At 45.5% G+C, this 57671-nt stretch carries 30 protein-coding genes; 14 read left to right on the forward strand and 16 right to left on the reverse strand.

The window, feature by feature from the left end:
- Window positions 1–306: 306 nt before the first annotated feature.
- From AC6R05_RS04140 to AC6R05_RS04160, 5 genes are all read right to left on the reverse strand, one after another.
- Window positions 307–495 carry a hypothetical protein gene (locus tag AC6R05_RS04140; protein ID WP_032549228.1) on the reverse strand — a complete coding sequence of 63 codons (189 nt, stop codon included), beginning with the start codon at window positions 493–495 and terminating at the stop codon, window positions 307–309.
- Between the two features lie 165 nt (window positions 496–660).
- Window positions 661–1695: a hypothetical protein gene (locus AC6R05_RS04145; protein ID WP_500646647.1), complete on the reverse strand. Its 1035-nt coding sequence runs from the start codon at window positions 1693–1695 to the stop codon at window positions 661–663.
- A 62-nt stretch (window positions 1696–1757) separates the two neighbouring features.
- Window positions 1758–2426 carry a YiaD family glycine zipper/OmpA-like lipoprotein gene (locus AC6R05_RS04150; RefSeq protein ID WP_032549227.1) on the reverse strand — a complete coding sequence of 223 codons (669 nt, stop codon included), beginning with the start codon at window positions 2424–2426 and terminating at the stop codon, window positions 1758–1760.
- 118 nt (window positions 2427–2544) lie between these two features.
- On the reverse strand, window positions 2545–3234 hold the full coding sequence (locus AC6R05_RS04155) for a DUF2786 domain-containing protein (RefSeq protein WP_032549226.1): 690 nt from the start codon (window positions 3232–3234) through the stop codon (window positions 2545–2547).
- Between the two features lie 178 nt (window positions 3235–3412).
- Window positions 3413–4096 carry a DUF3334 family protein gene (locus tag AC6R05_RS04160; protein ID WP_150872157.1) on the reverse strand — a complete coding sequence of 228 codons (684 nt, stop codon included), beginning with the start codon at window positions 4094–4096 and terminating at the stop codon, window positions 3413–3415.
- Between the two features lie 220 nt (window positions 4097–4316).
- Here AC6R05_RS04160 and ydiJ point away from each other — a divergent pair, with 220 nt between their 5' ends.
- The 3 genes from ydiJ to AC6R05_RS04175 all read left to right on the forward strand — a co-directional run bounded on the left by ydiJ (window position 4317) and on the right by AC6R05_RS04175 (window position 9625).
- The gene (gene ydiJ, locus AC6R05_RS04165) at window positions 4317–7352 is read left to right on the forward strand and encodes a D-2-hydroxyglutarate dehydrogenase YdiJ (RefSeq protein WP_500646648.1); all 3036 of its coding nucleotides are present in this window, start codon (window positions 4317–4319) and stop codon (window positions 7350–7352) included.
- A gap of 59 nt (window positions 7353–7411) precedes the next feature.
- A complete protein-coding gene (locus AC6R05_RS04170; protein ID WP_500646649.1) occupies window positions 7412–7873 on the forward strand; it encodes a methyltransferase family protein in 462 nt (153 codons plus the stop codon).
- Between the two features lie 135 nt (window positions 7874–8008).
- Window positions 8009–9625, forward strand: coding sequence for a S1 family peptidase (locus AC6R05_RS04175; RefSeq protein WP_500646650.1), 1617 nt, complete (start codon window positions 8009–8011; stop codon window positions 9623–9625).
- A gap of 160 nt (window positions 9626–9785) precedes the next feature.
- Here AC6R05_RS04175 and AC6R05_RS04180 read toward each other — a convergent pair whose 3' ends face one another.
- From AC6R05_RS04180 to hutC, 6 genes are all read right to left on the reverse strand, one after another.
- Window positions 9786–10511, reverse strand: coding sequence for a DUF3581 domain-containing protein (locus AC6R05_RS04180; protein WP_150872164.1), 726 nt, complete (start codon window positions 10509–10511; stop codon window positions 9786–9788).
- A 269-nt stretch (window positions 10512–10780) separates the two neighbouring features.
- Complete coding sequence (hutH, locus tag AC6R05_RS04185; RefSeq protein ID WP_500646651.1) at window positions 10781–12313, reverse strand: histidine ammonia-lyase; 1533 nt, start codon at window positions 12311–12313, stop codon at window positions 10781–10783.
- 14 nt (window positions 12314–12327) lie between these two features.
- Window positions 12328–14022, reverse strand: coding sequence for a urocanate hydratase (hutU, locus tag AC6R05_RS04190; RefSeq protein ID WP_500646652.1), 1695 nt, complete (start codon window positions 14020–14022; stop codon window positions 12328–12330).
- 44 nt (window positions 14023–14066) lie between these two features.
- Window positions 14067–15062 carry a formimidoylglutamase gene (gene hutG / locus AC6R05_RS04195; protein WP_500646653.1) on the reverse strand — a complete coding sequence of 332 codons (996 nt, stop codon included), beginning with the start codon at window positions 15060–15062 and terminating at the stop codon, window positions 14067–14069.
- Complete coding sequence (gene hutI / locus AC6R05_RS04200) at window positions 15049–16287, reverse strand: imidazolonepropionase (protein ID WP_500646654.1); 1239 nt, start codon at window positions 16285–16287, stop codon at window positions 15049–15051. The genes hutG and hutI overlap by 14 nt, the downstream gene beginning before the upstream one ends.
- A 111-nt stretch (window positions 16288–16398) precedes the next feature.
- Complete coding sequence (hutC, locus tag AC6R05_RS04205) at window positions 16399–17112, reverse strand: histidine utilization transcriptional repressor HutC (protein WP_390519051.1); 714 nt, start codon at window positions 17110–17112, stop codon at window positions 16399–16401.
- A gap of 200 nt (window positions 17113–17312) precedes the next feature.
- On the opposite strand from hutC, the gene AC6R05_RS04210 reads away from it, so the two are divergent.
- On the forward strand, window positions 17313–18056 hold the full coding sequence (locus AC6R05_RS04210) for a sporulation protein (RefSeq protein ID WP_500646655.1): 744 nt from the start codon (window positions 17313–17315) through the stop codon (window positions 18054–18056).
- 93 nt (window positions 18057–18149) lie between these two features.
- Here AC6R05_RS04210 and AC6R05_RS04215 read toward each other — a convergent pair whose 3' ends face one another.
- Window positions 18150–19127, reverse strand: coding sequence for a DUF3187 family protein (locus AC6R05_RS04215; RefSeq protein ID WP_500646656.1), 978 nt, complete (start codon window positions 19125–19127; stop codon window positions 18150–18152).
- Between the two features lie 321 nt (window positions 19128–19448).
- Between AC6R05_RS04215 and thrS the strand changes: the two genes are divergently transcribed.
- The 6 genes from thrS (at window position 19449) to AC6R05_RS04245 (ending at window position 23640) form a co-directional block, all read left to right on the forward strand.
- Window positions 19449–21377, forward strand: a complete 1929-nt coding sequence (gene thrS / locus AC6R05_RS04220; RefSeq protein WP_152468586.1) for a threonine--tRNA ligase — start codon at window positions 19449–19451, stop codon at window positions 21375–21377.
- 3 nt (window positions 21378–21380) lie between these two features.
- On the forward strand, window positions 21381–21932 hold the full coding sequence (gene infC / locus AC6R05_RS04225; RefSeq protein ID WP_084181800.1) for a translation initiation factor IF-3: 552 nt from the start codon (window positions 21381–21383) through the stop codon (window positions 21930–21932).
- 105 nt (window positions 21933–22037) lie between these two features.
- On the forward strand, window positions 22038–22232 hold the full coding sequence (gene rpmI / locus AC6R05_RS04230) for a 50S ribosomal protein L35 (RefSeq protein ID WP_032549209.1): 195 nt from the start codon (window positions 22038–22040) through the stop codon (window positions 22230–22232).
- A 41-nt stretch (window positions 22233–22273) separates the two neighbouring features.
- A complete protein-coding gene (gene rplT / locus AC6R05_RS04235; RefSeq protein ID WP_004401084.1) occupies window positions 22274–22627 on the forward strand; it encodes a 50S ribosomal protein L20 in 354 nt (117 codons plus the stop codon).
- Window positions 22628–22824: 197 nt separating this feature from the next.
- The gene (gene yqfB, locus AC6R05_RS04240; protein ID WP_008224694.1) at window positions 22825–23139 is read left to right on the forward strand and encodes a N(4)-acetylcytidine aminohydrolase; all 315 of its coding nucleotides are present in this window, start codon (window positions 22825–22827) and stop codon (window positions 23137–23139) included.
- Between the two features lie 51 nt (window positions 23140–23190).
- Entirely contained in the window at window positions 23191–23640 is a 450-nt protein-coding gene (locus AC6R05_RS04245; protein ID WP_500646657.1) for a hypothetical protein, read from the forward strand.
- 107 nt (window positions 23641–23747) lie between these two features.
- On the opposite strand, the gene AC6R05_RS04250 is transcribed toward AC6R05_RS04245, so the two are convergent.
- A complete protein-coding gene (locus AC6R05_RS04250) occupies window positions 23748–24986 on the reverse strand; it encodes a leucine-rich repeat-containing protein kinase family protein (RefSeq protein WP_500646658.1) in 1239 nt (412 codons plus the stop codon).
- A gap of 166 nt (window positions 24987–25152) precedes the next feature.
- Here AC6R05_RS04250 and AC6R05_RS04255 point away from each other — a divergent pair, with 166 nt between their 5' ends.
- A complete protein-coding gene (locus AC6R05_RS04255; RefSeq protein WP_500646659.1) occupies window positions 25153–25845 on the forward strand; it encodes an aspartate/glutamate racemase family protein in 693 nt (230 codons plus the stop codon).
- A gap of 61 nt (window positions 25846–25906) precedes the next feature.
- Here the strand turns inward: AC6R05_RS04255 and AC6R05_RS04260 are convergent, their stop codons facing one another.
- Together AC6R05_RS04260 and AC6R05_RS04265 are read right to left on the reverse strand one after the other, a co-directional pair.
- Entirely contained in the window at window positions 25907–26488 is a 582-nt protein-coding gene (locus tag AC6R05_RS04260) for a TetR/AcrR family transcriptional regulator (protein ID WP_500646660.1), read from the reverse strand.
- A complete protein-coding gene (locus AC6R05_RS04265; protein WP_500646683.1) occupies window positions 26485–27873 on the reverse strand; it encodes a coniferyl aldehyde dehydrogenase in 1389 nt (462 codons plus the stop codon). Before AC6R05_RS04265 ends, AC6R05_RS04260 begins: the two co-directional genes overlap by 4 nt.
- Window positions 27874–28353: 480 nt before the next feature.
- Here AC6R05_RS04265 and speA point away from each other — a divergent pair, with 480 nt between their 5' ends.
- The 3 genes from speA (at window position 28354) to AC6R05_RS04280 (ending at window position 56725) form a co-directional block, all read left to right on the forward strand.
- Complete coding sequence (gene speA, locus AC6R05_RS04270; RefSeq protein WP_500646661.1) at window positions 28354–30261, forward strand: arginine decarboxylase; 1908 nt, start codon at window positions 28354–28356, stop codon at window positions 30259–30261.
- Window positions 30261–31187 carry an agmatinase gene (gene speB / locus AC6R05_RS04275; RefSeq protein ID WP_500646662.1) on the forward strand — a complete coding sequence of 309 codons (927 nt, stop codon included), beginning with the start codon at window positions 30261–30263 and terminating at the stop codon, window positions 31185–31187. Before speA ends, speB begins: the two co-directional genes overlap by 1 nt.
- A 503-nt stretch (window positions 31188–31690) precedes the next feature.
- Window positions 31691–56725 carry a retention module-containing protein gene (locus AC6R05_RS04280; RefSeq protein WP_500646663.1) on the forward strand — a complete coding sequence of 8345 codons (25035 nt, stop codon included), beginning with the start codon at window positions 31691–31693 and terminating at the stop codon, window positions 56723–56725.
- A gap of 88 nt (window positions 56726–56813) precedes the next feature.
- Here the strand turns inward: AC6R05_RS04280 and AC6R05_RS04285 are convergent, their stop codons facing one another.
- Window positions 56814–57578, reverse strand: coding sequence for a transporter substrate-binding domain-containing protein (locus AC6R05_RS04285; RefSeq protein WP_500646664.1), 765 nt, complete (start codon window positions 57576–57578; stop codon window positions 56814–56816).
- Between the last annotated feature and the right edge of the window lie 93 nt (window positions 57579–57671).

A 57671-nucleotide genomic window follows, 5' to 3' on the forward strand; every position in this document is an offset into this window, starting at 1 on the left:
AAATCTAGATTAAGTTATTGTTTTAAATTGTGTTTTTAAATTCGACTGAAATATCAAAATTTCTCATGATTAAGAAGGTTTGAGATCCATAGCACCTTTTCTATACAGGTTTATACAGTGGTTTGATAAAAGTACTGTATAGGCACTGAGGTGACTTGCTTAGATAGAAGGTCTCTTTAGAAGCGAAAGAGGGCTTAAGGACAAAGGGAAGTGATGGTGTAGCGAAAAAAGATGGTGGATGCGGTAAGGTACCAGGATCAAAAAAGCGCCTCGATTGGCGCTTTTTTTACTTCCGTGTTGAGGTAACTATCTTCTCGTTGCCTCGGAGAGTTTTGCTCTCATTTCCATTTCGCCGATATTGAACTGGCGAACGTCCATGGTTGCAATGTCATTGCATTCTTCACATGAACAATGAGACTTACCGTCAAGGTAGTCATGTTTTTTTACTAGGCTTGGCTTTTTACACCAATCACATACGCCTTCAATTGTGAACATATCCTCTCCTCACCTGTATCGTCAGGTGTATTTTCGGCGTGGATTATGACACAAGTAGTACTAATAAGTTAATTGTTTGTTACCTATTTTTGAGAGGGAGATCGTTTGCGACGCCAATAATAATGGGTTTCCGTGCACTACGTCGTCCCCGTAAGAATTTATTTGTTACGTTTTGGTAACATTTTGTAAGATTGTTTTCAGGGCAGCGTTCAACCTTTTCATCTCTTCATCGCTACCTTGGACATCTGGGTGATAAATTTTAGAGAGTTGCTTATAGCGAATTTTGATTTTCTTTTGTTCAGGAATGGCCGAAATCTTGTATCCAAACACAGCACAGGCTAGCTGAAGGTTGTGATTGCTCTTACTGTTTTGTCGTTTCTTCAGCTCTTTATAGAGCGTGGCGATTTGGTGCTTTTGCTGTTTAAGCTGAATATCTTTGAGCTTGATTTGTTCTCGATTGATATCTTCAGTTTTCGTTTGATTATTTTTACGCAGTTTGGCGATTAAAATGCCCGTCACGCCGAGTAGCAGGGTAATAACAATAGCTAAGCCAATAATTAAATTGTGAGAGGTTTTGCTTTGTTGGCTAGCCTGAAACGCAGATTGGGTCGTCTGCGATGTTGTCACGGAAGACGAATTAGTTAATTGGGTTGTGGCTTGCTCACTATATTGCTCATCAAGCGCTTTAAATGATGAAACTTGTTGTGAGCGACGCTGATTAAATTGCGCTTGCAGGACGCGTTCATACGCTTGTTGAGCTTGAGGGATCTGAGAGCTTGCTAGACGGTACCACAGCTCAGCTTGGTCAAGCGCATCAAACGACTCGGTTTCTTGTTCATAGAGCTCGCCCAAGTTGAATGCCGCTTGATGATTGCCTTCTATAGCAAGTTGCGTATACCAAAGGGCAGCAGCGTTAATATCCTTCTGAGTGCCTTGTCCTTTGACCAGCATATCAGCAGCTTGCAGTTGAGCTTGCTGGTGGCCTTGTTCTGCAGCTTGAGAAAACCAATAGAAAGCTTCTTCTTCGTTTTTGATGCTCGGTTCATTCAAGTAGGTCTGTGCTAAACGAAACTCGTCTTCTGAGTTGCCTTGGTTGGCCTTCTCTTGAAGCTGAGTCAGTTCTTGCTGTGTTATCTCTGCAAATGATTGGGCGCTAAGAAGACAAAAAAGTAGGGGAATTAAAGTGAGCTTGTGCAACATAGATCCATCTTTCTCGGTAGTTCCTATAAAAAAGCCCAGCGATTGGCTGGGCTTAATCGAGATTATTTCAGCGGTAGAATTTGAATCTCTACGCGACGGTTACATGCTCGACCTTGAGATGTACCATTGTCACAGATTGGGTAGCGTTCACCGTTACCACGAGCAATAGCGCGGCCTGCTGCAACATCTTGAGAGATCAAGAATGCACGTACAGATTCAGCACGACGCTCAGATAGGATTTGGTTTGTAGACTCGCTACCTGTGCTATCTGTGTGACCATCGATCACTAGGCTTGTGTCAGGGTATTCAACCAGAATACGAGCAACACCGCGTAGTGTTTTGTGGATGCTTGGCTCAAGAGCGTAAGAACCCGATTCAAAACCGATGCCGTTTTCTAGGCGAAGTAGCAGTTGGTTTTCGCCCACACGCTCAACCTGAACGCCAGAGTTAAGTAGCTCTTGGCGTAATGCTGCTTCTTGTTGGTCGAAGTAGTAACCAATACCACCACCGACAGCTGCGCCACCTGCAGCACCAATCAGTGCACGTTTACGACGATCTTTAGAGTCATCACCCGTTGCCGCACCCGCTACGGCACCAGCGATAGCACCGATAAGTGCACCTTGTGTCGCAGAGTTTGTTTCAGATTCACCTGTCGTTGCGTTTTGACGCTGAGTCGCCTGACAGCCAGTTAGAGCGATAGTCAGCGCAAGTGCTAATGTGATTTTTTTCAACGTGTTGTCTCCATGTTGTACTTCAGTCATAACAGTCGATGTGTATGACAAACATATTGTTCTGTATATCCGTCGAAGGAAATATTTATCAGCGATTTACTGTTAAGTAAAGCCAGTATTAGGATTTGGTTATCCGCTTCGCCGCCTGCGCACCAGCGACAGGGCGGTTTACAGATAACTTACGACCTTTCTTTAAGCCTACTTCATAATCAGCAGTAAGGTTTTTCATCGCTTCTTTTAGTTGTTGCTTAAAGGTTTCGCGGTCGATGTTTTTAAATTCTTTATCAATGTAGTTATTGATTTTGTTGTTTGATTCATCATCGGGGGTGATCGTCGGCAGCTTTTCCAGCGCACCTTCAACCCAGCCAGAGACAAACGAGTTTACGCGACGAGTCACTTCCGTTGAGCTAGTGCCAGAGCCAGCGAAGCTATTACGGAATTGGCCTGTATGCTCATTCATTTCACGGTAGATGATGTCAAAAGCAAAGGCTGCGAATATTGCGCGATCCGCTTCTCCGATGAATTCGGCACGCTTCAAGCCTTTGTGATTTAAAAGAACCGCTTCCACACCAAATTTGGTATTAATGCCGCGAATGACACGCAGAAGGGTTGAGCTAATGTTAGCGGGTAACAGATGTGTTGATTGAGTTTTCCCCATCTTGATGAATTCAATATCGTCCTTCTCGAGGCCGTATTTGAGCATCAAGTTATGCGCCATTTTGATTGCGTTAGCGGCTTCGTTAACGTTGGCTGAGTTTCCAAGCTCTAAGCACTTGGCAATTTTTTTGAGGGCTCTTTTCTTATCCATCGACTGACTAATCATTACCACATTTTTTTAAAAGTCCGACATTTTACCCGTTTTAGTGAGCAACAGAAAGTAAAAGTCGTGTTAGCAATGGTAGTGATTGGTCTGAATGTAGCCCTAGAAATGAAAAACACCATCAAATCGTTGATGGTGTTTTAGAAGGTAAGAACGAAAATTTGGCTTAGATGCCTAGTTCGTCCAGCAAGTCTGCTGCTGCGTCGTTGTCAGACGGTTTGTTGTCTGATTTGTCTTCGTTCATTTTCTTTTGCGTTGCTTCTAAGATGCTGTCTGGGCATTCATCTTCAGAAATTTCAAACTCTTCAAGCTGAATAAACTCAGTCTTATCCATTGCCAGCTCTAGGTAGAAAATGTTGTTCTTTTCAGTAGAGAAAGTCACACGGCGCGCTTGTGGTCGATCCAGATTAGTATCTACTGATAGGTTAACTTGTTTGTTCAGAGACAGCATTTTTGGTTGGTTCTGGGTAATGTTGGTTTGCAGCTCTTTACGTACTTTGTTGGTAAAGTCGCCAACCAATTGGTTCATCAGCTCACCCAAAACATCACCCACTTCGTCAGAGGTGTGTAGTACGGCAAGCTCATCTTCCGGCATGCCCATGTTGCGCATGTAGTTTGCGTAGATCTCTAGAGCCGCTTTTGAAGTGAAGTTGATAACAACTAAGCCTGAAAAGCCACCGTCGAATAGAACAAAACAACCAAAATCTGGCTTAAGGCTGGTCTTACTGATCTTTTGGACCATAGCTGAGTATTGAACAGGAGAAGCAGTTGCAGAAGTCAGTACGCTTGATACCGATTGGCATAGTTTTAGAAGAATGTCTTCTGTTGTGACTGTTTTATTTTTTCTCATTATATTGTGCTCATGGGTATCTTTAACAAAACGATATCCAGTATGTTACTACTGAAAGAATAGAAAAGTGACTATTATTGCATTCTTGCACTGAGATTCTTATTTGATCACCTTTTTATATGAACTTATTAGTAGTAAAGTGACGAAATTCAAAGAAAATTATTAAAATTCTAATTTAACCCATTGCTGATAGGATCAGCGAAGTAGGGGCAGGAAGCAAATGTTACCAAGACTTCAACTCAATGCTGATGTCGATCCAGTTGTTGTTCGCTTTTTAGAAGAGTTAAAAGCGGCAGGTTTTACTGGTGACATCGAATCTCATTATTCAAGCCGTTTAGCCGTCGCGACCGATAACAGTGTTTATCAACAGCTGCCACAGGCGGTGGTACTCCCAAAAACTACTCACGACGTTTCGTTAGTCGGAAAGATCAGTGCGAAATCCACGTATGAAAGAGTGACTTTTTCCCCTCGTGGTGGCGGTACGGGTACTAACGGTCAATCCTTGACGAAAGGTGTGGTTGTCGACCTTTCCCGATACATGAATCAAGTGATTGAGATAAATGAGAAAGAGGGTTGGGTTCGTGTTCAAGCGGGTATCGTCAAAGATCAATTGAACGATGCAGTTCGCCCTTATGGCTATTTCTTCTCTCCAGATCTTTCGACCAGTAACCGTGCCACCTTAGGCGGAATGATTAATACGGATGCTTCAGGTCAAGGCTCGCTGAAATACGGCAAAACTTCCGATCATGTGTTGTCGTTGCAAGCGGTGTTTGCTGACGGTTCTATTCTGGAGTCAGACCTTTCAAATGGGTTACCCAACGTTGGCGAGTTCGCCCATAAAGCGTTAGAGGTAACGGAGTCTGTTTGTCGTGAAAAACGCCAACAAATCCTAGAAAAATTCCCACCATTGAACCGTTTTCTTACTGGTTACGACTTAAAGAACGCGTTGAATGAAGAAAACGACCGTTTTGATATCACTCGCGTGCTTTGTGGTGCAGAAGGGTCATTGGCTTTTATCACTGAAGCTAAGCTAAACCTTACTCCTATTCCAAAAGCTCGAACGCTCGTCAACGTGAAGTACAACTCGTTTGACTCTGCATTACGTAATGCGCCATTTATGGTGGAAGCGAATGCTTTGTCTGTCGAAACCGTTGACTCGCGAGTATTGAATCTCGCTAAGCAAGATATTGTTTGGCACACAGTGAGCGACTTGCTGACAGATGTGCCGAATAAAGAGATGCTCGGCATCAATATGGTTGAGTTTGCTGGTCAGGATGAGGCTGAAGTTGAAGCACAAGTGTGTGCGCTGACTGAACGCTTGAACCAAATGCTAGAAGCGGAAGAAGCGGGCATCATCGGTTTTCAAGTGTGCAGTGATTTAGCGAGCATTGGTCGTATTTATAACATGCGTAAAAAAGCCGTAGGCCTGTTGGGTGCAGCAAAAGGACGAGCTAAGCCTGTTGCATTTGCTGAAGATACTTGTGTGCCGCCAGAGAACCTAGCTGACTTTATTGCTGAGTTCCGTGAACTGCTTGATGCTAAGTCTTTAAACTATGGCATGTTTGGCCATGTTGATGCGGGTGTTCTGCACGTGCGTCCAGCGTTGGATCTTTGCGATCCTAAACAAGAAGCGTTGATGCATGAAGTCTCCGATGAAGTCGTTAAGCTGGTGGCTAAGTATGGCGGCTTGATGTGGGGTGAGCATGGTAAGGGCTTCCGCTCTGAATATGGTCCAGACTTCTTTGGTCAGGAGCTGTTCACTGAGCTTCGTCGAGTAAAAGCAGCGTTTGACCCGCACAACAAAATGAACCCAGGCAAGATCTGTACACCACTTGATAGTGATGCAGAATTGGTCAAAGTCACCGACACTAAACGCGGTTACTACGATCGTCAGATTGATGTACAAGTCCGTGATAGCTTCAAGCAAGTGATGGAGTGTAACGGCAACGGTCTATGTTTTAACTACGATACAAGCTCACCGATGTGTCCATCGATGAAGGTGACGGCCGATCGTCGTCATTCTCCAAAAGGCCGTGCAGGCTTAGTGCGTGAGTGGTTGCGTCAGTTAACTGAGCAGGGTGTGGATATCCTCGACTTGGAGCAACAAGCACTTAACGATTCAACACCAGTTAAGACCATGATTGAGCGTGTTCGTAACTCGCTTAACAAGCGCCACGAATACGACTTCTCTCATGAAGTGCATGAAGCGATGAATGGTTGTCTTGCTTGTAAAGCGTGTGCAAGCCAGTGTCCGATCAAAGTGGACGTTCCTAGCTTCCGCTCTCGTTTCCTAAATATTTACTACTCTCGTTACCAACGTCCAGCAAAAGACTATTTGGTGGCGAACATTGAGAGCATGTTGCCGTTAATGGCTAAAGCGCCAAAAGTTGTCAATGCGGCTCTGTCGCAGAAGTGGGTACAAAGCGCGACAGCAAAAACAGTAGGTTATGTTGATGCACCTTTGATGTCTGTACCTACGCTGGATAAGCGGTTATCTGAAAAACAGCTTAAGGCGTTTGACTTACAGTATTTAGAAGGTCTGTCGAAGGAGCAAAAACAGCAGCACGTTCTGATTGTTCAAGACCCGTTCACCAGTTACTACGACGCAGAAGTGGTCGAAGACTTTGTCTCGCTACTTATCAAGCTTGGGAAAACTCCGGTCGTTCTACCATTCAAACCAAATGGTAAAGCTCAGCATATTAAGGGCTTCCTAAGTAAGTTTGCAAAGAATGCTAAATCGACCGCTGATTTCTTATCGCTTATCGCTGATATCGGTATTCCATTAGTCGGTGTTGATCCTGCTCTGGTGCTTTGTTACCGCGACGAGTATCTAGAAGTACTCGGTGATAAGCGTGGTGATTTTGATGTACTCACTGTGCACGAATGGATGCTGCCACGTCTTGAAGAGTTTACTAGTCGCGAGTCTAGCGAAGAGATGTGGTACTTGTTTGCTCACTGTACTGAAAAGACCAAAATGCCAAATGCAGAGAAAGAGTGGGGCGCAATATTCGCTCACTTTGGTGCCGGGCTAACGACGGTGCCTGTGGGCTGTTGTGGTATGGCCGGTACTTTTGGTCACGAAGTCGATAAGCTGCAGATGTCGAAAGATATCTATGGATTGAGTTGGAAGCCACAAATTCAAGATCTTCCTAAAGATCGATGCCTTGCAACAGGGTATTCTTGCAGAAGTCAGGTTAAGCGCTTCGAGGGAGAGAAACTTGCTCACCCACTACAAGCACTTGAAAGATTGATATAAATGATGAAGCCCAGCACTGACTGGGCTTTTTAATATCTCAATATGGCATAAGGAAGGCTATGAAGTTCTTGGAATTAAAAGTACCACCGCTCGCGTTGTTTGTTGTGATTCTATTGTTGTCATATTGGCTAGCAAATAGCTTTACGTTGGCTTCGTTTTCTCTTCCTTATCATCAGCTCATGTTATTACTGGGTATCTTGGTCAGCGGCGTGATTGGTCTTTCTGCGGTTTGGGAGTTCAAGAAACGCAAAACCACAGTAAACCCAATCAAAGTGGACAGTGCCTCATTGGTGGTTGATTCAGGTATCTTCGGATACAGCAGAAACCCAATGTATCTTGCGCTCTTCATTTTGCTATTTTGTTTCGGATACTATCTGCAAAATCTATTTAGCCTTTCGCTTAGCTTCTTATTCGTTATCTACATGAACCGCTTTCAAATCCTTCCTGAAGAGCAAGCGTTAGAATCACTATTCGGTGCCGAATACGTTGATTACAAACAGAAAGTTCGCCGCTGGATTTAAAAGAGCGTGTCGTAAATGAGAATAAATCTCATAACTTAATGTACGTCACAAAAATACAAAACTCATGTTTCATATGTTTTATTTATAAATTAGCCTGCGCCGACTATTAGAAGTAATTAAGGCTAGGTAAAAAATATGAAACAGGCTAAGTTGCTGTCCGCAGTTGTTGGATTAGCATGTTTGTCTTCGACGCCAGCGTTCGCTGACGTCTCCTCTCGAATCATTAATGGTGAGCAAGCCCCTGCGGAGAGCTGGCCATTTATGACGGCACTTGTTACCAAAAACTTAGATGCTTACAAAAGCCAATTTTGTGGTGCTAGTTTTATTGGTTCACGCTATGTATTAACGGCGGCGCACTGTGTGGACAATGAACACCCAGACAATGTCGAAGTGGTAATTGGTGTTTCAGACCTTTCTTCTAGTGAAGTGGCAGAGCATCGTTACGGAGTTAAGAACATCTACATCCATGGTCAATATGGTCAAGTTGGGATGAGTAATGATATCGCGATTATAGAACTGACAGAGGTTCCTCAAGAAAAAGCGGTTTCATTGGCAGACAGTAACCTTCGTTGGAACCTAAATGACGGTCAAAATCTAACAGTGATGGGGTGGGGTGACCAAGATACATCAAGTAACTTTGCCAACAGCAATCATCTGTATCAGGTGGATGTGCCTCTCGTTAATCAAGAGACATGTAAGAGTATTGATCCGTCAATCAACCCTAATTATGCAAGAATTGGTAATGATGCATTTTGTGCCGGCTTTGTGAACGGTGGTAAAGATTCGTGCCAAGGAGATAGTGGTGGTCCAATTGTTGTTGAGACGAATGGCAGCTATGAACAACTTGGCGTGGTTAGTTGGGGAGAAGGCTGTGCTCAAGCAAATGCCTATGGCGTTTATTCGAACATAGGGCATTTTGATTCATGGATCGCTGATATGACAAGAGGCTTTAGTTATCGTTCACGAGAGCATCTAAGAATGCGTTCTGTCGGCCAACTGAGCCACACGTTTAAGTTTGATAATTTTAGCGATCAAGTTATTACTTTTTCAGGCGTTAACCCTGTGCAAGGTTCTGTCATTACAAGCAATAGCTGTAACGATCTAGCGATTGGTGGAAGCTGTGAAATTCAAATTACAAAGAACTTACCAACCGTTGGATTTTACTCTTTCGGGATAGAGTTTAATACTGACTTGCCTGGTTCTGAGTCAATCACCAATCTTGTTGCAGTTAATGCAGGTAATTCAGTCAACCAACAAACTGCTAACCTAGTTGATATCCCATACGATGAAATGGTAAGTGATAGAACCTGGAAAGTAATAGGTAATGAAATTGTTTCTCCGTTTTTGTTCGACTCTCAAGTAGCCCGTTTGGGTATAAACGGTATTCCTAAAGGAAGCGTCACACTAGACTTGAAAATTTCGACGGAAGAGCATTTTGACGAAGTTGTTATTTTGACAAATGGTAAGGTCGCTTACATCAAGTCTGGTATTTTGAATGAGTCAGTGTCAGTACCTTTGGTCCTTGAAACGGGCAATAGTTTAGAGATTATTTATGCAAAAGATGGTTCTCGCTCGGTAGGTGCGGATGAAATTAGGTTTAGCAACCTAAGGCACACCAGTGAAATTGTGGGGTCGAACTTGAGTGGCAATGAAGTTGCCAAGTCAGGAAGCGGCGGCAGTGGCGGTGGCTCATTTGGGTGGCACTGGCTATTGATGTTGGTAGGTGTTGGTTTGCTAAGAAAGCGCCACTAATTCCCCAATGCTTTTATTTAAAGAGCTTCATAGTGTGAAGCTCTTTTTGTTGAAACCTTACCTGTCGTCAATTAGGTTGTAGACATCAAAAAGCCCAGCTTATCTCAAGCTGGGCTTTAAAATTTTTGCTATCGCTTTTCACTACAGAGATTTTCAGCGATTAAGCGGCTGCAGCGAACTGTGCTAGAAACATATCTTTGCGCTCGTTGAAGCGGTTTACTAGGTCGTCAACTGACGCTTGATCGTATGGCTTAAGACCACTTGCGACCATGCGTTTAACGCCTTTACCAACCACTTCGCCATCTTCTTTAAAGTCGAAGTTAAGAGTTACAACACCGCGCTTACCTTCAACGTCGAATGTTGCGCCAGAGAACTCAACTTCTGGGTGAGTTAGGTCGATACGAGAGAACTCTACTTCCATGCTTTCATAGATAACCAGTGGACGCTGACAGTTGATCATCATTTGCTGCTCTTCCATAAGAGGAACCATGATGTGCGGGAAGTTCATACCAGAGAACTGGACGTAATTAGTCACGACATGTTCGATGAATGCTTGATCTTGGCTTGTTTCACCTTCACATGTCATGTGTAGGTACTCTTTGCCTTTCTCATCAACAACAGCACTTTCTTTATCGCATTTGTTTTCTACATCCAATGCAATGCCATCGCTTACCATGCCTGAAAAATCAAAACGCATCTTTTGGCTAATGCCTTGCTTTTGCAGTAGAACCGCAAATAGTAGGTCGCCAGGTACACAAAAGCGCTTGTTGTCTTCATCGTGAATTGGGTTGAAATCACCAGCAACCTTTTTTGCGAAGTGGCTAGCTTGTTCACGAGTGAATTGAAATTTGTTTTCTTCAGTAGAAACGTATGGTGTCAGAAACATAATACCGCTATTCATTATCAAAACTGCGGCCGATTATAACGGACTAATTCGAATCTAATGGTCTATCCAGTTAGTGACTGTGTTCATATGCTACAGAATGGTAATGCGAGTGTTATGTGATCTTGGTTAGAACATTGATGCTGTAAATAATAGGGGTGGGTGTGGAAAGGTGAGCGGCTTAATTAGTGATGCCTGCACTTCATATTTGAGCTATGAAGTGCAGGTTTAGTCGGTTAAGTAGAGATATCCTTAACGCAGAATATTGCTACTTAGAAGCTACATAGAATGCCATCAGGCATTAGATGGTTGTGTACTGAAAGCTTAAGCAGCAAGTTAGCTTGTTCGATGTCTGGTGCGAAATAACGGTCTTTGTCGTAAAAGCTTACCTTCTCACGTAAGATTTGTTTCGCTTCTTCTACTTTTGCTGACGACTTGTTTGGCGCTCGGAAATCAAGCCCTTGCGCTGCTGATAAGTACTCAACTGCAAGAATGCCACGGGTGTTTTCGGCCATGTCACGCAAGCGGCGGCCTGCAAATGTCGCCATCGAAACGTGGTCTTCTTGGTTTGCTGATGTTGGTAAGCTATCAACCGAAGCAGGGTGCGCGAGTGTTTTGTTTTCACTTGCTAGCGCTGCCGATGTTACCTGAGCAATCATAAAGCCTGAGTTTACACCACCGTTGTCGACCAAGAATGGAGGTAGTTTGCTCAATGCACTGTCAATCAATAGCGCCATGCGGCGTTCAGACAGACTGCCAATCTCAGCAATTGCTAGCGCTAAGTTATCTGCGGCCATAGCGACAGGTTCCGCGTGGAAGTTACCGCCAGAAATGATGTCGCCATCGTCCGCAAACACTAACGGGTTATCAGACACAGAGTTTGCTTCGATCTTTAGGATCTCCGCAGCGTTTCGAATCTGTTGTAAACATGCCCCCATCACTTGAGGCTGACAGCGCAGTGAATATGGGTCTTGAACCTTTTCACAGCAGGTATGAGATTCACCAATTTCACTGGTTTGATCGAGTAGGTGACGGTAAGCCAGAGCTGCGTCCATTTGTCCGCGATGACCACGCACACGGTGGATTCGAGGGTCAAATGGTCGACGGCTTCCAAGCGCCGCTTCTACTGACATCGCACCACAGACTGTTGCTGAGGCGAACAGATCTTCTGCCGCAAACAAGCCTTCCAGTGCAAATGCTGTAGAAGCTTGAGTGCCGTTGAGTAGCGCTAGACCTTCTTTGGGCGCGAGGGTAATTGGCTCAAGTCCTGCAATTTGCATCGCTTCTAAGCCAGTAATGATCTTGCCATTGTGACGTGCTTGACCTTCACCCAGTAGAACCGTACTCATATGAGCAAGGGGTGCTAAGTCGCCCGATGCACCTACAGAGCCTTTCTGTGGCACACAAGGATAGACTTGCGCGTTCACTAGGTCGATAAGTGCATTAATGACTTTAAGACGAATGCCCGAGTAGCCACGTGACAGGCTGTTGATCTTCAGTACCATCATTAGACGAACGGTCTCATCAGACATGAACTTGCCGATACCAGCAGCATGCGAAAGCACAATACTTTTCTGTAGCACTTCTAAATCTTCAGGTGCGATTTTAGTGTTTGCGAGTAAGCCAAAACCAGTGTTGATGCCATACACGGTACGATCTTCGGCGATCACTTGCTCAACCACTTGAGTGCTTGCCTCAATATCAGGAATGGCTTCAGGATCCAACGATAGGTTCACTGGGCTACGGCTGATTTTACGAAGCTCGGATAGGCCAAGTTGTCCTGGTTTCAGTAATAGGTTCAACATATCTTCTCTCACTCTTAAAGCTTACGTAGTTCAGCGTTTAGCATCGGTAGGTCTAGTTTTTGGTCTTTCGCACACTGCTTAGCAATGTCGTAGCCTGCATCTGCGTGTCGCATTACGCCGGTTGCTGGGTCGTTGTGCAGTACGCGAGCAATACGACGAGACGCATCATCACTACCATCACAACAGATCACCATACCTGAGTGCTGTGAGAAGCCCATACCTACGCCACCACCGTGATGCAGAGAAACCCAAGTTGCGCCGCCAGCTGTGTTCAGCAGAGCGTTGAGTAGTGGCCAATCTGATACAGCATCAGAGCCATCCATCATACTTTCTGTTTCACGGTTAGGACTAGCTACTGAGCCAGAATCTAGGTGGTCACGACCAATAACGACTGGTGCTTTTAGTTCGCCATTTTTAACCATTTCGTTGAACGCCTGACCTAAACGTTCACGGTCCTTCAATCCAACCCAACAAATACGAGCTGGTAGGCCTTGGAATTGAATGCGCTCACGAGCCATATCTAGCCAGTTGTGAAGATGTGGGTTGTCCGGAATCAGCTCTTTTACTTTCTGGTCAGTTTTGTAGATATCTTCTGGATCACCAGACAGTGCAGCCCAACGGAATGGACCAATACCTTCACAGAAAAGAGGACGGATATATTGAGGAACGAAACCTGGGAAATTGAATGCGTTTTCGACGCCTTCTTCCAGTGCCATTTGACGAATGTTGTTACCATAGTCCACGGTTGCTGCACCGCGTTCTTGCAGATCTAGCATCGCTTGCACTTGGATCGCCATAGATTGCTTCGCTGCTTTTACTACTTTCGCTTCATCGGCTAAGCGCTCTTCCGCTGCTTTCTCCATTGACCAGCCTTGAGGTAGGTAGCCATTGAGTGGGTCGTGAGCAGAGGTTTGGTCTGTTACTGCATCAGGGGTGATGTTGCGTTCTACAAGTTCTGGGAATACGTCGGCTGCATTACCAAGTAGGCCAACAGAGACTGGTGTTTCAGATTCTGTAATGATCGCCATTGCTTCATCTAGGCTGGTAGCTTTTTTGTCTACATAGCCAGTACGCAGACGGTAATCGATACGAGATTCGTCACACTCAACCGCGATCATAGAGAAACCTGCCATGGTTGCCGCTAGAGGTTGAGCGCCGCCCATGCCACCAAGGCCGCCTGTTAGGATCCAGCGTCCTTTTGCGTCACCATTGAAGTGCTGTTTAGCCATTGCAACGAAGGTTTCGTAAGTACCTTGAACGATGCCTTGTGAGCCGATGTAGATCCAGCTACCCGCAGTCATTTGGCCGTACATCATCAAGCCTTGTTTATCGAGCTCGTTAAAATGCTCCCAGTTTGCCCAGTGCGGTACGATGTTTGAGTTGGCGATTAATACACGCGGTGCGTCTTTGTGAGTTGGGAAGACGCCTACAGGTTTGCCTGACTGTACTAGTAAGGTTTGGTCGTCTTCTAGGCGCTCTAGCACTTCAACAATGGTATCGAAGCATTTCCAATCGCGAGCAGCGCGGCCAATACCACCATATACAACCAGCGAGTGAGGGTGCTCAGCTACGTCTGGGTCTAGGTTGTTCATTAACATGCGTAATGGCGCTTCTGTTAGCCAAGACTTAGTACGCAGTGTCGTACCATGCGGAGCGCGAATCTCACGTGAGGTATCTAGGCGAGGGTCGCTATTGTGATGTTCCGTCATGTTGGATTTCCTTATGTTCACGTTATCTTTTGTTTTTATTAAAGTTATGCGTTTGCCATAGCGTTGGCGATATCCCAACATAGGCGTGCAGCAAGTCGAGCCGTCTGTTGGTCTATGTCGTAATTTGGGTTGTACTCAGCAATGTCAGCGAGTAGCAATTTATCTGGGTGTTGAAGTACGAGTTCTAACAGCGGCGCGAGATTGTCATAGCTGACTCCGCGTGCTGCTGGAGCACTGACTCCCGGGGCAGTTGCCGCTGGGAAAACATCAAGATCGATGGTTAGGTATAGGTAGTCGCACTGTTTGATAAATTCAGACAACTTTTCTAAGTTACCGACCAGATTAGGGTAGGTGATTTGGTGGTCATTCAAATACCAAACATTGAGCGCGTCTGCTTTTTTAAACAGAGCTTGCGTATTGCTCGCAGCGCTTACACCTAAACAAGCGTAGTGAAACGGCCAGCCTTTTGTTTGGCACCATTGGTGGATTTGATTGAATGGTGTGCCAGAGCTTGGTTTTACATCGGCAATCTCACTTTCATGTTCGCGCAAATCGAAATGCGCATCGAAGTTGATGATGCCAATACGAGGTGGTTGATCTTGTGATATCTGATCAAGGTGATTGGCTAACCCTTGAAATGATGACCACGCTATCTCATGTCCACCGCCCAATACGATGGTGCGTGTTTCGTTTAGGGCTTTAGTCACGACCTCAGCACATTGTGTTTGTGCGTTAGTGAGATCATCACCTTCACAAGTTACATTTCCGAGATCGTAAACATTCGCTTGGTTATGCCATGCCATATTCGCGAGTGCTTGGCGAATGAGGTTCGGTGATTGCTTAGCTCCGATGCGTCCTTTGTTTTGTGCGACGCCAGCGTCAGTCTCAAAACCGATAAGCGCAACGCTTCGTTCAGAGGGTATGTTCAAGCAATCAACGACCTGCGTGATGTGGTGAACTCGCTTGCCATCTACACCGTCTTCTAGGTCATCACGACCTGTCCAATTATGATTATGTTGGGTTAGCTTAGAAGCTGTCATGGCATAGCTCTCCTGCAACGATACGTTTAGATAGGCGTGGTACACCGACCTGATAGCTAAGATCCGCTGGATGCTCAATGTTCCAGATTGTGAAATCCGCGTCATAGCCTTCTACAATTCTCCCACGTGAACCAGCTTTGCCAATGGCTTGCGCTGCGTGGCAGGTAACGCCTCTCAAAGACTCTTCTGGGGTTAACCCAAAGAGAGTGCAGCCCATGTTCATCATCAGAGTGAGGTCTGCAAAGGGGGAAGTCCCAGGGTTTAAGTCGGTCGCAAGAGCCATCGGTACCTTGTGTTGGCGTAAAAGTTCGATAGGCGGCAGTTGAGTCTCTTTCAAAAAGTAGAAAGCGCCTGGTAGCAAGCTAGCAACGGTATTGTGTTCACTCAGTGCTTTTACGCCTGCAAGGTCGAGATATTCAATATGATCAACAGAGGTCGCCCCATAGTTTGCCGCTAAGGCACTGCCGCCCATATTGGAGAGCTGCTCTGTGTGACCTTTTATGGACAAGCCATGGTTTATGGCCGCTTGAAAGACGCGCTCGGTTTGCTCCAACGTAAAGCCGATCGACTCACAAAATACATCGACTGAATCTGCAAGCTTTTTCGCAGCGACTCGTGGGATGATGGTGTCGCAGATAAGGTCGACATACTCATCGGCGTTGTCTTTAAACTCAGGTGGAACCGTATGTGCAGCCAAAAGTGTAGTTGTGATACGCACACGACGATGGTTCTCTAAAGCCTTAGCCGCTCTGAGCATCTTTAATTCGTCTTCGAGTGTCAGTCCATAGCCGGATTTAACTTCAACCGTGGTAACACCACTACTTAGTAGACCATCGAGGCGCGGTAGGGCTAGCTCAATGAGTTCTTCTTCAGTCGCGGCACGTGTCGCTCGAACCGTTGACAAGATTCCGCCGCCTTGCGCTGCAATGTCAGTGTAAGCTGCGCCTTTAAGTCTCATCTCAAACTCATTGGCACGATTGCCCGCGTAAATTAGGTGAGTGTGGCTGTCGATTAACCCTGGTGTCACCAACTTGCCTGAACAGTCAACGACCAGGTGACCTGACATTGATTCTTGTGTGGCAAATGCGTTTGATTCTGATGGGACGATTTGAGCAATTTTGCCACCTACGACCAATATGTCTTGAGGTGTTGACGGCGCGTAGCCGAGCTCCCCAACTGCCATTGAACAGATACTTGCATTTTTAAGGATCAAGTTTGTCGCCATTTCGATCGTTAACCTTGGTTGTTTAAATGTATATACAAATAAATAGGCTAAAGTACTTAACTAATCAAGTTGATGTTGCAAAATTGTGATCAATGAGCAGGATGATGTGCTTTAATCGAGCAGTATCTTAGAGCTTAATTTGTATTTAGAACCAGGGTGATAAAGCAGGGCAAAACTAACCAAGCGTTCAGCACTCCAGGTGCGACGATTGAGTAGTAAGCACGGCTCATTGGCTGCCATTTCTAGGCTCTCTTGAACTTTATGTTCCGGCACAATGGCCTCTACAGTGTGTTCTATGGCACTCAGTGGACAGTTGTTTGAGAGATATTCATTCGGAGTCGCGTGAGTAAAATCTTGATCTAGGTAGTTAGGGACAATATCCGAATTCACCCAGCGACACTCTAACTGCGTCGGTGTGTTGTCAGAAAAGTGGATGATTTCACTATAAAAAATGGGTGTGTTAATCATGACACCCAATTGCATGGCGGTCTTTTCATCCGCGTTGATTTGCAGATGTTTAACCACTTGGCTTCGATGATTTTGTCCACGCTCACGTATCTCTTGAGCGATGTTGTTGATGTCGAGCAGCGGAGACTGGGCTTTTTCTGTCGGTTCACAGACGAAAGTACCGAGACGCGGCTTGCGTGCTAATTTCCCTTCACTTACCAGATCTCTGATGGCTTTGTTCACCGTCATTCGGCTAACGTTGAACTGTTTGGTCAGCTCTAACTCTGTAGTGATTCTGTGCCCGGGTGGCCAGTGTCCCATAGAGATCTTGTCATCAATAAACTGCTTTATCTGCAAATATAACGGCGCGTTCGACATACTTAACCCTCAATTGACTATACAAATAGAGTACCTGATTTGCCAACGATTACAATATTTACACGAAATGTGTGGTGTGATGACTCATGGATAGGGCAAATTACTTGCTAATATGATGCAACTGCAGCAAATTTGTCGGTAGACCTCTAATGCATTCAAATAAGTCATGCAAAAAACGATAATTCTAAAAAAGGGAAAGTATGTTTAAAAAGCTAAAAGCCTCGTTGGGTATAGGTGCGGCAAAAGTCGACACAGTTTTGGACAATATTGAAGTGTTCCAAGGTGGTGAATTATCTGGCAACGTTCATATCCTCGGTGGAGACGTCGAGCAGCAGATCGACTTGATTAACTTGGTACTAAATACTGAAGTTAAAGTGGAAACAGAAGATAACACGAGCTACGAGACTTTTTCTTTAGGAAGAATTCAAGCGGTAGAGCCATTCACCATTCAACCTGGTGAAACCAAGCAAGTTCCATTTCGCTTAAAACTGAATGATGAAACGCCAATCACGGCACTTAACGCGAAAATGAATCAGTGCCATGTATGGGTAGAAACAAACTTAGATATCGGCTTTGCGATTGACCCTAAAGATCGTGATTTTATCGTTGTAAAACCTCTGCCGACGGTAGAGAAGATCATCCAAGGTGTTGAGGCTGCAGGCATGACAATGGTCAAAGCCGATGTTGAAAAGGGCTACCTAAAGGGTAACACTTTCTCGTCTATGTCGGGTTGCTACCAAGAGATAGAATTTAGAAGCGGCGGTTTTATTAATAATAAAGAGGTTGAGCTTTCATTTATAGTGAATGGTAATACGGTTCACTGCCTGGCTGAAATCGATCGTTCATTAAGTTTCCGTGGTGATCAATACATCTCATTTAGCCTGCCAATCAATGCGTCTGATAGCGATATCCGTGCAGCTGTTTCTCGTATCATGAGCTCATAAGTAAGTAGTAACTCAGCAAGAGTAAGCCGTGTCGATGCGCGGCTTTTTTGTATCTGGTGCATTCAAGTGAATTGGTGCGCTCTACCGAGCCACTTATTCGCTGCCTCTAATTCGATGGCGATAAGCTATCTGAAAGCCAACATCGGTTGAGTTGTCCATGTTGATGATGTTTTCAATAATGGATAACTCAACTGCGCCAAAGGGCAGTTTATATCGGTAGCCGAATAGAATTTCGTTGGCTGGCTCTGAAAATTCTGTAGGACCATTCTCTGCGCCTTCATAAAGTCGATATTCCAAATGAAGCTCATGATTGGTTAGTAGTTCTAAACGATAACCTGCCATAAAAGCGAGTAGGGTACTTTTATGCGGGAAATCATTCTTTCGTTCGTAATCGGATTGGTGTGTGATTGCTACGGAGGAGTAGATACTCTGATCCGTAAATGCATAGCTGTAATTTAACTGCGCACTCTGCTCAAAGCTTTCCCCTTCAAAGATACCGTTATTAACGTTGTTTTTATAAAGAGCGATACCCAATGACAGGCCGTGAGATGGTGTATTGATGAATTGGTATTGGCTATATAGCGTAAAGGCGCTGGTCAGAGTGTCCCCTGAGAAATCGGAAATGTTGACACCATGCTGTGGTGCATAAATGTCGAACTCGTGTTTATTCTTCTGATCTCGCCCTGCTTGGTCAATGCTAAAGAAATCATGAAAATCGATGATCAAACTATCAAGGTGATTGTTGCCAGCGTAAAGCCAGCGGTAATTGAGCTCAAACTGCCATTCGCTGTTCACCTGCCAGCGAAGCCCCGTATGAAGCTGGTTTTGATAGTAGTCGAGGTGATAATCATCAGAATTGGCCCAGATACTCGCGGCAGTAAAGCTGGCGAAAAGTTCAACGTCACCATCATCAATTGGGAAGCCTGAACGTAGGGTTGGAGTGTGACGAGTCGAATGCATAGGGGATTGGACATAACTCAATAGCGGTCCATATTCATCGCTAGAAAAGCTAGGCACATTGTAAAAGAGAGTCACAAAGCTCAGCGTTTGAATCACAACTTTGTTTTTCATTCCCACCCCCAAGGTTAACCAGCGATAGTAAGTTAAGCTTAGTGGTAAAAGAGTAATTTAACATCTTATTAACTTTTGTTTTTTGTTTGAATTCTTGGTTTTTCGTGCTTACTGGAAGTACACGATAGAAAGCGGTCATTGTTATTTAATATTAATTCGTTACAATGCTTGCTCACTTTTTAAAGAGGCATCTGTATTTGTTTCTTGAAAAGTGAATTTTACTTATTCATATATCCCCAACCAACTCCGCTTGGTTGACCGACATATATTAAACATTTTCATGTGTTGCTTGGTGTGCAACACCACTGTAAAGGACAAATAATGCCAATTATTACTCTTCCTGACGGCAGTCAGCGTCAATTTGACAACCCTGTATCAACTCTAGATGTTGCCCTATCAATCGGTCCTGGCCTTGCTAAAGCAACCATTGCTGGCCGTGTTGATGGCGAACGCGTTGATGCTTGCGATCTAATCGAGAATGATGCAAGCCTAGAAATCATCACAGCTAAAGATGAAGTTGATGGTCTTGAAATTGTACGTCACTCTTGTGCTCACCTTCTTGGTCACGCTGTTAAGCAGCTATTCCCAGAAGCGAAAATGGCGATCGGCCCAACGATCGACAACGGCTTCTACTACGACATCGACCTAGAGCACTCTCTAACGCAAGAAGATCTTGAGAAGATTGAAAAGCGCATGAAAGAGCTGGCAAAGACCAAATACCAGGTTGTTAAGAAGAAAGTTAGCTGGCAGGAAGCGCGTGATGCTTTCGAAGCTCGCGGCGAAACATACAAAATGGAAATCCTAGACGAGAACGTTTCTAAAGACGACCGTCCAGGCCTATACCACCATGAAGAATACATCGATATGTGTCGTGGTCCACACGTACCACATATGGGCTTCTGTCAGCACTTTACTCTACTTAACGTAGCGGGTGCTTACTGGCGTGGTAACAGTGACAACAAGATGCTGCAACGTATCTACGGTACTGCATTCCACGATAAAAAAGCGCTTAAAGCTCACCTAGTTCGTCTAGAAGAAGCAGCGAAGCGTGACCACCGTAAAATTGGTAAAGCATTGGATCTATTCCACATGCAGCAAGAAGCACCAGGCATGGTGTTCTGGCACCACAACGGTTGGACTATTTTCCGTGAACTAGAAGTATTCATTCGTCAAAAACTGAACGAATACGAGTACCAAGAAGTTAAAGGTCCACTAATGATGGACCGCGTTCTTTGGGAACGCTCTGGTCACTGGGACAAATACGCAGAAGCGATGTTCACAACGTCTTCAGAGAACCGTGAATACGCTATCAAGCCAATGAACTGTCCAGGTCACGTGCAGATCTTTAACCAAGGTCTGAAATCTTACCGTGATCTACCGCTGCGTATGGCTGAGTTCGGTTCATGTCACCGTAACGAGCCATCAGGTGCACTTCACGGCATCATGCGTGTTCGTGGCTTTACTCAAGATGACGCTCACGTATTCTGTACTGAAGACCAAGTTCAACAAGAAGTAAAAGCTTGTATTGAAATGGTTTACGACACTTACACAACTTTCGGTTTCGAAAACATCGTTGTTAAGCTGTCAACTCGTCCAGAGCAACGCGTAGGTTCTGATGAAATGTGGGACCGTGCTGAGGCTGACCTTAAGCAAGCACTAGAAGCAATGGAAATCGCATACGAGATTCAAGAAGGCGAGGGTGCGTTCTACGGTCCTAAGATTGAATTTACTTTGCATGATTGTTTGGACCGTGCATGGCAATGTGGTACAGTGCAGCTCGATTTTGCATTACCAGAGCGTCTAGGTGCAACTTACGTTGGTGAAGATAACGAGCGTCACACGCCAGTTATGATTCACCGCGCGATTTTAGGTTCTCTAGAGCGCTTCATCGGTATTCTAATTGAAGAATACGCTGGCTTCTTCCCAACGTGGTTGGCGCCAGAACAAGCAGTTGTAATGGGCATTACCGACAAACAGTCGGAATACGTACAAGAAATTACGAAAAAACTGCAAAAAAGTGGATTTAGAGTCAAAGCAGACTTGAGAAATGAGAAGATTGGCTTTAAAATTCGCGAACACACTTTGAAACGTGTACCGTTCATGCTTGTATGTGGTGACCAAGAAATGGAAGCCGGTGAAATTGCAGTACGTACACGTAAAGGTAAAGACCTAGGCAAGTTTAAAGTGGATGACTTTATTTCTTACATCCAAGCCGAGGTTTCAAGCCGTAAGCTCAATCTGGAGGAATAAGCTATTAAAGGCGGAAGACGTGGCCAACAACCGGCCAAACAAAACCAGCATCGTTTAAACGGTGAAATTCGTGGCGTTCGTGAAGTTCGTCTAACAGGCGCTGACGGTGAAGCCGTTGGTATCGTTTCTATCCAAGAAGCGCTTGATGCAGCTGTAGAAGCTGGTATGGATCTTGTAGAGATCAGCCCTAACGCCGAGCCGCCAGTTTGTCGTGTGATGGACTACGGTAAGTTCCTCTTCGAGAAGAGCAAAGCTGCGAAAGAGCAGAAGAAGAAGCAAAAGCAGATTCAGATTAAGGAAGTAAAATTCCGTCCTGGAACTGACATTGGAGACTATCAGGTAAAACTACGCAACCTGACGCGTTTCCTAGAAGACGGCAACAAAGTGAAGGTAACAATTCGCTTCCGTGGCCGCGAAATGGCTCACCAAGACATCGGTGTCGACGTTTTGAATCGTCTGAAAGAAGATACAGTAGATTTAGCTGTTGTAGAATCTTTCCCGACTCGAATCGAAGGCCGCCAAATGATCATGGTATTGGCCCCTAAAAAGAAGTAATTAACGGCTTTGCAAGTAATTGAACCCTGCAGCCTCTGGTTGCGGGGTTTTATTCGCCCTAATTACTATTGTTATTAACAACTCAACAATGCGGAGTTATTCATCATGCCTAAGATGAAAACCAACAAAGGTGCTGCTAAGCGTTTCCAGAAAACTGCTGGTGGTATTAAGTTTAAGCACGCTGGTAAACGTCACATCCTGACTAAGCGTACTACTAAGAACAAGCGTCAGCTACGTCCAAATGCAATCCTTCCTAAGTGTGAAGTGGCTGCAGTTGCTCGTATGATGCCATACGCTTAATTCTTTTTAGTTTAATAATCGTTTAGTTTAGGAGAAGCATAATGCCTCGCGTAAAACGTGGTGTACAAGCTCGTGCACGTCATAAGAAAGTTCTAAAACAAGCTAAAGGTTACTACGGTGCACGTTCTCGTGTTTACCGCGTAGCTTTCCAAGCAGTTACTAAAGCTGGTCAATACGCTTACCGTGACCGTCGCAACAAGAAACGTCAATTCCGTCAACTATGGATTGCACGTATCAACGCTGCATCTCGTCAGAATGGTCTATCTTACAGCCGTTTCATCAACGGTCTTAAGAAAGCATCTATCGAGATCGACCGTAAGATCCTTGCTGACATCGCGGTATTCGACAAAGCTGCATTCGCAGTTCTAGTTGAAAAAGCAAAAGCTGCTCTTTAATTAGAGTTTGCATTTAGGATTAAGAGAAGGAGAGCTTAGGCTCTCCTTTTTTATTGCCTGTGATTTGGCTCTTTAGAGATTCCCAACTCCTTCCTTCGTCAGTCTTGGGAATGACGAGATAAATTTTCATTCGCTTCGTTAGATATTCTGGTATATAAACAAGTATCTAAACCTTTAATGACAAGTGATTGAAATCCATGACCGCACCAACCACTATGACGTTCTTTGAGCGTTTTGAAGCTGACATTCTTTCAGGTAAAAAGACGATTACTATTCGTGACGAGTCTGAGCGTGATTACCAACCGGGTAGCGTTGTAGAAGTATCAACGTTAGAAGAGGGGCGTGTATTCTGTAACCTCAAAATCATTAGCGTCGAGCCGATTTTGTTTGATGAGCTGGGCGAGTTCCACGCTCAACAAGAGAACATGACGCTGCAAGTACTTAAAGACGTTATTCAAGATATCTACCCAGGCATTTCTCAACTGTACGTTGTCTCCTACGAGCTGGTTTAATTGTAAGTAAAGCGTTGATAGCTAAATAGATTGACTGAGGGGTAAGTGTTAATGGCTCAGTTACAGAATCACACGGTACAGCAAATCTCGTTGCAACTTTATTGTCGTGAGCAAACTGATCAGCCGTTAATCTCGCGTGCTGATCTCGACACCTCTCTTTACGACAGTGAGGAGTATTTAAATTGGCGAGTAACCAAGCGCGATTTTGTTATCAGTGATATTGAAAACCGAGTTTGGGTGAAGAGCTGTCCCGGCGGTTATATCACAGAAGTGCACTTTCATGCTGATGGCACTTTAAATGAGTATCGGTTGTTTGATCGTTTTGAGACGAAAGGGCATTGGTATCTCAAAGATGGTTTGCTGCATGTTGAAATCATCAAAGGTGATAATCGCTACCAATTTGCTGTAGTAGCCAATGGCGACCTCAATATTCACTCTGCTGTGGAATACAAAAACGAAGAGCTGCATTCATACTTAAAGCTGGTTCAGGTAGAGAGTTAAAAGACAAGTCGCTTCGCAATCCAGTAAAAAAGCCAACAGTGATGTTGGCTTTGTCGTTTTTAGCACGCGCGTTGTGCTTTCATTGTTTTAGAGTCTTTATCTGGTGACTAAACTTCAAAGTTTGCAAGGCGTGAGTACTGAGCACTCTCAAGGTCTTGCTTGACACAAATTGTCAGTAGGTCATTTACGAAGTGTTTCAAAGCACGAGCTTCGATACGGCGAATGCCTTGCTGTTGTTCTGTAGTCAGGTATCCATAGATGGTTGCAGCACCAAAGTCGCCGAAGATCATCTGACCCTGCTTATTGACCAAGGTGTTGTGTGCGTATAGGTCGCCATGACAAACCTTGTTGTCGTGTAAATGATTAAACACATCAATCATCTGGGTAACGATGTTGTTGATTTGCTCGATTGGTAATTCGAAACCTTCTGGGAAAGTGTCACGTGTACAAGTCTCCAGTGTCGGCGGCAGTCCTAGGTTGTAATAGCTTTCAGGGATGAGCTCCATAACCAATGCTAGATCGTTGCCATCATCTACCTGTGCAATCGACTTAACAAGATTATCGTGATGACCTGCTTGAAGACACGCTTCTAATTCATCATGCGGGTAACCATCACTGGTCACTTCACCTTTAAATACTTTAACCGCTACTTCGTTTGGAAAGTCAAACTTGTCATCACCCCAGTTTGCATGAGAGATAACGCCACTCGCACCTTGCCCCAATACCTGATTCAAACTATAACTCGTCGTCTTTACCTGCGGTACGCTATCGAGAGATTTAGGATGTTTACAGAATGGATTCCCCGCAAATGCTAGCCACGCTAATTTAGGAAGCTTAATTAGCAGTTCTGGAAACTCGGCCAATTGGTTAGCAGATAGGCGAACCAGTTCGAGGTTATTGAGATTTTCCATGCTGTTTGGCAACGCTTTAATTTGGTTGCCTGCTAGCGCCAGCTTTTGCAATCTTGGGCGGTGTCCTAGGCTTTCTGGCAATACCTCAATCGCGTTGTCAGTCAGAATCAGCCAACGTAACTTGATAGGCAATGCGTGTTCACTAACCGTCTTAATCTGGTTCGTTTTAAAGCCAACCATTTCTAGGTTTGGCAGCTCACCCAACACCTCTGGAAGGTGAGTGAACTTGTTATTAGACACAAAGATAATGCGCAGCTTGGTCAGTTTTGCCAGCTCTTGTGGAAGTTCAGATAGTGAATTACCTGAAAGGTCGAGCACTTCGAGGGTGTCTGCAAGCTCTATGATTTCCATTGGGAACGTTTGAAGGCCTTCAGCCAATTTTAAATGTGTTGATCCCAATAATTGTCCGGATTGTAGTTGTTCTAGAGTTTGCAAACTTAAGCCTTCTGATTGTGTTTCATTTAGGCGGGTAGTGTACGTGTCTTAGTTAGTGATTGCGAGGGCTGTACCATATTGCATCTAACTAAATTGCTTGATAAAACATTAGCCAGGGCAAGGTTTTATTAGTAAAGCAGTGCATTCAATTTGATTAGAGGGAAGTATGAAAACGATCGGTCTGTTAGGTGGAATGAGTTGGGAGTCGACAGCCAGTTACTACAAAGCACTCAATGAAGGCGTGAAGTCGAGATTGGGCGGGCTTAATTCAGCAAAAGTGGTGCTTTTCAGTGTCAACTTCGATGAAATCGAAAAGCTTCAACACCAAGGAAAATGGGATGAAACAGCGATTCTACTTTCTGATGCAGCAGAGTCGGTAGAAAAAGCGGGTGCCGATTTTCTAATGATATGTACCAATACGATGCACAAAGTCGTACCAGAGATCGAATCTCGTATTTCTATTCCAGTTCTCCATATCGCGGATGCTACAGCAAACGTGTTGCAAGCGGATGGCATCGAAAAGGTCGGTTTATTGGGGACTCGCTTTACCATGGAGCAAGATTTCTATAAAGGCCGCCTTACAGATAAGTTTGGTATGGATGTGGTGGTACCGAGTTCAGAAGACCAAGATACCGTGCATATCATCATTTATGATGAGCTTTGCAAAGGCGTTATTAAAGAAAGCTCGAAGCAGCAGTACCTTGCGATCATTGATAAGTTATACGCTGAAGGTGCCCAGGCTGTAATTTTAGGCTGCACAGAGATCGCACTGTTGGTAAATCAACAAGACACGCAAGTACCTTTGTACGACACTACTGAGATCCACGCAAAGCAAGGTGTGGAATACGCGTTGAGTTAATTCACAAAATGAAAAGCCACCCTAGATGGTGGCTTTGTTGTATCTAATGAAAGTTACCAATTTAATCAGGCTTATTGCCACCAATGGCTCGCCAACACATATCAAAGCTCTGTTGAACGTAACTCCGTTGTTCTTCTGTCGAGAGCTGATTTTGGTCTAGCAACCAGTTAACCGATATTAAGAAGTGGCTATGAATGAAATAGCGCACCAAATCCATATCTAGCTTGATCAACTCACCAGAATCTTGTCCCGCTCGTACATTGTCATCAAGCGTAGCGAACAGCTCTGAAACAATTATCTGCCTTGCTTCAGTGGTCGGGTGGAAATGGATATTAGAGAGAAACTTCATCGCAGTAGGATGGGCTGCTGCCCAGTCGATTCCCACCTCCCACAGCTTGTTCATTTTTAGATACAGCGACGTAAAGTTTGTATCAAACTCTTGAAAAACAGCATTGAACAACGCTTGTTTTAACTCCCTAAACAGTTCATCAACTAATAGAGACTTGTTTTCAAAGTGATGAAACAGAGTCGCCTTCGCCACACCAGCCGCTTTAGCAATTTGGGCGGTAGATGTGCCTTCAACGCCTTGCTCGGCAAAGAGTTGAAGGGCGGATTCTAAGATCTGTTGTCTTTTTGTGGTCATCGGTTAATCACTTTAAAAATCAATTTCTTGAACAGATTATTATACGGAGGGTGCAACAGTTTTGTGTAGTTGATTTTACCTCTACTCAGAACCGTTTTGGCATGACTGAAGGTTTTGAATCCCTCAATTCCGTGATAGTGCCCCATGCCTGACGGACCAACACCGCCAAATGGTGCATCATCGACCGCAACATGAACAAGAGAATCATTGATGCACACGCCACCAGAGTGCGTTTTAGACAGCAACTTCTCTTGCACTTCACTGTCGTGACTCATGATGTAAAGAGCCAACGGGCGAGGACGATCGTTAATGTACTCAATTGCTTCGTCCAAAGAATCATAAGGGACGATAGGTAGTACAGGACCAAACAACTCCTCTTGAAGCGCAAGCATGTCGTCGGTTACATCAGTCAGTAGATGAGGCGTCATACGGTGATTCACATCGTCTTGAGCTTGCTCGCTCACCGTATGAATGGTGGCGCCTTTTTGCTCTGCATCCTCAACCACACCTTTTAGTCGTGTGTATTGGCGTTGATTGATCACAGAGGTAAGTTCTTTGCTCTCAAGTCCCGCAGGGTAGAGCTTTTTAAAGTAGCTCTTATAGGCGTCTACAAACTCATTAACTTTTGCCTTAGGGAGCAGAATGTAATCTGGAGCAACACAGATTTGACCGGCGTTGAGACTTTTCGAGAATAAGATGCGTTGAACCGCGTCCATGATTTCCATGTCCGGTGCAATCACTGTCGGAGACTTGCCGCCTAGCTCGAGCGTTACTGGCGTTAGATTCGCAGAAGCTGCTTTCATCACATGTTTGCCCACCGCTGTCGAGCCAGTGAACATAATATGATCGAAAGGTAGGGCGCTGAATTGCGCTGCGATATCAGCCTCACCCTCAATGATCGCGATTTGATCTTCACTGAACCCTTCGCTCAACATCTTTTTTAGTACTTTATTGGTTGCTGGCGTGAATTCAGACATTTTCATCATCGCGACGTTACCCGCAGCCAACGCCGTCGCTAGTGGACCAATAGACAGGGTAATAGGGAAGTTCCAAGGGACAATGATGCCAACCACACCCAATGGTTGATAGTGGACACTCACCTTAGCCGGTTGGAGCATTAAACCAGCACCTCGGCGAGAAGGCTTCATCCATTTCTTTAGGTGTTTTCGGTTGTAATCAATTAAATGCAGCGAAGGCGTAATATCCGCTATGAGGGAGTCATATTTTGCTCTTTGGCCATAATCCTCGGATAACGCATCGATGATCTGATCTTGATAACGGACGAGTAGTTCTTTCAAGCGAGCAAGATCGTCTTGACGCGTTTTGAGATCGGGATTCGAGTTAGAACGAAAGTGTGCTTTTTGAGCCGAGAACGTCGCGTTCATATCAACACCGACAGTGGATTCATCATTGGTTATTGGATTTTGGTTCATTGCATTTTACTCCCTGTTTAGCTGACTGACCGATCGGTCAGTGGTTTAAATTTATACTAGCCCTTTTTGTTTTACAAGGAACGATAAGAAAAAGTTTAAAAAATGTGCAAGGTTGGTGTGTTCAGAAAAACAAGGTAAGCGTGCTCAGAAAAAGAAGTTGAATGGGGTTTTCTTATGGGTCGCGAAAAAAATCTGACTTTGTGTACGGTGCGTATTAGCTCCAGAATTGGCGGCAAACCTTGATGTACCGTTATCTCAGGCGTGTGTAAAACAGCGTTTGTCGAGACGACAAATATCTATGATTGGACTCGCTCGCCAGAATATCAGTTAATGCGCCCAACGAATCGTAACGTATCGATTTAACTTGGGTAATGCCGCATGTATGAACAGGGTGTTACTTGGTGATGGCCCTATATTGTGAGGTCTCTTGAAATGGAACAATCAGTTAATTTAGATCGCATCCGTGCAGAATATAATGTTAAGCACTGGAGCCAAGGTTTCTACGGTATTGATGACAATGGAGAAGTGTATGTCTCTCCAAGCAAAATGGATCATCAAATTCCTTTAAGCAATATTGTAAAGCAGCTTGAACAGAAGAATGTCGGCTTACCTGCATTGGTGCGATTCCCGCAGATTGTTCATCAACGAGTACATAATATTTGTAACGCGTTCAACCAAGCTATTGATGAATACCAATACGACAACCGCTACCTGTTGGTATACCCAATTAAGGTAAACCAGCAAAAAGAAGTCGTGGACGAGATTTTAGCAAGCCAAGCTCAGCTAGAACAAAAACAGCTGGGTCTAGAAGCGGGCAGCAAACCTGAGCTGCTGGCGGTATTGGCATTAGCTCAGAAAGCGAGCTCGGTGATTGTCTGCAATGGCTACAAAGATCGCGAATATGTTCGCTTGGCTCTGATTGGTGAGAAGCTAGGTCATAAGGTTTTCATCGTACTTGAAAAGTTGTCTGAGCTTGATCTTGTTTTGCAAGAAGCAAAAGCGCTAGGCGTTAAACCACGTTTAGGTCTGCGTATTCGTCTTGCTTCTCAAGGCGCGGGTAAGTGGCAAGCAAGCGGCGGTGAGAAGTCGAAGTTCGGCCTATCTGCATCGCAAGTATTGACTGTAATTGAGCGATTGAAAAAGGAAGACCAGCTAGAAGCACTCGAGCTTGTTCACTTCCACTTGGGCTCACAAATGGCAAACATTCGTGATGTGCGAAACGGTGTAAGTGAAGCAGCGCGTTTCTACTGTGAACTGCGTGATATTGGTGCACAACTGGATTACATCGATGTGGGTGGCGGTTTAGCTGTGGACTACGATGGCACACGTAGCCAGTCATCGAACTCGATGAACTACGGTTTAGCAGAGTACGCACGTAATATCGTGATGACAGTGGGAGATATCTGTAAGCAGTACCAACAGCCAATGCCAGTGATTATTTCTGAGTCTGGGCGTTCATTGACAGCGCATCATGCCGTTCTGATCACTAACGTTATTGGTACCGAGAGCTATTCTCCGGAAGTGATTGCAGAGCCTGAAGAAGATGCGCCACTACTTTTGAAAAACATGTGGCGTAACTTTCAGTCACTGCGCGATGGCAGCGATGACCGTGCTTTGATTGAGATCTACAACGATACTCAGAGTGACATTGCAGAGGCGCACAACCAGTTCGCAACTGGCATGTTGAACCTTCAAAGCCGAGCATGGGCAGAGCAGGTTTCATTGCGCATCAACTACGAGTTAAATCAGTTGATGAGCACAAAGAACCGCTACCATCGTCCGATTTTGGATGAGTTAAGCGACAGATTGGCGGATAAGTTCTTCGTGAACTTCTCACTGTTCCAATCGCTACCAGATGCATGGGGTATTGATCAGGTATTCCCTGTATTGCCACTAAGCGGTTTGGATAGAGTGAATGAGCGACGTGCAGTGGTTCTGGATATTACTTGTGATTCAGATGGCACTATCGACCAGTACGTAGACGGTCAAGGTATTGAAACAACGTTACCAGTACCTGCTTGGAACCCAGATGAGCCGTACTTAATGGGCTTTTTCTTAGTCGGTGCGTACCAAGAGATCTTGGGTGATATGCACAACCTGTTTGGTGATACACACAGTGTGGTTGTAAACGTTGATGACGAAGGTAAAGCGAACCTAGATTACATCAATGAAGGTGACACTGTTGCTGACATGATGCGCTACGTACACATCGATGTGGATTTGATTCGTCAAAACTATGAAGAAATGGTCAGCGCGAAAGTACCACAAGAAGATCAGCAGAGTGTACTTGCTGAGTTAGAGCAAGGCTTAATGGGCTACACCTATTTAGAGGATTTTTAATGAACGATCTGTTTACTAAAAAAGATTACTCGTTGTACTCCAATGCAATGACGTTTATGCGTCGTCCTTTGGTACAAAATCCGGTCGATGCTGAGGCAGATGTCGTGGTGCTTGGTGCGCCACTAGACATGGCAACATCAGGTCGTCCGGGCGCGCGATTAGGTCCAGATGCGATTCGTCGTGCCTCAGTCAACTTGGCGTGGGAAGGGAAGAAATTCCCGTGGGACTTTAATGTCTTCGACCACATCAAGGTAATTGACTCTGGAGACTTGGTGTTTGATACCGGCGATGCGGAAGATTTAACGGTGCGATTAGAAGCTGCGGCGACGGAAATCCTTAACAGTGGTAAAACGCTATTAGGCCTCGGCGGTGATCACTTCATCACATTGCCTTTGCTGCGCGCTTACGCGAAGAAGTACGGTGAAATGGCATTAATTCATTTTGATGCACACACTGATACTTACAGCCACGGCAGTCGTTATGATCACGGCACCATGTTCTATCATGCGCCAAACGAAGGGCTAATTTCGAAAGAGCATTCTGTTCAAGTTGGCATTCGTACCGAGTATGAGAAAGACGAGCACGGTTTTAACGTTATCAATGCGATGGAAGCGAATGATCTGAGCGTGGATGAGGTCGTGTCACGCATCAAGCAAACTGTCGGCGATAAGCCTGTTTACTTGACGTTTGACATTGACTGTTTAGACCCAGCGTTTGCTCCAGGAACCGGTACACCAGTCTGTGGTGGGCTAAACTCCGACAAAATCTTGAAGATTATTCGTGGTCTTCAAGGTGTAAACATGGTCGGAATGGATGTTGTCGAGGTGTCACCAGCTTATGACCAAAGTGACATTACGGCATTAGCTGGAGCAACCATTGCTCTAGAGCTTTTGTACGTTTGGACTGCAAATCGTCTAGCTGACTGATTTTCAAAGTACACACATGATTTTAAGAAGCCACTGTTTTAGCGAACAGTGGCTTTTTTGTTTTACGCTTCACTGGTGGAAGATGAGTCGTATGGCGTGAGATAACTTCGAAAATAGTATTTCCACCATAGCGAGATTTGAGCACGATAGCTCTATTGAAAGCGCATAATTGTGGAAATTGACGCCAGTTAGTGACTATTTTTGACTGAATATAATAAGTCCTTATTTGTGCTCATTTATTTCGATAAATCTGGCTCAGAAAGCGGACGCGATTCGATATGCAATCAATTCCCCCTGTAAATGGAATTTTCCTAAGGAAATACTAGTCTTAAGAGTAAATGAGTTCGATAAACATCAAGTAAAAACAAAATCGAACCATCATGAGCTAAAGATAGATATCTTGGTAAAAATTAGTGGTTGAATCTGAGTTACAACCCAACAAGCGCTTACAACAATTCTTACACGATGATGAGACCCATCATTATGTGTATCTAGGGGGACATATGGATGTCGAAGTTTTGCGTAACGCAGCAGTAGTTAAGCAGGTGAGTGGTGATGTAATCATCATGGATGCAGATGGGACTGCTCGTAAAGCCAAAGTGGGTGATACGATTCGTGAGAATGAGATTGTATTGACACCTAAAGGCGCGAAGTTGGTATTGGTCGACACTTCAGGAGACATACAGGTCGATGAAAACTGTGTCGGCTGTATTGATGAAGTGTTTGCATGGCGAGATGTTCCCGTAGAAGGTGACGTCGAAATAGACTTGACTCAACTTGGCGATGATAGTTTTGGTGTCGACGATATCGCAGCTATTCAAGAAGCAATCTTAGCTGGGGAAGATCCGACGGAAATTTTGGAGGCAACGGCTGCGGGTGGTGCTGGTAGTTCAGCTAACGCAGGCTTTGTCACCATCGATTATAACTATACTGAAACGCAACCTTCGACGTTTTTCGAAACCTCTGCATTGGAGGAAGAGCAAGTTGACGAAGATGACGATGAATTCAGAAGCGACGTTACAGCCTCGACCGGAGGCCAAAGTGTTTCTCAGAGCCTGACCGAGGGCTCTTTGGCACAAGGAACTTATCCTCAAACCGTTTCTACCAATCAACTTATTCAAAGTGGCAGTCTTGACTTAGACCCTAACACTTTTGTGCCAGCTACTGACTCTCTCTCTTCTCTGCTTAGTGAACTTAATAGCGACATTACATCAGGTGGTGTGGCGGTTCAGTTTGTTTATGATGCAAACGAGAATGCGATTGTGGGCACTCAGAACGGTACAGAAGTTCTGCGCGTCGATATCGATACAGTAAGCTCGGGTTCGAATGTCAACTTGACGCTTACTTCTACATTATCTGCTCCTATCGATCATGTTTCTTCAGTAGGTGACGGGCAGGTTTCATACGTTGATAACCAGATTACGCTGACCTTCGATATCGAAGGCGCTGATATTGGTGGTAACGCCATCGAGACACCTATTTCAGCTGGTGTTGCAATTTTTGATGGCGCAGATCCAATTCCCGAGACTGTCACGATTACCAACCCGGAAACCAATACGACCTTGGTTGAGGGGAGTTTTGTTTCTATAGAAAGTGATAGTTTGGCCTCGGTAGCGTTTGATTCTGCGTCGCTTGATCAATTCGATGGTATTTTGAGTGATAACCAGAATACTATCGCTCGACTGTCGGATGATGGTACAGAGATTACTCTGTCTATCTTGGGCCGTGGAGAGGTTGTACTCACGGTTTCAGTTGATACTGATGGCGAGTACCATTTCCAACAGTTCAAACCCATTGAACAGATTAATTCAGACTCTCTTGAATTTTCACTCCCGGTAACAATCACTGACTTCGACCAAGACTCGGCAGTGAGTACATTAAACATCACTATTTCTGATGGTGATCGACCAACGATCAATTCCGTCGACCCAATCTCTGTACAAGAGAGTGGTCTTGCTGGAGGTTCTGAAGAGGGCGTAGGCATTATCACTGGTACGGGTTCAGTGGATTCAGATACTTTTACAAGTGACATCATTGATCACCACGAATTAGAGCCGTTGGAGTTCAATACTGATGGCAGTCTGTTGTCGAACGGCCAACCAGTTTCGTTAGAGTTAATGAGTGAAGTTAACGGGGTAAGAAACTACGAGGGCTTCATCACTCTTGATGGTGTTAGAAGCGTTGTTTTTGAAGTTGCAGTCGATAGTCCAGCTTTGGGCTCTTACGAGTTCACACTACTCGATTCTTTAACGCACCAAGGCTCTCAAGATGCCGAGTTGAGTTTTGAACTGCCTATCTACGCAGTTGATGCGGACGGTGATCGTTCCTCTTTAGCTGGTGGTAGTGGGGACGCTCAACCCGCATTGATTGTGGTGACGGTGGCCGATGATGTTGTCGAGTTGATAGACAACAGCGTATCACTTGATGAGCCAACGCAAGACGGTGAGTCAACGGCTTCTTATAACCTTTTCAACTTCACCGGTGGTGATGGAGCGACGGTACAGTCCTTTGTTTATGACGGCACAACATACAATCTAGATCCAGATCAGGACGAGGCGGTTCAACAAGCGTTTGTGTTTGATGAGGGGACACTCAATGTTGCATTAAACGGGGATGTGACTTTTGTCGTTGCGAGAGACATTGACCATTCAGCAAGCGAGACCATCACTCAAGATATTACATTTAATGCCGTTGATGGTGATGGCGATACAGATTCGGCCTTACTACAAATCTCAATTACTGACGGGCAAATTCCTACCATTAACGACATTCCGAGTGTGTCTTTATTGGAGCCAGATTTGGCTTCGGGCTCTTCACCAACAGGCTCTGATGTTAGTTCAACGCAAACAATTGATTTCACCCCAGGTAGTGACGACGTTACTCGCTTTAGATTGGAGAGTTCAGAGTTTAATACCAGTGGCGCGCTAACATCGAACGGCTTAGTGGTGAGTTTGAAAGAAGAGCCTTCGGACTCAGGTAATTACGTTGGATTTGTGACAGATAGTTCGAATACAGAAGTGCCGGTATTTACGCTCGAGTTTTCAGATTCGACATTGGGTGAATACACTTTCACGCTACTTGACTCTCTAGATCATGCCGATGGTTTGCAGAATAACGACTTATCATTTGACCTTCCCGTTTACGCGGTGGATTCAGATGGCGACGACTCTCTAGGTGCTTCGCTAACTGTGACGATAGGTGATGACCTACAAACCATGCAAAATGGTATTTTGGCCATTCAAGAGCCTAGCTTAGGCGTGTTGGCTCAAGGTATTGTTACGACGGAAACGATCAATGTGCTCCCTATCCAAGGTGCAGATGGGGCATCAATCACTCAGTTTACCTATGATGGTGCAATTCGAACCTTAGATCAGAATGATACTGGCGAGCAGGAGTTCCAATTCCTAGAAGGCTCTCTGTTTGTAACCCTAGATGGAGACGTTCGTTTTGAGCCTAATCGTAATCTCGATCAAACCGATGGTGATATCGTTAAAACGGTTGTGCTGACATCTAGTGATGGCGATGTAGACGTTGACACGGCAACTGTGGTCTTAACAATCACTGATGGCGACGACCCAACCATAGATAATGTACCAAGCGTCACGCTCGATGAGTCTGGATTGATCGATGGTTCAGCGCCAAGTGGTGTCTCTGTTGACTCAAAAAATACTATTTCATTTACTGAAGCGAGTGATGACGTTGCACGTATCGAAGTGGTAGTGGGACAGTTTAACCGCGACGACTCGCTAACCTCTAACGGGCTTATCGTTGAAATTCGCGAGGAGCCAGCAGGGTCAGGTAGTTACTTAGGCTATACGACCGATGTTTCAAACGTAGAAACGTCTGTTTTCACTCTTACTTTTGATCAAACCAATATTGGTGATTTCACCTTCGTATTGCTTGAAGCGTTCGATCATAGGCCTCTACAAGGCAATAACTTACTCTCTTTCGATATTCCTATTTTGGCTGTCGATACGGATGGAGATAAAACCGCTGTAAGCCAGTTGGTTGTTAACATCAATGATGATGTTCAGGTTATGCAAGATGTTGATTTAACAGTGACTGAGCCAAATTTAGCTGACGTTAGCGCTGGAGCTGTGACTACTGGTGTAGTTGATGTGCTTACCGCGCCAAGTGCCGATGGTTCGAGTGTCACTCAATTTACTTACGATGGTACGGTTTACACACTCGACCAAACAGACAGCTCTGAGCAAGAGTTTACCTTCACTGAAGGATCGCTATTCATCACGACTCAGGGGGATGTGCGCTTTGAACCGAACCGAGATTTAGACCATTCAGGTGGTGATATCGTGAAGAGTATAGTGGTGACCTCTAGCGATGGTGATGACGACGTTCTTACCTCGACAGTGACACTGACTATTACCGATGGTGATGTACCAACCATTGACGTGATTCCTCCTGTTTCGCTCTCAGAATTAAGCCTTCCTGATGGCTCTGCGCCAAGTGGTGTGGCGGTGAGTCAAACCGAAACAATCTCTTTCACTAACCAAAGTGATGATGTTGAGCGCTTCAGAATAGCGACCGATGAGTTTAACCCTTCAGGCACGCTGACTTCGAATGGCCTAGCTGTTGAGCTTCGAGAGTTCCCAGCAGACTCTGGTCAATACACAGGATTTACGACTAATGCACTAAATCAAGAGGTCGAAGTATTCACCCTTAACTTTGATGACGTCGTGTTAGGACGTTATACCTTCACACTGCTTGAAGCTCTCGACCATGAAGATGGCTTAGACAACAACAGCCTCAGCTTCGACCTACCGGTTTATACGGTAGACAGCGATGGTGACGATTCGGCGATGTCGCCACTCACCGTGACTATCGAAGATGATGTGCAAGGCATGAGCAATGGCGTCTTAACCATTGAAGAGCCGACAGTCGCGGATCTGGCAGCAGGGGTGGTGACGACAACCACGATTGATGTGATGCCAGAGCAGAGTGCGGATGGCGCGACTATTACTCAGTTCACCTACGACAGTGCTGTTTATACGCTTGACCAAACTGATACGGGCGAGCAAGAGTTTATCTTCACAGAAGGTTCTCTGTTTATCACCCTCGAAGGCGATGTACGTTTTGAGCCAAGCCGCAACCTAGACCATGAATCTGGTCCAATCGTAAAATCGATTGTGGTGACGTCTAGTGATGGTGATGTTGATGTAGAAACCGCGACAGTTCTTCTGACTATTACCGATGGTGACATTCCAACTATTGAATCGGTGCCAAGCGTATCTCTGTCTGAAACGCAACTTGCCGATGGTTCAGCGCCAAGTGGCAGTGCTGTCAGCCAAACTGAGACTATTTCGTTTACTAACCAAAGTGATGATGTTGAGAAGTTCCGACTTGAACCGACCCAGTTCAATACTGGCGGTACCTTAACTTCAAATAACATCGCAGTTGAGCTAAAAGAAGATCCAGTAAACTCAGGAAACTACACTGGCCTTATCAATGACGGCGGTACGGAAATTCCTGTATTTACTCTGAGTTTTTCTGGAACAACCCTTGGTGAATACACCTTCACGCTGCTTGAAGCGTTAGATCATGCCTATGGCCTAGATAACAATGAGCTGACCTTCGATTTGCCTGTCTATGCGGTAGACTCCGATGGTGATGACTCACTGATGTCGCCGTTGTCAGTCACTATTGGTGATGACGTGCAAATCATGGCTAATGGTACGCTCGATATCACTGAGCCAAACTTGGTAGATGGTGTTATGACGACCAATACCATTGATGTGATGACAGCGCAAAGTGCTGATGGAGCGGTGATTACCCAGTTCACTTACGATGGCGGAGCAGCGCAAACCCTAGATCCAGCCATTACTGGTGAGCAGAAGTTCTCGTTCACCGAAGGGGATTTGTACGTCACCATTGAAGGTAATGTGCGTTTCGAGCCAAACCGAGACCTCGACCATGAATCTGGTGATATTGTTAAATCACTTGTGTTTACTTCAAGTGACGGTGATGTCGATGTTGAGACGGCAACGGTAACTCTGACTATTACCGATGGCGATATCCCAACCATTGAATCGGTGCCAAGTATCGCACTAGCAGAAGCAGATTTGGCCGATGGTTCGTCACCAATCGTGGGCGCGGTGAGTCAAACAGAAACTATCTCATTCACCAATCAAAGTGACGATGTCGAGAAGTTCAGATTAGAACCAAATGAGTTCAATACAGATGACTCCTTGAAGTCTGGCGGGTTAGCGATTGATCTTAAAGAAGATCCGGCAGGCTCAGGTAACTACGTTGGATTTACGACTAATGCCTCGAATGTAGAGACACAGATTTTCACTCTCAACTTTAGCGCTGCTACTCTAGGTCAATACACCTTTACATTGTTAGAGAACATCGATCATGAAGATGGTCGTGGCAACAACGATCTAACGTTTGAGCTACCTGTCTACGCAGTCGATACCGACGGCGATGACTCGTTAATGTCACCGCTGTCAGTCACCATTACCGATGATGTTCAAATTATGGCGAGCGGAGCGCTTAACATAGAAGAGCCAACGGCCGCTGATTTGGCTGCGGGTACGCCAACGACTTCTATCTTCGATGTGCTCACTAGCGCAAGTGCCGATGGCGCGAGTGTGACTCAATTTACCTATGATGGTACGGCTTACACGCTTGATCAAAACATAGCGACTGAGCAAGAGTTTACCTTCACGGAAGGCTCACTGTTCATCACTACTCAGGGGGATGTGCGCTTTGAGCCGAACCGAGACTTAGACCACTCGGCTGGCGATATCGTTAAAAATATCGTGGTGACATCGAGTGACGGCGACAATGATGTACTGACTTCTACAGTCACGCTGACAATTACCGATGGTGATGTTCCGACTATTGATGTGATTCCTCCAGTTTCGCTCTCAGAATCAAGCCTTGCTGATGGCTCTGCGCCAAGCGGTGCGGCGGTGAGCCAAACCGAAACCATCTCGTTCATCAACCAAAGTGATGATGTTGAGCGCTTTAGAATCGCAGCTGATGAGTTTAACCCATCAGGCACGGTGACTTCGAATGGCTTGGCTGTCGAACTTCGAGAGTTCCCAGAAGGCTCTGGTCAATACACAGGCTTTACAACTAACGCGTTAAATCAAGAAGTTGAAGTATTTACCATCAACTTTGATGATGCTGTGTTAGGGCGTTACACCTTCACACTGCTTGAAGCTCTTGACCATGAAGGTGGACTCGACAACAACAGCCTCAGCTTCGACCTACCGGTTTATGCAGTTGATAGCGATGGTGATGATTCGGCGATGTCACCGCTTACGGTAACCATTGAAGATGACGTTCAAGGCATGAGCAATGGCGTCTTAACCATTGAAGAGCCGACAGTCGCGGATCTGGCAGCAGGGGTGGTGACCACAACCACGATTGATGTGATGCCAGAGCAGAGTGCAGATGGCGCGACCATTACTCAGTTTACCTACGACAGCAGTGTTTATACGCTTGACCAAACTGACACGGGTGAGCAAGAGTTTATCTTCACCGAGGGTTCCTTGTTTATCACCCTTGAAGGTGACGTCCGCTTTGAACCGAGTCGTAATCTCGACCATGAAGATGGCCCGATCGTGAAGTCGATTATGGTGACGTCTAGCGATGGTGATGTCGACGTCGAAACTGCAACAGTTGTTCTAACCATAACCGATGGCGATATTCCAACCATTGAGTCAGTACCAAGTGTATCTCTGTCTGAAACGCAACTTGCCGATGGTTCAGCGCCAAGTGGCAGTGCCGTCAGTCAAACTGAGACTATTTCGTTTACTAACCAAAGTGATGATGTTGAGAAGTTCCGACTTGAACCGACCCAGTTCAATACTGGCGGTACCTTAACTTCGAATAACATCGCAGTTGAGCTAAAAGAAGATCCAGTCGATTCCGGCAATTATGTTGGCTTTATCAATGACGGTGGCACGGAAGTTCCTGTATTTACACTGAGTTTTTCTGGAACCACCCTTGGTGAATACACCTTCATACTACTGGAAGCGCTAGATCACGCCGATGGATTAGATAACAACGAGTTAACCTTCGATTTGCCTGTCTACGCGGTCGATTCAGATGGCGATGATTCGCTGATGTCACCATTGTCAGTCACCATTGGCGATGATGTTCAAATCATGGCTAATGGTACGCTCGATATCACCGAGCCAAATTTGGCTGACGGAACTGTTACTACCAACACCATTGATGTGATGACGGTGCAAAGTGCTGATGGGGCAGTGATTACCCAGTTCACTTACGATGGCGGAGCAGCGCAAACCCTAGACCCAACGAATGCAGGTGAGCAGAAGTTCACGTTCACTGAAGGGGACTTGTACGTCACCATTGAAGGTAACGTGCGTTTCGAGCCAAACCGAGACCTCGACCATGAATCTGGCGATATCGTCAAATCGCTAGTGTTCGCCTCAAGTGATGGCGATGTTGATGTAGAAACGGCGACGGTCACGCTAACGATTACAGATGGTGATATTCCAACCATTGAATCTGTTCCAAGCGTCACTCTAGCAGAAGCCGGACTGGCGGATGGCTCTTCTCCAATCGTTGGTGCGGTGAGTCAAACGGAAACCATCTCGTTCACCAACCAGAGTGACAATGTTGAGAAGTTCCGATTGGAGCCGGCGGAGTTCAATGCTGACAACTCATTGAAATCGGATGGCTTGATCATAGAACTTCGTGAGGAGCCGACGGGTTCGGGTAACTACATTGGTTTCACAACAGATATCTCGAATGTTGAAACTACTGTCTTCACATTGGATTTCAGCTCAACAACGTTAGGCGAATACACTTTCTCGCTTCTTGAAGCAATCGACCATGCACCTATTCAAGGCAACAATGATCTGACATTCAGCTTGCCAGTTTATGCAGTTGATAGCGACGGCGATGACTCACTCATGGCACCACTGTCTGTGACTATCACTGATGATGTTCAAGTCATGGCGAGTGGTTCGCTTAGCATTGAAGAGCCAACGGTCGCTGACTTGGCAGCAGGTACACCAACGACTTCTGTCTACGATGTGCTCACTAGCGCAAGCGCTGATGGTGCAAGTGTTACTCAGTTCACTTATGACGGTACGACTTACACGCTCGACCAAACGGACAGTTCTGAACAAGAGTTTACCTTCACTGAAGGCTCGTTGTTCATCACCACTCAAGGTGAAGTGCGCTTTGAGCCAAACCGCGACTTAGACCATTCAGCTGGCGATATTGTTAAAAACATCGTGGTGACTTCGAGTGACGGCGATAGTGATAAACTGACCTCTACGGTCACGCTGACCATTACCGATGGTGATATTCCGACTATTGATGTAATACCACCAATTGCATTGTCTGAGTCCAATCTAACAGGCGGCTCCGATCCGACAGGCTCTGCGGTTAGCGACACCAAAGTCATTCAATTTACGAAACAAAGCGATGATGTGGAATCGTTCCGTATTGAGCCAAGTGAGTTTAATACGCTAGGAACTCTGACATCGAATAACTTAGCGGTGCAGATAAAAGAAGACCCTAACAATCCTGGCGATTACATCGGCTTTATTAAAGATGCGTCGGATGTCGAAACCAATGTCTTTACCGTTAGTTTCTCTGATTCGAATCTAGGCCAATACACCTTCACACTGCTTGAAGCCCTCGACCATGAAGATGGTTTAGACAACAACAGCCTAAGCTTCGACCTACCTGTTTATGCGGTTGATAGCGATGGTGATGATTCGGTAATGTCGCCACTCACTGTGACTATCGAAGATGATGTTCAAGGCATGAGCAATGGCGTTTTGAATATCGAAGAGCCGACAGTCGCGGATCTGGCAGCAGGGGTGGTGACCACAACCACGATTGATGTGATGCCAGAGCAGAGTGCGGATGGCGCGATTATTACTCAGTTCACCTACGACAGTGCTGTTTATACGCTTGACCAGAATGATTCAGGCGAGCAAAAGTTTATTTTTACTGAAGGCTCTCTATTCATCACGTTAGAGGGTGATGTGCGCTTTGAGCCAAGCCGCAACCTCGACCATGAATCTGGCCCAATCGTGAAATCGATTATGGTGACGTCTAGCGATGGTGATGTCGACGTCGAAACTGCAACAGTTGTTCTGACCATCACTGATGGTGATATCCCAACCATCGAGTCGGTACCAAGTGTATCTCTGTCTGAAACGCAACTTGCCGATGGCTCTGCGCCTAGTGGAAGCGCAGTGAGTCAAACTGAGACTATCTCGTTTACTAACCAAAGTGATGATGTAGAGAAGTTCCGACTTGAACCGACCCAGTTCAATACTGGCGGTACATTAACTTCGAATAACATCGCGGTTGAACTTAAAGAAGAACCAGTAGATTCAGGCAACTACACTGGCTTTATCAATGATGGTGGCACGGAAGTTCCTGTATTCACTTTGAGGTTCTCAGGGACAACCCTTGGAGAATATACCTTTACGCTGCTGGAAGCGTTAGATCATGCCGATGGATTAGATAACAACGAGCTGACCTTCGACTTGCCAGTTTATGCGGTCGACTCAGATGGCGATGACTCATTGATGTCGCCGTTGTCAGTCACTATTGGTGATGATGTGCAAATCATGGCTAATGGTACGCTCGATATCACCGAGCCAAATTTGGCTGACGGAAATGTTACTACCAACACCATTGATGTGATGACGGCACAAAGTGCTGATGGGGCAGTGATTACCCAGTTCACTTACGATGGCGGCGCAGCGCAAACCTTAGATCCAACCATTACCGGTGAGCAGAAGTTCACGTTCACTGAAGGAGACTTGTACGTCACCATCGAAGGTAATGTGCGTTTCGAGCCAAACCGAGACCTCGACCATGAAGATGGCGATATTGTTAAATCACTCGTGTTCGCTTCGAGCGATGGCGATGTTGATGTAGAAACCGCGACGGTGACGCTAACGATTACAGATGGTGATATCCCGACTATTGAATCTGTTCCAAGTGTCACTCTAGCGGAGGCAGGACTTGCAGATGGCTCTTCTCCAATCGTTGGTGCGGTGAGTCAAACGGAAACCATCTCGTTCACCAACCAGAGTGACAATGTTGAGAAGTTCCGATTGGAGCCGGCGGAGTTCAATACAGACAATTCACTCAAGTCAGAAGGTTTGATCATTGAGCTTCGCGAAGAACCAACCGGTTCGGGCAGCTACATTGGTTTCACCACGGACATCTCAAATGTTGAAACTACTGTCTTCACATTGGATTTCAGCTCAACAACGTTAGGCGAATACACCTTCACGCTTCTTGAAGCGATTGACCACGCACCGATTCAAGGTAACAACGACCTCACGTTTGAGCTACCTGTCTATGCAGTTGATAGCGACGGCGATGATTCATTAATGTCGCCGCTGTCAGTGACCATCACTGATGATGTTCAAGTCATGGCGAGCGGTGCGCTTAGCATAGAAGAACCTACGGTAGCTGATTTAGCTGCAGGTACGCCGACAACATCAATCTTCGATGTATTGACCGCTCCAAGCGCTGATGGCGCGAGCGTGACTCAATTTACCTATGACGGTACAGCTTACACGCTTGACCAAAATATAGCGACTGAGCAAGAGTTTACCTTCACTGAAGGTTCACTGTTCATCACCACTCAAGGCGAAGTGCGTTTCGAGCCGAACCGAGATTTAGACCACTCGGGTGGCGATATTGTTAAGAGCATTGTGGTGACCTCTAGCGATGGTGATACCGACGTTCTGACCTCAACGGTGACATTAACGATTGTCGATGGTGATGTTCCAATTATTGATGTAATTCCTCCTGTGTCGCTCTCAGAATCAAGCCTTGTTGATGGCTCCGATCCGACAGGCTCTGCGGTTAGCGACACCAAAGTCATTCAATTTACTAACCAAAGCGATGATGTGGAATCGTTCCGTATTGAGCCAACTGAGTTTAATACGTTAGGAACTCTGACGTCGAATAACTTGGCGGTTCAGATCAAAGAAGACCCGAACAATGCTGGCGAGTACATCGGTTTTGTTAAAGATGCGTCGGATGTTGAAACCAACGTCTTTACCATTAGTTTCTCTGATACAAATCTAGGCCAATACACCTTTACGTTGCTTGAAGCGCTCGATCATGAAGATGGTTTAGACAACAACAGCCTCAGCTTCGACCTACCTGTTTATGCGGTTGATAGCGATGGTGATGATTCGGCAATGTCACCACTCACCGTGACGATCGAAGATGATGTTCAAGGTATGAGTAACGGCATCTTGACCATCGAAGAGCCGACAGTCGCCGAACTGGCAGCCGGGGTGGTGACCACAACCACAATTGATGTGATGCCAGAGCAGAGTGCCGATGGCGCGACTATTACCCAGTTCACCTATGACAGCAATGTTTACACGCTTGACCAAACTGACACTGGCGAGCAAGAGTTTATCTTCACCGAAGGGGCATTGTTTATCACCCTTGAAGGTGACGTGCGCTTTGAGCCAAATCGTAATCTTGACCATGAATCTGGTCCAATAGTGAAATCGATTGTGGTGACGTCTAGTGATGGCGATGTGGACGTGGAAACCGCAACGGTCACTCTAACCATTACTGATGGTGATATTCCAACCATCGAATCCGTACCAAGTGTGTCGCTATCGGAAACGCAGCTTGCCGATGGCTCTGCGCCAAGTGGTAGTGCGGTGAGCCAAACTGAGACTATTTCATTCACTAACCAGAGTGATGATGTAGAGAAGTTCCGACTTGAGCCTACCCAGTTCAATACTGGCGGCACATTAACTTCGAATAACATCGCAGTTGAGCTAAAAGAAGATCCAGTCGATTCCGGCAATTATGTTGGCTTTATTGATGACGGCGGAACGGAAGTCCCTGTATTTACCTTGAGCTTCTCTACAACCACACAGGGAGAATACACCTTCACACTACTGGAAGCGTTGGACCATGAAGATGGATTAGATAAGAACCAACTGACCTTCGATTTACCTGTCTACGCGGTCGATTCAGATGGTGATGACTCACTGATGTCGCCACTGTCAGTCACTATCGGTGATGACGTTCAAATCATGGCGAACGGTACGCTCGATATCACCGAGCCTAATTTGGCCGATGGTACGGTGACCACCAACACCATTGATGTGATGACGGCGCAGAGTGCTGATGGGGCGATGATTACCCAGTTCACTTACGATGGCGGAGCAGCGCAAACCTTAGACCCAACTATTACAGGTGAGCAAGAGTTTACCTTCACCGAAGGTTCCGTGTTCGTGACCATTGAAGGTAATGTGCGCTTCGAGCCAAACCGAGATCTCGACCATGAATCCGGAGATATCGTCAAATCGCTAGTCTTCACCTCAAGTGATGGTGACGTTGATGTCGAAACGGCGACGGTGACACTTACGATCACCGATGGTGATATCCCGACTATTGAATCCGTGCCAAGCATCGCTCTTGCGGAAGCAGATTTAGCTGATGGCTCGTCACCAATTGTTGGTGCAGTAAGCCAAACCGAAACCATCTCGTTTACCAACCAAAGTGATGATGTTGAGAAGTTCCGCTTAGAGCCAAGTGAGTTTAATGCAGATAACTCACTCAAGTCAGGTGGCTTGATCATTGAGCTTCGCGAAGAGCCAACAGGGTCGGGTAACTACATTGGCTTCACTACCGACATCTCTAATGTTGAAACTACCGTCTTTACATTGGATTTCAGCTCAACAACGTTAGGCGAATACACGTTCACGCTTCTTGAAGCTATTGACCACGCACCGATTCAAGGTAACAACGATCTGACGTTCAGCTTGCCGGTTTATGCTGTTGATACCGACGGCGATGATTCTCTCATGTCACCGTTGTCTGTCACCATAACCGATGATATTCAATCATTGGTTGCTGGTTCTATGACGGCTAAAGAGCCATCTACAGGCGTTGAAACTTCCAATACGATTGATCTAATGCCTGATAGTAGTGCGGATGGAGGAACACTGACGAGCTTCAGCTATGATGGAGAAGCGCTTCAAACACTAAATCAAAATGTGGCGGGGGAGCAGTCGTTCATTTATGACGAGGGCACGCTGTTTGTCTCTATTGACGGTAGCATGCGCTTTGAGCCTGTATCCGATTTGGACCATTCAAGTGGCAACATTGTAAAAACTATTATTGTTAACTCAGAGGACGGAGACGGGGATATTGTTAGTACCTCCGTATCGGTGACGATTGAAGATGGCGATGCCCCAGTTATCGACCTTATCCCTGATGTTGCGCTAAATGAAGCGAACTTGAGTGATGGTTCTGCGTCAACAGGTACGCCGGTAAGCGAAACCAAAGTCATAACCTTCACTGAGGGCAGTGATGACGTCACGCACTTTAGAGTTGATACCGCCAATTTCAATACATTGGGAGCTCTGAAGTCGAATGGCCTTGCCGTTGAAATCAAAGAACAGCCAACGGATTCAGGCAACTATGTCGGCTTTGTTACTGACGCGTCAAATGTTGAGACCAATGTTTTCACGCTTGAGTTTTCAGACAGCAACATAGGTCAATACACATTCACACTCTTGGAAGCGTTAGACCACGCAAATGCAAGCCTTGCCAATACTTTAGACTTCGATATTCCCGTGATAGCGGTTGACGCTGATAACACGGACTCCGCATCGTCTTCTCTGAACGTGACAGTTACCGATGACTTGCAACAGACTCAAGACCGTACGTTAAGCATTGTTGAACCGGTGACGACGTCTGGTGCTGGAGGGCCACCGTCAACGGGTATTGTAGATGTGATGCCAACAGACAGTGCAGATGGCGCAACGGTCACTCAGTTTATGTACGGTACTGACGGACCGTTCGTCTTAGACCAAACGAACTTCACTGAACAAGAGTTTGCCGTTTCAGATGGGAAACTGTTCGTTAAGTTAGACGGTTCTGTGCGATTCGAGCCAGACCGAAATCTCGACCACTCTGGTGGTGATATCGTTCGCACCATTACTGTTACCACAAGTGACTTTGATAAAGATGTCGAAACAGCGACGGTGACGCTAACTATTACGGATGGTGTTGATCCTGTCATCAATATTGTGCCAGACGTTTACTTGTCAGAAGTGAACCTAACCGACGGCTCGATGCCAAGCTTGGGACCGGTGAGTTCAACACATACCATCACTTATACCGAAGGAAGTGACAATTTCAGCCATTTCCGTATCGACACCAACGAATTTAACTTTGGTGGCTTGCTGAAATCGAACGGCTTAGTTGTGGCACTGAAGGAGGATCCTGCAGATTCAGGAACTTACATTGGATTTACGGCTGACGGTTTAGGTAATGAAACAGATGTCTTCACGATAAGCTTCGATAGTGTTAATAAAGGGCAATTCACGATTACCTTGTTGGAAGCGCTCGATCACCTGAATGGTCTAAATTACAACGACCTTAATTTCCGCCTACCAATTTACGCGGTTGATACCGATGACTCTGAGTCGACAAGACGTGATATTGTGGTAACGATTGAAGATGACATTCAGCAAATGCAGGATGGAATTTTAACGATCACTGAGCCAACTTCAGGCACACCAACAACGGCAACGGTTGATGTGATGCCGCTACCAAGTGCCGATGGTGCGACCATCACTGAGTTTACCTACGGTGGTGGGGTAGCAATCTCGCTTAATCAGAATATTACTGGTGAACAAGAGTTTACCTTCACGGAAGGTTCACTGTTTGTCACTTTAGATGGTGATGTGAGATTTGAGCCAAATAGAAACCTTGATCACTCAGGTGGGAACATTGTCAAAGATATCGTGTTCACCTCTTCAGACTTTGATAACGATGTCTTCATGTCGAGTGTTCGATTGACCATCATTGATGGTGAAGACCCAGAACTGAATGTGGTTCCTGGCGTCAACTTATCTGAAAGTAACCTATCTGATGGCTCCTCTCCAGACTCGAACTTAGTTAGTGAAACCAATACCATCACAACATTTGCTAGTAGTGACGACATTGCGAAGATTATTGTCAATACGTCGTTGTTTAATGTTGGTGGGACGATTAAATCAAATGGGTTGGTGGTAGATCTACGAGAAGACCCAGTAAATTCGGGCGACTATTTGGCGTTTACCACGGTATCACCGGGCGTCGAAGTCCCTATTTTCACTTTAACGTTTGATGATTCAATTCCAAGCAAATATACCTTCACGCTTCTGGAGCATTTGGATCACCCAGATGGCGATGGAAACAACGAGATTCGCTTTGACTTATCGGTTCGCGCTCAAGACACTGACGGTGACATTTCGGACCCTAAACCACTTGAAGTTATCATTGGTGATGATGTTCAGGTAATGCAGTCAGGGGATCTAACAGTCACCGAGCCTACTACAGGTACTGTGACTAGCGATGTGTTTGAAAGCATAACGGGGCCAAGTGCAGATGGTTCAACAGTCATTGGGTTTACTTATGATGGCGGAGCAGAGCAGTTACTGGATCAAAACGATACTGGTGAGCAAGCGTTTGTTTACCCTGAAGGGACACTGTATATCAAGTTGAATGGTGATATTCGCTTCGAGCCAAACAGAAATCTAGACCATGAAAATGGCGACATCATTAAGGACATCGTTGTGAACTCTCGAGACCAAGATCTCGACCCAGAAGACGCAACCGTTAGGTTAATCATTAGTGATGGCGCACCACCAACGATCAATCTTATTCCGCCAGTAAGCTTGAGTGAAGTTAACTTAGCCGATGGTTCTTCCCCAAGTTTACCAGTGAGTGACACCAAGCAGATCACGTTCACAGCAGGGAGTGATGACGTCAGCTACTTCCGTATTGAGACGACTGAATTCAATGATAACGGGGCGCTTAAATCCAATGGACTCTCCATTCAATTGAAAGAGGATCCTTCGGTTTCTGGTGGCTATATAGGTTTTACTACAGAAGATCCTGTTAATGGACCTGAAGTCGAAATCTTTAAAATTAGTTTCTCTACTACCGTATTAGGAGAGTACACCTTTACACTGCTGCAAGAGATCGATCATGCTGATGTGCAGGGCAATAATGATCAAATCTTTACCTTACCCGTTTACGCTGTTGATACTGACGAAACCGACTCTGCGATGACACCGCTGAGTGTCACGATTACCGATGACGTACCTGAAATAACAGATACAGGTGTTGGCAGTACCTTTGTCGTTGATGAAGAGGATATTGGTGACCCAACACAGGCAACTGGCTCTTTTGTTACAACGGAAGGTGCAGACCAGGTCGATGCTTACGAACTTCGCAATATAGCCGCTGTGGAAGCGATACTTTCATCTGGTGATGAAGATATTGAGATCGAAGAGATAACTGGCGCGGCTAATACAACGACTTACCAAGGTGCTACAGAGTCGGGTACTCCAATCTTTACTCTAGTATTGACCAATGATGGCGATTATACGTTTACCCTACTAGGGCCACTAAATCATGCCGCTAATTCAGATTCGTTAACCATACCTTTCGACGTGGTAGCGGTCGATGGTGATGGTGATGATTCAAACCAATACCGATTACCAATAGAAGTGCTGGATGATGGTCCAACAATGACGGCTCCGACTGGAGAAACCGTGGTTGATGAAGACGATTTAGCTACTATTGGTTCGGACACATCGCAAACAGAAGACACCATTATTAATGGCTTATTCACGATTGATGAGGGTGCCGACGGAGTTGTTCTTTATGAATTGGTAAACCCTGACGCAGTGTTAACTGGGCTGACCTCGGAAGGCGAAAGCTTAGAGTGGTTAGCAGTTGTTGAAAGCGGCACAACATTTACCTATACCGCGCAAACAGAGACAAGCAACGAAGCTGTGTTTGAGATTGTGTTTGATACCAGCGACAACAGTTATCAGTTTGAACTGTTTAAACCGCTCAAGCATTCGGATGCGGACGGTGAAAACAGCATTCCATTGAACTTCTCTGTAATAGCCGAAGATTTCGATGGGGATCAGTCTAACGCTATCGCGCTTAACCTATCCGTTACAGATGATGTTCCTCTTGTGACGACTCAATCTATCACTCGCCTTGAAGGGCAGAACTATAGTGGCTCAAAAGTGAATATGTTTGCGACTGCGACGGACACTGGTGCTGATGGAGCCGTGCTTACGCAAATAGAGGGTACGTCTGATGGCGATACTGGCATCGTTTTCCGCAGAAGGCCGAGTGACACAGAAAGTGATACCTATGATCTTAACTCAGGTCGTCAACAGGTCCGTGTTTATGAACAGGAATATGATGCCGGCGGTAATGTCATAGACGAAAGAGAGTTGGGGCGCTTGCGTATCAACTCTAATGGTGAAGTTGAGTTCAGAGCCAATAGTTATCTTGAACACGATGGCGATGAGATTAACTTCTCCATCAACGTTATAGCAACAGATGGTGATTTAGATACTTCTGAAACCCCGTTAGATATCACTATTGTTGATCGCGATTCAACGGCTGTTTCATTGAAAGTGACGACTACTGAGGATATAGGTCGTGACTCTTCAATTGTTTACGCTACTGGTAGTGAACCGACGGGAGGTGACGAAAATACCTTTGATAATCAAGACGGTCTGCCTGACACGCCAGCTAAGGTCGAATTGCAGGTTAACTTTTATGACCGAGATAACAATGAAGACATTGGTCAACTGAAGATTTTCGACAATACCAACCACAGAGGTACCTTCTATTACTACGATGGGGCAGAGTATGTCAAATTGGCGGAAGACGTCGACGGTAATTTCATTCTAGACGGTGCAGATATAACACGAACTCTTGTGCCTGCGGTATATGATCCAGACAATCCAAGCGATACGATTGCGACTATCAATAACCTCTACTTCGTCCCTGACAGAAACTTCAGTACAGGCAATGGTGGCGTTAGAATTAATTATGAGTTAGAGATCGACAACAACGGTGCACCCGATCATACCGTAAGCTCTAACTTTAGAATTGAAATAGAAGCGGTGGCCGATGAGGCTGAATGGGATGATGCAAATAGCACATTCACTTACCGCCCTGACACTGACAATATGAACCAAGATATACCAGTGACGGAGGATGGAAATACTATCACTCTCAATCTTGAGGCGGACTCTCAAGATACTTCGCGCCCTGAGACGATTACATATGAGTTAAAAATCGTTCCACCTACGACCGTAAGTGACTTTAGGTTACTAGACAGTGCTGGTGATGAGATCCAACCGGATGCGAATGGGCTTTATATTATTGAAGCCGCAGACATTAACAGTACTATCGTGGATCCTAGCGACAACTTCTCAGGCACCATTAGTTTTGAAGCCGTCGCCATAACAATGGAGAACCGTAATCCATTTGACGATAGCGATAATGCAAATGTCAACGACAAAACTACAGCTAGATCGGAAGTGCGGATACTTACGATAGACGTGTTACCTGATGCAGATTTAGGCACGTTAAGCGTGAATCGTAAAACCATCAATGAAGATAATATTCTCGACCCAGATACTGTTGGTGATCCTAGTAATAGAGTTGCGTTTACACTTGATGAAGTGATTACTATGACGCCATCGGTGGATGCGGATGGTTCTGAAACTTTGTATGTGAGAATCAACAATATCACGGAAGGCGCCGAGCTTTACGAGTTAGGAACCAACAACGTTATCCCAACGGTGACAATTGATGGCGTCGATTATCAAGAGATTCTTTATTCTGAACTTGACCAAGTAGAAGTGATACCTAAAGAGCACAGCAATGAAGACTTTAGCTTTGATGTCTTAGGTGTCGTAAAAGATACAGCTTCACTTTCAACTGGTTCAGAAACAGATGAAGTAACCTTTGGGCCGAAGAAGGTTAATGTTGAAGTGATTGGTGTTGCTGACGTGCCATTTGGTGGAACTAACGGGACCGATTGGGAAGAGTTTACCGATGGAGGCGTGAGTGGGGTACAAACCATAATCCAAGAGAGCCAAAATGGTGATAGCTTCGCAGTTCTTGATTTCACGGTGTTGTCTGGTGAGCGAAGACCAGATAATCCTGCTGATGCCCCACTTGCAGGTGATGGTTCAGAATCGATAACTGTTATTCTATCCGGTATCCCAGATGGTGTGGTCATCGAAGACGGCGATGGTACGGTTATAGATCTTAACTTTGTTGGTTATGAAGAAGATGGCAGTGGTAATCCTGATCTTGATAAACCCATCTATGAAGCAAACATTACTGAAGCGGGCGTAACGTCAGGCATCATCATTCGTCCTGTCGACTCATCGACCGAGAATATTCATATTCAAGGGCGAATCGTCGTTACAGAGAACGACGGCCACACCTTAACATTTGACCAAGAAGTACGAGTATTGGTTGAACCGAGAATCGACACCTCTGCGACTTATAGCAACACCACAACTGGTGACGAAGATACGGCTATCAATATCGATTGGCATCCGCAAGGTGTTGATTACATTGATGACGATGAACATTTCACTTCCATTACCATCAATGGTATTCCAACGGGTGTTGTCGCGGTAGTGAATGGTGATGTCACAGTCGATTCGAGCACACCCGGAACGCTAGTTATCACACCGAAAGACTCCTCACAAACACCAGAGCAATTTACTCAGATTGCTTTGGCGAATGACTTTATCCAAATGACACCGCCACAAAACTCGAGCGTAGACTTTACGCTAACAACTGTCTTGGAAATGGAGGAAAGAGATTTCGAGTATACCGACGATGCTATTGTTGGTGAGGGCGGCCGAGTGGTGGCTAACCCAGCAATTGAGGGCACCATTACAGTGCAAGTTGTGCCAGTTGTGGAACCTGAAGATCCCGATGGAGATGGAACTGACGATAACTATATCGTGTTCTCCAATGAAAACGGCAGTGGTGAATTGGGAACGATTAGCACGAATACGGGAGTTATCAAATTCACTACGAATAGTGATAACTCTGCAACTAGTGGCGAGTACGTTATTCGTTACAAAGAAGATGATGTCTCTCCTGAGTTTCCTATCAACGAAGTCATTAACGAAGTTGTCATTCAGTTGACGACTACGACTAACGGCACATTGCCAGACGAAGTGTTGAGTCAACTGCTTGTCACTGGTGCTGTGTATGAGGGTGATGGTCGCTGGGTGGTAACAGATGAAGATGCGTTTACGATTAGCGCACCTGAAGGCTTAGATCTCACTGCACCATATGATGATGGTATAGATACCAACACTAGCAGCATCAAAATGACGGTGTTTACTCAAGTCGAAGACTTAGGGGACGAACTTAACGATCAAGATTCTGCAATAGAACGACGACAAGGTGAAGTGACGTTAACCTTCCCTGAAGATATTGCGGGAGGAGGAGAAATTGCTTCTGATATCGCTGCGACTCCGAACCAAACAATCGATGCAGTTGAAGATACTCAACTCATGCTTGGTGACGCGCTTGAAAGTATTATTAGCTTCAGTGGTGGCGATGCATTTAATGACCAAATCACTATCGTTATTGATGACACCGTGGTTGTTAACCCAGGAGGTCCTGACGAAACAACCATAAATATAAGCATTGGTGGTAGTGGTGAGATTGATTTCGTTAACGGCGAGTATGTATATCAGTCCACTTTGGTACAAGGTGTAACGCCAGACTTCTCTGATTTGGTATTGAATTTACCTGCAAATTATTCAGGTGACTTTGACTTGCCGTTTACGGTGATCACCAAAGACTTGATATCAGGTGATGAGAATGTACTTGATACCAGCGCCATCATTAAAGTCTCTGCAGTAACCGATGTAGCGCCAAGTATCTCTGTCGATATCACGGGTTCTTTGGATGACTCGTTGAACCCTGTCGATATCGATGGTCAACCGGGCGCTGAAGCTGTGGGTTACGAAGATACCTATATCGTGCTCGATTTCTCTGGTTCGGTTGCGGACCAAGTCAATGGTGTTGAAGGCGGTGATGAACGTTTCACCGATATCACGTTAACGTTAACAGACACAACCAATGGCGAATTCTACAGTGATACTGGAACGCCATTGGGCACATCTATATCCTTCACCGAAAGTGAAATTGAAAACGGTGCCTTGTCAGGTGTGCTGTTTAGACCGAAAGAAAACTTCCCGACTTATGATGACGTCAATGGTGTTGATGTCAGCACTGTGAGCGTTACTGTCAGTGGGAATATTCTCGATACGGCAACGTTCAATGAAGGTGGTCCAAGTACCACAGAAGATGCGACAAGCGAGTCTTTCTCAACGGTGGTGAGTTTCGATGTTGTTCCTGTGGTGGATGATGTTCAAATTACAGGGCCAGGCAGTGACCCTGATATCATCGAAATCACAGGTACCGAAGATCAGGAGATATCACTTGCTGGCTCAAGTCCTGTATCGATTGCATTGACTGACCTAGACGGTTCGGAAGAATTTGTCTCTATCAAATTCACCGATGTGCCTGATGGTTTCCAATTTAGAGTCGATAGCGGCTCTGACTTTACCGTTAAGAATAATGGCGGAGGCGTGTGGAGTGTTCAACTGCCATCGAGCGTGTCGAATTCATTTGATTTGAGTGAAGTATCGGTACTACCTCCGAAAGACTTCAGCGGTACTTTTGAATTTGGCGTTGAAGTCTTTACGCAAGAGTCTCTGCTTGGTGTACCAACCAACGCAGGTACGCTGCCGAAGTTCCAAGTACATGTATTGCCAGTAGGGGACGATATTGATACGGATCCAACGGACTCTGTTTCTGGTAATGAAGGTGAGAATATCGATATAGAGATTAACGCGACTATTCTAGACAACGCATTTTCGGCAACAGGAAGCGGGACTTATACAGAAAACGATCACGAAACAATTCGAGTTGTTGTCAGTAACGTTCCTTCAGATGCTTCAATTTTGTATCCAGATGGAACGTCGCTTGGCACTTATGATGCGGGCACTGACACTTGGACACTAGATGTAGATGCAACAGAACTCGATAAGATCGTATTTAATTCTGGTGAACATAACTCCGATGACGGTAACGCACTTGGTATTGATGCACCGTTGTCTATTTCTGTGCGTGCAGTGGATACGGATGCTGACAACACCGAGTATTTAGGCGCGGAAACAATTTTTGATGTGGATTTGGTGATTGATCCAATCAATGACCAACCAACCTTCGTCAATATTGAAAATTTAGAGACTCCAGAAGATACGTCTATCGCCCTTAGTGATGTGTCTGGTTTCAAAATTGAAGATCCAGATGCCGTCTATGATGACCCAAGTGCGATATATACACTAACGTTATCGGTTGACCAAGGCTCGTTGAGCTATACCACCTCTACGGGAGTAACCTCAACACCAACAATGGGCACCTCGATCATTCTCTCTGGCACCCTAGCCAATATCAATAATGCTCTGGACAATGGTAGCGTTAGATTTGAATTAGGTGCTGATGAGAATTACTTGAATCAGGGAGGTGTAGCTACCGTCACCGCTGAATTAAATGACGGTGGTAATAATGGATCGCTGGGCCCGCTTACTAATGTATCCACATTTGAAATTAAGGTTACCGAGGTTAATGACGACCCTGTTGCGACGGATGTCGACTTAGGCTCAATATCAGAAGAAGGCCAAGTAACGATCATCGAAGCCGATCTTCTAGCTGCATCTTCGGACTTGGAGAATCACAACCTGCAGATCACTGATTTAGTGATTACTCAAGGTAGCGGTACGCTGCAACGTTTTGAGAATGTAGGGGGAGTCGATAACTCAGGTATCTCAGGGCCTTTCTGGGTGTTTACCGGTGCTGATGACTTCAATGGTGATGTTAAGTTTGACTACACCGTTCAGGATGATGGTACAACCAATGGTGTCGCGGATCCGAAAACAGACACCGCTGAATTGAGTTTGGTTGTTACGTCAGTTAATGATAAGCCAATCGCTGGTGATGTTGATTTGGGTACCATTGATGAAGGCGATAAGATCATTATTAAAGCATCAGATTTGATTGCCGCATCGAGCGATCCCGAAGGGGACAACCTGACAGTAACAAATGTCAGTCTCACATCAGGCCAAGGTCAGTTGCAGTACTTCGAAAATATTGGCGGTGCTAATCCAGCGATTACAGGCCCATATTGGGAGTTCGAGGCAAATGACGAATATGATGCAATCAGTGGCGATATTAGTTTTACCTACACTATTCAAGATGACGGACAAACTAATGGCGTTGATGACTTCTTAACAGATAGCGGAACATTGAGCTTAACGGTAACGGGTGTTAATGATTCACCTGTTATTAACGGTGACAATGTCACGTCAGTCATAGATGAAGATGTCGACCAGTTGATTAGTGGTATTAGCGTCGCAGACCCAGATTATGTTGGTCTTCATGCGGGTGATTTTATGACCGTCACCTTGAGTGTCGATTTTGGTACTTTATCAGCGACGTTACCGGGCTCGACGACTGTAACAGTGAGTGGGCAGGGTACTAGCTCGATTATGCTGGAAGGGACACCTGCCGACATCAACGATATCCTCAACACACCATCCAATCCTGTTGGAGTGTTTGTGAATACGCAATACATTCCATCGAATAGTATTAACCTGCAGGTTGTAGCGGAAGACAGCGGCAACCCATCTGGCATTATCATCGAAACCCCACCAGAAGAGTTTACGATTCAGGTAACACCGGTCGCGAATACACCGAGTTTGTCTATCGACCCTGCAATGAACTATGTTCGCAATATTACCGCAAGCCAAACGGCGAGCGCGAGTGGTATTCCTTTGGTTGGTATTGTGGCGGCGTTGGCTGACATCAATGAAGTTCTGACATTGAATATCAAAGATGTGCCGGCAGGTGCTTCCGTGGTTAGCAGTGCGGGTACAGTCACCCTTAATGCTGGTGTATGGACAGCATCCGCCGATGCGATTGATAGCCTAAAAATTGTCGACCTTCCTGAAGATGCAACACCGCACACTATCAAGCTGGAGGCGGTTTCATCGGAGTTGGATGACATGAATATGGTGATATCTCCAGGGGCAACATCCTCAGAGATAGACCTCAATCTGACGATTGTCGCGGATGCAACTGACATCGATTTAAGTGCGACAGCGGATGATGTCCAGCTACTTGGCGATGGCGGTAATGCGGTTCTTGAAGCGGGGAGTGGTGATGATCTTATCGAGGGAGGCAGTGGTAACGATGAACTGATTGGCGGTGATGGCAATGATACCTTAATCGGTGGTGATGGTTTCGACATCCTCACCGGTGGCGATGGTATGGACTCGTTCGTTTGGCTCAATATTCAAGATGGAGTTGAGGACACGATTACCGACTTTGATTTATCGGAAGGGGATAACATAGATCTGAGAGAAGTGTTGCCTGAGCTTCAAAACACTACGCTAGATATGGCAGTACTGCTGCAACAGATAGATGCAAAAGTTGTAGACGTTAATAATATAGAGCTAACGATAAACCCAGATGGTATGGGCACTACACAACAAGTGATCGTGGTGGAGGATCTTGCTCCGCAACTGACACTCGCCAGTACCATGCCTGATGACATCTTAGATGCGCTAGTACAGCAGAACGTGATTATTCATGGCTAAAGGCCAACCTTTATAGGAGAAACGCCGACTCAATTGAGTCGGCGTTTTAATTGTTGAGATAGGAGAAGAGACTAGATAGTGGGTGAGGCTATTTTAAAGAGTTCTTCTGTAATAGCTCATCTTCAACACCCTTGAGCTTCATCTCATCCATAATGAAGTTGACGGTGTTCAGTAGGCGCTGCTCACCTTTTGGAATTAAGTAACCGAATTGGCTATTAGTAAATGGTGTCTCACAACGCGCGGCTTCTAAGCGTTCATCGGTGACTTGATAGAACAAACCTTCTGGTGTTTCTGTCACCATGACATCGACCTTGCCTGTCGCGACCGCTTTCGGTACATCGAGATTATTCTCATAACGAGTAAAGCTTGCCTGTTGCAGGTGTTTATCTGCGAACGCTTCGTTGGTTCCACCAATGTTGACGCCAACTTTGACCGAGGGTTGATTCACTTTATCGATAGTATTGAATTTCTCGGCAGTACCTTTGGCGACCAGAAAGCACTTACCAAAAGTCATGTAACCTTGGGTTTGTTCTGCAGCAAGTTGACGTTGCATCTTACGAGTTATGCCACCCATTGCGATGTCGTACTTATCTTCTTCTAAGTCTGTGAGCAGATCTTTCCAAGTTGTACGAACTAGTTTGAGCTCAACACCCAGTTGTTCCGCCATATGCTGGGCGACGTCGATGTCGTAGCCTGAATAGCTTTTTCCATCGAAGTAAGAGAAAGGTTTGTAGTCACCAGTAGTGCCCACTCTTAGCGTGCCTGACTCTTGGATATCTTCCAACTGGTCAGCCGCTGCTGTTCCACTCGCAGCAAGAACGATTGAAGCGAGTAATAAAGAGATCTTTTTCATTGTTATTGTCTGTTGTGTTTGGTGTGAGAATTAAAACTAACAGAAAGGGAAGAAGAAAGAGATCAAACCAACGCGTAATTAGACTTTATTGCC

The organism is Vibrio sp. R11-SG3-ISO9 (genome assembly GCF_059834255.1).

Bases quoted from the DNA above. Each gene is read 5' to 3' on its own strand.
- AC6R05_RS04140 (WP_032549228.1), bottom strand. From the start codon at position 495: ATGTTCACAATTGAAGGCGTATGTGATTGGTGTAAAAAGCCAAGCCTA.
- AC6R05_RS04145 (WP_500646647.1), bottom strand. From the start codon at position 1,695: ATGTTGCACAAGCTCACTTTAATTCCCCTACTTTTTTGTCTTCTTAGC.
- AC6R05_RS04155 (WP_032549226.1), bottom strand. From the start codon at position 3,234: ATGGATAAGAAAAGAGCCCTCAAAAAAATTGCCAAGTGCTTAGAGCTT.
- AC6R05_RS04160 (WP_150872157.1), bottom strand. From the start codon at position 4,096: ATGAGAAAAAATAAAACAGTCACAACAGAAGACATTCTTCTAAAACTA.
- ydiJ (WP_500646648.1), top strand. From the start codon at position 4,317: ATGTTACCAAGACTTCAACTCAATGCTGATGTCGATCCAGTTGTTGTT.
- AC6R05_RS04170 (WP_500646649.1), top strand. From the start codon at position 7,412: ATGAAGTTCTTGGAATTAAAAGTACCACCGCTCGCGTTGTTTGTTGTG.
- AC6R05_RS04175 (WP_500646650.1), top strand. From the start codon at position 8,009: ATGAAACAGGCTAAGTTGCTGTCCGCAGTTGTTGGATTAGCATGTTTG.
- AC6R05_RS04180 (WP_150872164.1), bottom strand. From the start codon at position 10,511: ATGTTTCTGACACCATACGTTTCTACTGAAGAAAACAAATTTCAATTC.
- hutH (WP_500646651.1), bottom strand. From the start codon at position 12,313: ATGTTGAACCTATTACTGAAACCAGGACAACTTGGCCTATCCGAGCTT.
- hutU (WP_500646652.1), bottom strand. From the start codon at position 14,022: ATGACGGAACATCACAATAGCGACCCTCGCCTAGATACCTCACGTGAG.
- hutG (WP_500646653.1), bottom strand. From the start codon at position 15,062: ATGACAGCTTCTAAGCTAACCCAACATAATCATAATTGGACAGGTCGT.
- hutI (WP_500646654.1), bottom strand. From the start codon at position 16,287: ATGGCGACAAACTTGATCCTTAAAAATGCAAGTATCTGTTCAATGGCA.
- hutC (WP_390519051.1), bottom strand. From the start codon at position 17,112: ATGTCGAACGCGCCGTTATATTTGCAGATAAAGCAGTTTATTGATGAC.
- AC6R05_RS04210 (WP_500646655.1), top strand. From the start codon at position 17,313: ATGTTTAAAAAGCTAAAAGCCTCGTTGGGTATAGGTGCGGCAAAAGTC.
- AC6R05_RS04215 (WP_500646656.1), bottom strand. From the start codon at position 19,127: ATGAAAAACAAAGTTGTGATTCAAACGCTGAGCTTTGTGACTCTCTTT.
- thrS (WP_152468586.1), top strand. From the start codon at position 19,449: ATGCCAATTATTACTCTTCCTGACGGCAGTCAGCGTCAATTTGACAAC.
- rpmI (WP_032549209.1), top strand. From the start codon at position 22,038: ATGCCTAAGATGAAAACCAACAAAGGTGCTGCTAAGCGTTTCCAGAAA.
- rplT (WP_004401084.1), top strand. From the start codon at position 22,274: ATGCCTCGCGTAAAACGTGGTGTACAAGCTCGTGCACGTCATAAGAAA.
- yqfB (WP_008224694.1), top strand. From the start codon at position 22,825: ATGACCGCACCAACCACTATGACGTTCTTTGAGCGTTTTGAAGCTGAC.
- AC6R05_RS04245 (WP_500646657.1), top strand. From the start codon at position 23,191: ATGGCTCAGTTACAGAATCACACGGTACAGCAAATCTCGTTGCAACTT.
- AC6R05_RS04255 (WP_500646659.1), top strand. From the start codon at position 25,153: ATGAAAACGATCGGTCTGTTAGGTGGAATGAGTTGGGAGTCGACAGCC.
- AC6R05_RS04260 (WP_500646660.1), bottom strand. From the start codon at position 26,488: ATGACCACAAAAAGACAACAGATCTTAGAATCCGCCCTTCAACTCTTT.
- AC6R05_RS04265 (WP_500646683.1), bottom strand. From the start codon at position 27,873: ATGAACGCGACGTTCTCGGCTCAAAAAGCACACTTTCGTTCTAACTCG.
- speA (WP_500646661.1), top strand. From the start codon at position 28,354: ATGGAACAATCAGTTAATTTAGATCGCATCCGTGCAGAATATAATGTT.
- speB (WP_500646662.1), top strand. From the start codon at position 30,261: ATGAACGATCTGTTTACTAAAAAAGATTACTCGTTGTACTCCAATGCA.
- AC6R05_RS04280 (WP_500646663.1), top strand. From the start codon at position 31,691: ATGGATGTCGAAGTTTTGCGTAACGCAGCAGTAGTTAAGCAGGTGAGT.
- AC6R05_RS04285 (WP_500646664.1), bottom strand. From the start codon at position 57,578: ATGAAAAAGATCTCTTTATTACTCGCTTCAATCGTTCTTGCTGCGAGT.